Source organism: Apilactobacillus apinorum (assembly GCF_001281175.1).
GTDB classification, from domain to species: Bacteria; Bacillota; Bacilli; order Lactobacillales; family Lactobacillaceae; genus Apilactobacillus; species Apilactobacillus apinorum.
The window spans coordinates 565,121-622,791 of sequence record NZ_KQ440396.1 but is presented as its reverse complement, the minus strand read 5'-3'; the positions used below and the strand labels follow the sequence as shown (position 1 = coordinate 622,791).

Annotated in this window: 56 protein-coding genes (1 of these 56 cut by a window edge); 46 read left to right on the top strand and 10 right to left on the bottom strand. The window is 34.8% G+C overall.

Annotated elements, in window-relative coordinates; translation table 11 throughout:
* Positions 1–10 carry the 5' portion of a hypothetical protein gene (locus RZ74_RS06975; RefSeq protein ID WP_187291405.1) on the bottom strand. 146 nt of this gene lie to the left of the window's left edge, so only the first 10 of its 156 coding nucleotides appear in the window; its start codon is at positions 8–10; the stop codon falls past the left edge of the window.
* 174 nt (positions 11–184) lie between these two features.
* Here RZ74_RS06975 and RZ74_RS05880 point away from each other — a divergent pair, with 174 nt between their 5' ends.
* From RZ74_RS05880 to RZ74_RS05860, 5 genes are all read left to right on the top strand, one after another.
* Positions 185–1,420, top strand: a complete 1,236-nt coding sequence (locus RZ74_RS05880; RefSeq protein ID WP_148562081.1) for an MFS transporter — start codon at positions 185–187, stop codon at positions 1,418–1,420.
* Between the two features lie 40 nt (positions 1,421–1,460).
* Positions 1,461–2,708, top strand: a complete 1,248-nt coding sequence (locus RZ74_RS05875) for an MFS transporter (protein ID WP_053950475.1) — start codon at positions 1,461–1,463, stop codon at positions 2,706–2,708.
* Between the two features lie 751 nt (positions 2,709–3,459).
* Positions 3,460–4,086, top strand: coding sequence for an SDR family oxidoreductase (locus RZ74_RS05870; RefSeq protein ID WP_053950474.1), 627 nt, complete (start codon positions 3,460–3,462; stop codon positions 4,084–4,086).
* Positions 4,087–4,233: 147 nt separating this feature from the next.
* Positions 4,234–5,856 (top strand): ABC-F family ATP-binding cassette domain-containing protein, encoded by a 1,623-nt coding sequence (locus RZ74_RS05865; RefSeq protein WP_053950473.1) that lies wholly within the window; start codon positions 4,234–4,236, stop codon positions 5,854–5,856.
* A gap of 169 nt (positions 5,857–6,025) precedes the next feature.
* Positions 6,026–7,048 (top strand): C39 family peptidase, encoded by a 1,023-nt coding sequence (locus RZ74_RS05860; RefSeq protein ID WP_053950472.1) that lies wholly within the window; start codon positions 6,026–6,028, stop codon positions 7,046–7,048.
* Positions 7,049–7,084: 36 nt separating this feature from the next.
* Here the strand turns inward: RZ74_RS05860 and RZ74_RS05855 are convergent, their stop codons facing one another.
* The 4 genes from RZ74_RS05855 to RZ74_RS05840 form a co-directional block, all read right to left on the bottom strand.
* The gene (locus RZ74_RS05855; protein ID WP_053950471.1) at positions 7,085–8,890 is read right to left on the bottom strand and encodes a M3 family oligoendopeptidase; all 1,806 of its coding nucleotides are present in this window, start codon (positions 8,888–8,890) and stop codon (positions 7,085–7,087) included.
* An 86-nt stretch (positions 8,891–8,976) separates the two neighbouring features.
* Positions 8,977–10,188 carry a DUF2075 domain-containing protein gene (locus tag RZ74_RS05850; protein ID WP_053950470.1) on the bottom strand — a complete coding sequence of 404 codons (1,212 nt, stop codon included), beginning with the start codon at positions 10,186–10,188 and terminating at the stop codon, positions 8,977–8,979.
* 16 nt (positions 10,189–10,204) lie between these two features.
* Positions 10,205–11,005, bottom strand: coding sequence for a methylenetetrahydrofolate reductase (locus tag RZ74_RS05845; RefSeq protein WP_053950469.1), 801 nt, complete (start codon positions 11,003–11,005; stop codon positions 10,205–10,207).
* Positions 11,006–11,100: 95 nt separating this feature from the next.
* Positions 11,101–12,834 (bottom strand): phospho-sugar mutase, encoded by a 1,734-nt coding sequence (locus tag RZ74_RS05840; RefSeq protein ID WP_053950468.1) that lies wholly within the window; start codon positions 12,832–12,834, stop codon positions 11,101–11,103.
* Positions 12,835–13,000: 166 nt separating this feature from the next.
* On the opposite strand from RZ74_RS05840, the gene RZ74_RS05835 reads away from it, so the two are divergent.
* From RZ74_RS05835 to RZ74_RS05715, 25 genes are all read left to right on the top strand, one after another.
* Entirely contained in the window at positions 13,001–13,657 is a 657-nt protein-coding gene (locus RZ74_RS05835; RefSeq protein ID WP_053950467.1) for an NAD(P)H-dependent oxidoreductase, read from the top strand.
* A 263-nt stretch (positions 13,658–13,920) separates the two neighbouring features.
* A complete protein-coding gene (locus tag RZ74_RS05830) occupies positions 13,921–14,892 on the top strand; it encodes a beta-ketoacyl-ACP synthase III (protein WP_053950466.1) in 972 nt (323 codons plus the stop codon).
* A 37-nt stretch (positions 14,893–14,929) separates the two neighbouring features.
* A complete protein-coding gene (locus RZ74_RS05825) occupies positions 14,930–15,172 on the top strand; it encodes an acyl carrier protein (RefSeq protein WP_053950465.1) in 243 nt (80 codons plus the stop codon).
* Positions 15,173–15,206: 34 nt separating this feature from the next.
* Positions 15,207–16,106: an ACP S-malonyltransferase gene (gene fabD / locus RZ74_RS05820; protein ID WP_053950464.1), complete on the top strand. Its 900-nt coding sequence runs from the start codon at positions 15,207–15,209 to the stop codon at positions 16,104–16,106.
* A gap of 2 nt (positions 16,107–16,108) precedes the next feature.
* On the top strand, positions 16,109–16,849 hold the full coding sequence (gene fabG / locus RZ74_RS05815; RefSeq protein WP_053950463.1) for a 3-oxoacyl-ACP reductase FabG: 741 nt from the start codon (positions 16,109–16,111) through the stop codon (positions 16,847–16,849).
* A 46-nt stretch (positions 16,850–16,895) separates the two neighbouring features.
* Positions 16,896–17,333, top strand: a complete 438-nt coding sequence (locus tag RZ74_RS05810) for an acetyl-CoA carboxylase biotin carboxyl carrier protein (protein WP_053950462.1) — start codon at positions 16,896–16,898, stop codon at positions 17,331–17,333.
* Positions 17,334–17,383: 50 nt separating this feature from the next.
* Positions 17,384–17,749 carry a 3-hydroxyacyl-ACP dehydratase FabZ family protein gene (locus tag RZ74_RS05805; protein ID WP_053950676.1) on the top strand — a complete coding sequence of 122 codons (366 nt, stop codon included), beginning with the start codon at positions 17,384–17,386 and terminating at the stop codon, positions 17,747–17,749.
* Positions 17,750–17,769: 20 nt separating this feature from the next.
* Complete coding sequence (locus RZ74_RS05800; protein WP_053950461.1) at positions 17,770–19,143, top strand: acetyl-CoA carboxylase biotin carboxylase subunit; 1,374 nt, start codon at positions 17,770–17,772, stop codon at positions 19,141–19,143.
* Entirely contained in the window at positions 19,133–19,951 is an 819-nt protein-coding gene (locus tag RZ74_RS05795; RefSeq protein ID WP_187291404.1) for an acetyl-CoA carboxylase carboxyltransferase subunit beta, read from the top strand. Before RZ74_RS05800 ends, RZ74_RS05795 begins: the two co-directional genes overlap by 11 nt.
* Positions 19,952–19,960: 9 nt before the next feature.
* Complete coding sequence (gene accA / locus RZ74_RS05790; RefSeq protein WP_053950460.1) at positions 19,961–20,728, top strand: carboxyltransferase subunit alpha; 768 nt, start codon at positions 19,961–19,963, stop codon at positions 20,726–20,728.
* Between the two features lie 40 nt (positions 20,729–20,768).
* Positions 20,769–21,530 carry an enoyl-ACP reductase FabI gene (gene fabI / locus RZ74_RS05785; RefSeq protein WP_053950459.1) on the top strand — a complete coding sequence of 254 codons (762 nt, stop codon included), beginning with the start codon at positions 20,769–20,771 and terminating at the stop codon, positions 21,528–21,530.
* Positions 21,523–22,113 carry a 4'-phosphopantetheinyl transferase family protein gene (locus tag RZ74_RS05780; RefSeq protein ID WP_053950458.1) on the top strand — a complete coding sequence of 197 codons (591 nt, stop codon included), beginning with the start codon at positions 21,523–21,525 and terminating at the stop codon, positions 22,111–22,113. The genes fabI and RZ74_RS05780 overlap by 8 nt, the downstream gene beginning before the upstream one ends.
* A 349-nt stretch (positions 22,114–22,462) precedes the next feature.
* On the top strand, positions 22,463–22,906 hold the full coding sequence (gene fabZ, locus RZ74_RS05775; protein WP_053950457.1) for a 3-hydroxyacyl-ACP dehydratase FabZ: 444 nt from the start codon (positions 22,463–22,465) through the stop codon (positions 22,904–22,906).
* 13 nt (positions 22,907–22,919) lie between these two features.
* Positions 22,920–24,158 carry a beta-ketoacyl-ACP synthase II gene (gene fabF, locus RZ74_RS05770; RefSeq protein ID WP_053950456.1) on the top strand — a complete coding sequence of 413 codons (1,239 nt, stop codon included), beginning with the start codon at positions 22,920–22,922 and terminating at the stop codon, positions 24,156–24,158.
* Positions 24,159–24,292: 134 nt separating this feature from the next.
* Positions 24,293–25,282, top strand: a complete 990-nt coding sequence (galE, locus tag RZ74_RS05765) for a UDP-glucose 4-epimerase GalE (RefSeq protein WP_053950455.1) — start codon at positions 24,293–24,295, stop codon at positions 25,280–25,282.
* Between the two features lie 92 nt (positions 25,283–25,374).
* Positions 25,375–26,283 (top strand): aldo/keto reductase, encoded by a 909-nt coding sequence (locus tag RZ74_RS05760; RefSeq protein ID WP_053950454.1) that lies wholly within the window; start codon positions 25,375–25,377, stop codon positions 26,281–26,283.
* A gap of 96 nt (positions 26,284–26,379) precedes the next feature.
* Positions 26,380–27,279 (top strand): DMT family transporter, encoded by a 900-nt coding sequence (locus RZ74_RS05755; RefSeq protein WP_053950674.1) that lies wholly within the window; start codon positions 26,380–26,382, stop codon positions 27,277–27,279.
* A gap of 99 nt (positions 27,280–27,378) precedes the next feature.
* Positions 27,379–27,990: a TetR/AcrR family transcriptional regulator gene (locus tag RZ74_RS05750; protein WP_053950453.1), complete on the top strand. Its 612-nt coding sequence runs from the start codon at positions 27,379–27,381 to the stop codon at positions 27,988–27,990.
* 12 nt (positions 27,991–28,002) lie between these two features.
* On the top strand, positions 28,003–30,711 hold the full coding sequence (locus tag RZ74_RS05745; protein ID WP_053950452.1) for an MMPL family transporter: 2,709 nt from the start codon (positions 28,003–28,005) through the stop codon (positions 30,709–30,711).
* Between the two features lie 105 nt (positions 30,712–30,816).
* Positions 30,817–31,740, top strand: coding sequence for a YczE/YyaS/YitT family protein (locus tag RZ74_RS05740; protein ID WP_053950451.1), 924 nt, complete (start codon positions 30,817–30,819; stop codon positions 31,738–31,740).
* A 302-nt stretch (positions 31,741–32,042) separates the two neighbouring features.
* The gene (locus tag RZ74_RS05735; RefSeq protein ID WP_053950450.1) at positions 32,043–33,431 is read left to right on the top strand and encodes an amino acid permease; all 1,389 of its coding nucleotides are present in this window, start codon (positions 32,043–32,045) and stop codon (positions 33,429–33,431) included.
* Positions 33,432–33,471: 40 nt separating this feature from the next.
* Entirely contained in the window at positions 33,472–34,410 is a 939-nt protein-coding gene (locus RZ74_RS05730; RefSeq protein ID WP_053950449.1) for a DMT family transporter, read from the top strand.
* Between the two features lie 144 nt (positions 34,411–34,554).
* A complete protein-coding gene (locus RZ74_RS05725) occupies positions 34,555–35,496 on the top strand; it encodes a DMT family transporter (RefSeq protein WP_053950448.1) in 942 nt (313 codons plus the stop codon).
* 92 nt (positions 35,497–35,588) lie between these two features.
* The gene (locus RZ74_RS05720) at positions 35,589–37,313 is read left to right on the top strand and encodes a hypothetical protein (protein ID WP_053950447.1); all 1,725 of its coding nucleotides are present in this window, start codon (positions 35,589–35,591) and stop codon (positions 37,311–37,313) included.
* Between the two features lie 107 nt (positions 37,314–37,420).
* Positions 37,421–39,187 (top strand): ABC transporter ATP-binding protein, encoded by a 1,767-nt coding sequence (locus RZ74_RS05715; protein WP_053950446.1) that lies wholly within the window; start codon positions 37,421–37,423, stop codon positions 39,185–39,187.
* A 19-nt stretch (positions 39,188–39,206) separates the two neighbouring features.
* Here RZ74_RS05715 and RZ74_RS05710 read toward each other — a convergent pair whose 3' ends face one another.
* Positions 39,207–39,899, bottom strand: coding sequence for a DUF6198 family protein (locus RZ74_RS05710; protein ID WP_237756938.1), 693 nt, complete (start codon positions 39,897–39,899; stop codon positions 39,207–39,209).
* An 86-nt stretch (positions 39,900–39,985) separates the two neighbouring features.
* Here RZ74_RS05710 and RZ74_RS05705 point away from each other — a divergent pair, with 86 nt between their 5' ends.
* Positions 39,986–40,297, top strand: a complete 312-nt coding sequence (locus tag RZ74_RS05705; protein ID WP_053950445.1) for a DUF7671 family protein — start codon at positions 39,986–39,988, stop codon at positions 40,295–40,297.
* 90 nt (positions 40,298–40,387) lie between these two features.
* Here the strand turns inward: RZ74_RS05705 and RZ74_RS05700 are convergent, their stop codons facing one another.
* On the bottom strand, positions 40,388–40,621 hold the full coding sequence (locus RZ74_RS05700) for a P8 family protein (RefSeq protein ID WP_237756937.1): 234 nt from the start codon (positions 40,619–40,621) through the stop codon (positions 40,388–40,390).
* A gap of 167 nt (positions 40,622–40,788) precedes the next feature.
* Between RZ74_RS05700 and RZ74_RS05695 the strand changes: the two genes are divergently transcribed.
* Positions 40,789–41,313, top strand: a complete 525-nt coding sequence (locus RZ74_RS05695) for a TetR/AcrR family transcriptional regulator (RefSeq protein ID WP_053950444.1) — start codon at positions 40,789–40,791, stop codon at positions 41,311–41,313.
* A gap of 82 nt (positions 41,314–41,395) precedes the next feature.
* Here the strand turns inward: RZ74_RS05695 and RZ74_RS05690 are convergent, their stop codons facing one another.
* Complete coding sequence (locus RZ74_RS05690) at positions 41,396–41,593, bottom strand: cold-shock protein (protein WP_034530568.1); 198 nt, start codon at positions 41,591–41,593, stop codon at positions 41,396–41,398.
* A 390-nt stretch (positions 41,594–41,983) separates the two neighbouring features.
* Between RZ74_RS05690 and RZ74_RS05685 the strand changes: the two genes are divergently transcribed.
* The 7 genes from RZ74_RS05685 to RZ74_RS05655 all read left to right on the top strand — a co-directional run bounded on the left by RZ74_RS05685 (position 41,984) and on the right by RZ74_RS05655 (position 48,774).
* On the top strand, positions 41,984–43,003 hold the full coding sequence (locus RZ74_RS05685) for an ABC transporter ATP-binding protein (RefSeq protein WP_053950443.1): 1,020 nt from the start codon (positions 41,984–41,986) through the stop codon (positions 43,001–43,003).
* Complete coding sequence (locus RZ74_RS05680) at positions 42,993–43,958, top strand: ATP-binding cassette domain-containing protein (RefSeq protein WP_053950442.1); 966 nt, start codon at positions 42,993–42,995, stop codon at positions 43,956–43,958. The genes RZ74_RS05685 and RZ74_RS05680 overlap by 11 nt, the downstream gene beginning before the upstream one ends.
* Before the next feature lies 1 nt (position 43,959).
* Positions 43,960–44,919 carry an ABC transporter permease gene (locus RZ74_RS05675; RefSeq protein ID WP_053950441.1) on the top strand — a complete coding sequence of 320 codons (960 nt, stop codon included), beginning with the start codon at positions 43,960–43,962 and terminating at the stop codon, positions 44,917–44,919.
* 11 nt (positions 44,920–44,930) lie between these two features.
* On the top strand, positions 44,931–45,854 hold the full coding sequence (locus RZ74_RS05670) for an ABC transporter permease (protein ID WP_053950440.1): 924 nt from the start codon (positions 44,931–44,933) through the stop codon (positions 45,852–45,854).
* Positions 45,855–45,927: 73 nt separating this feature from the next.
* Positions 45,928–47,715, top strand: a complete 1,788-nt coding sequence (locus tag RZ74_RS05665; RefSeq protein WP_053950439.1) for an oligopeptide ABC transporter substrate-binding protein — start codon at positions 45,928–45,930, stop codon at positions 47,713–47,715.
* A gap of 175 nt (positions 47,716–47,890) precedes the next feature.
* Complete coding sequence (locus RZ74_RS05660; protein WP_053950438.1) at positions 47,891–48,595, top strand: NAD(P)H-dependent oxidoreductase; 705 nt, start codon at positions 47,891–47,893, stop codon at positions 48,593–48,595.
* Positions 48,595–48,774: a hypothetical protein gene (locus RZ74_RS05655; RefSeq protein ID WP_053950437.1), complete on the top strand. Its 180-nt coding sequence runs from the start codon at positions 48,595–48,597 to the stop codon at positions 48,772–48,774. Before RZ74_RS05660 ends, RZ74_RS05655 begins: the two co-directional genes overlap by 1 nt.
* A 33-nt stretch (positions 48,775–48,807) precedes the next feature.
* On the opposite strand, the gene thiD is transcribed toward RZ74_RS05655, so the two are convergent.
* On the bottom strand, positions 48,808–49,608 hold the full coding sequence (gene thiD / locus RZ74_RS05650; RefSeq protein WP_053950436.1) for a bifunctional hydroxymethylpyrimidine kinase/phosphomethylpyrimidine kinase: 801 nt from the start codon (positions 49,606–49,608) through the stop codon (positions 48,808–48,810).
* Between the two features lie 167 nt (positions 49,609–49,775).
* Here thiD and RZ74_RS07035 point away from each other — a divergent pair, with 167 nt between their 5' ends.
* The 5 genes from RZ74_RS07035 (at position 49,776) to RZ74_RS05630 (ending at position 54,292) form a co-directional block, all read left to right on the top strand.
* On the top strand, positions 49,776–49,898 hold the full coding sequence (locus RZ74_RS07035; protein ID WP_263505221.1) for a hypothetical protein: 123 nt from the start codon (positions 49,776–49,778) through the stop codon (positions 49,896–49,898).
* 54 nt (positions 49,899–49,952) lie between these two features.
* The gene (locus tag RZ74_RS05645; protein WP_053950435.1) at positions 49,953–50,849 is read left to right on the top strand and encodes a ribonuclease H family protein; all 897 of its coding nucleotides are present in this window, start codon (positions 49,953–49,955) and stop codon (positions 50,847–50,849) included.
* A gap of 49 nt (positions 50,850–50,898) precedes the next feature.
* Positions 50,899–51,450, top strand: coding sequence for a sugar O-acetyltransferase (locus RZ74_RS05640; RefSeq protein WP_053950434.1), 552 nt, complete (start codon positions 50,899–50,901; stop codon positions 51,448–51,450).
* A 222-nt stretch (positions 51,451–51,672) separates the two neighbouring features.
* Positions 51,673–53,262, top strand: coding sequence for a BCCT family transporter (locus RZ74_RS05635; RefSeq protein WP_053950433.1), 1,590 nt, complete (start codon positions 51,673–51,675; stop codon positions 53,260–53,262).
* A 94-nt stretch (positions 53,263–53,356) separates the two neighbouring features.
* The gene (locus tag RZ74_RS05630; protein ID WP_053950432.1) at positions 53,357–54,292 is read left to right on the top strand and encodes a 2-hydroxyacid dehydrogenase; all 936 of its coding nucleotides are present in this window, start codon (positions 53,357–53,359) and stop codon (positions 54,290–54,292) included.
* A gap of 44 nt (positions 54,293–54,336) precedes the next feature.
* On the opposite strand, the gene map is transcribed toward RZ74_RS05630, so the two are convergent.
* Positions 54,337–55,131: a type I methionyl aminopeptidase gene (gene map / locus RZ74_RS05625; RefSeq protein WP_053950431.1), complete on the bottom strand. Its 795-nt coding sequence runs from the start codon at positions 55,129–55,131 to the stop codon at positions 54,337–54,339.
* A gap of 153 nt (positions 55,132–55,284) precedes the next feature.
* Here map and RZ74_RS05620 point away from each other — a divergent pair, with 153 nt between their 5' ends.
* Positions 55,285–56,160 (top strand): alpha/beta hydrolase, encoded by an 876-nt coding sequence (locus RZ74_RS05620; RefSeq protein WP_053950430.1) that lies wholly within the window; start codon positions 55,285–55,287, stop codon positions 56,158–56,160.
* An 80-nt stretch (positions 56,161–56,240) separates the two neighbouring features.
* On the top strand, positions 56,241–57,650 hold the full coding sequence (locus RZ74_RS05615) for an MFS transporter (RefSeq protein WP_053950429.1): 1,410 nt from the start codon (positions 56,241–56,243) through the stop codon (positions 57,648–57,650).
* Positions 57,651–57,671: the final 21 nt, after the last annotated feature.

Below are 57,671 nucleotides of genomic sequence, written 5' to 3'. Positions count from 1 at the left end.
TAAAATGCATAATATCCTCCTTATCAAATAGCTATTAATCAGTTATTTGCATTGTTTTTTTGTTTTTTTTTTGTTTTTTTTTTGTTTTGTTATAATCTCATTATAAACACATTATAATTTAATTATGAACTCATTGTAGTCTCATTTTTATAGATGTCAATATCTAAGTTAGGGGGAGTTGTATATGATCAAAATTTTAAAAAATAAAGCGGTCTTTGGACTGTTAGGAAGCACCTTTTTTCAAGTGCTAGGAATTAGCCTCTTTAATATGATATTGCTTATCCTGGCGAAGTCTAGCAATCAACCATCCTTATGGGTGACGATTGCATCCATCGCGTCAACGATTCCAGGAGTCTTATCTGCGATGTTAGGTAAAATCGCTGGTGATTTAACTAATAAAGCTAAGTGGGTGATTTTATTAACCTTTACTCAATCAGCATTTTTCCTAGTTTTATTCACCGTTTTTCTTTCACACAATCCAAGTGAATTAGGAATTGCGATTGGAATTAATTTAGTATCAGATATTGTCGGGGTAGTGATTGGACTATTAAAATTACCAATCATCCAAAATAAAGTGCCTAAGGAACTAAGGCAACAAACGATTGGCTTTTATGACAGTATTGGTTTGATTATGCAACCTATCGGGCAAGCGATTGGATTATCATACATAGCATCAACCGGTAACTACATACTAGGAAGCTTCATTAATGCCACTACCTTTTTTATTTCAGGATGTATTTTATTCCTATCGAGAAAAAACTTATCTTATGTTGAGCCCAAAAGAGAAGCAAGTGAAAAATCTGGTAAAGGACGTGGCTTTAAGAAAGCTTTCTCTTCACTGGGGAATATTACCGGGTTACCTATCGTTCGAATCTTAGGATCATTGGTCATCTTAAATGCACTGGGTGCAAGTATTGATGGGATTTTAAATCTATACATTTTGGAACATCCACAAGTTAGTCCACTAGGCTTTGGATTGACAATTTTAATTATTAATATCATTTTCGTGGTAGGAAATGTTTTAGGTTCTGTGATTGTCCATGATTTTTTGAAAAATACTAGTATTCAAAAATTATTACTACTAGCAGCATGGCTACTAGGGATTTTCTTTATCATTTTGATGTTTAATTTAAGTGTCTTCGTGATTATGATCGTTTTGTTCAGCATTATGTATGTGCTAGGTAAAATTAATCCAAAACTATCTGCCATGTTAATGGACAACGTTGATTCAGCATCATTAAGTACCATTTTAGGGATTTTAAATAGTAGTTTAACGGTTGCTACACCAATTGGTAGTATCTTTTTAGTTGGTGGATACACCTTAATTGGGAAGACACCAGTTTTAAGCATTAGTTTGTTTATGATTATGGTAGTTATCATTCTATTATCGATCAAAGTGAAACCGAAAGAATTAAGTTAATTCATTGTTTTTATAAAATAAACGAAAGTAGGTTAGAAAATTGATAAAAAAATACTGGCATAGTCAATTTAAATGGTTATTCTTATCTGGTGCATTAGAAAGTATTGGGAGTAGCCTTTTTGGAATCGTACTATTAATGATGATAGCTGAAAACTTTACGGGATCAGAAAGAGGATGGTTAATCACTGCCACTTCTTTCGTAAATATTATTCCTTCTGTATTAAATTTTTTAACTGGATATTACGCAGACAAAACTATCAAAAAAATTAGAATATCAAGAATAATAAGATGTGTACAGATGTTTATATATTTATTAATAGCATTATTTGCCAAAAGTTTATCTATTTATTCTGTGATTTTCATTTTAGTAATAATTTCATTTTCTAAAGTAAGTGGTAGTTATGCTGGAGGATTGCTATACGAAAAAGAAATAGAGGTAGTTGACGATAATGATAGGGAACAAATAATTTCTTGGAGTTCTGGAAGTATTTCTACGTTATCAATGGTATCTCAACTAATTGGTCCTACTATTTTAGTATTAATCAATTACAAATATGAATATTTTGCATTACTTAATGCACTAATTTTTGGTATTAGTGCATTATTATTGGGTAACTTAAGTGAATCTTCTAGACATACTGGTTCAACAAAGAATCCTACTACTGAGGATAATAAATCTAATACTACTTTTTTAGGAGCTTTAAAAACGATTTTTTCCGTTCCATTATTGGGATGTTATATTTCGATTTATGCCTTCGCAGGGATTGTAGGATCTGCATTAGAAAATGTATTCTCCTTATATTTTGCAAATTATCAACAACAACAAATTAGTTCATTTGGTTTTACGATAGCTCTTGTCGGAGTAGTATTTTCAGTTGCAGAGGTTCTGGGAGCTCTTTTCCCACTATCTGTGTTTAAAAAGATTTCTTTTCTAAATTTAGTAGGTTTACAGACCTTTATTTTGTTATTAGGTGTTGTTGTAGCTGAATTATTTTTATCAACATATGCATTTTTAGTTTTACTATTTTTAGCTGGTTTTTTACAAGGAAAGGCTGGTCCAAAACTAAATGCATGGATTATGAATCAAGATATAACAGATAATATTGCACTCTCTTTGGGACTTATCTCAACTACTATGACATTCACACTACCTATAGGCCAACTAATATTCATGAGTATTGCGAATATATGGACAGTTACACTAAGTTTAGAGTTAATGGCAATATACATGCTATTTCTATTGGCATACATTATTTTTATCAATTACAAGATTAAAAAAAGCCATTAATTAAGAGAAAAATTACTAACATTAAAGATAGAAATTATTTTCGTTGGAAATAGTTTTTATCTTTTTTATTTGTTATAAAATTTGATCAGTTATGAATATTCGTTTAAAACAAAAAATGGGAAGAATGTTACCGGTTAAGTACCGGATTAATTCCTCCCATAAAATTGCATGACTATCCATGAACTTTAGTAGTTCAGGTCATCTGCTTTTTTATTTTTATTTACCTCAAAAAACGGTGTCTATTTGACTATGCTTCTTGAGCTTATTTTCCTACGTTAATTGGCATAGCGCGATCCCCTTTCTTGACAATTAGGAAAGATCTTGTTGTTAACCATCAAACAAAAATCTTTCGATAATTGTTTTTTATTCCTAACTTGTCTAAAAAGTGATCTCTTTATAATAATGTGATTGTTTATGGATTATTTACTAATAACCTTAGTTGAATCAGCAATAAAATTCGAGATTACAGAAACATTAGACAATTCATTATTAATCCAAATATAAAATAGTTTCATGCGATAATCTCCTTACTTTTCGAATTTAACGAATAAGATTTGATAGGTCACGTGACAGAATGCTTAATCGTTAATCGTATTATATTCTCTTTTTTAATTATTTCAACCATTTATACTTAAAAACTTATTGTTGTATAATTTTGAATCGAATTTAGTTGACGATTCAAGATACTTTAAAATTAAATCCATTCTTGATAGAATGCTAACAATAAGTAAGCAAAAAGGAGAGCTTTATTATGGCTAAAATTTTAGTAATTGGAGCCCATGGTAATGTGGGAATTCATATCGTAGAAAAACTAGGACAAGATGGCGACCAAGTTCTAGCGGGTGTTCGAAGCGAAAAACAATTTGGTGAATATGTTGAATTTGAAAATGTTCAACCAATTGAATTCGATTTAGACGGTACGATTGAAGATATGGCTAAGCTATACCAAGACAATCAAGTCGAACAAATCATCTTCTCTGCTGGTTCAGGTGGTGCGACTGGAGATGACCAAACAATGATTATCGATTTAGATGGTGCAATTAAATCAATGTTAGCTGCTAAGCAAGCAGGGGTAAAACGTTATCTAATGGTTAGTGCAATGGGTGCAGATGACCGTAGTTTCTGGGCAGATTCAGGATTACACGCATACTACATTGCTAAACATTACGCAGATGTTCATTTGCGTAATAGTGGTCTAGATTACACTATCGTAAGACCTTCTGCTTTAACCTTCGACGACCAAAGTAATCAAGTTCAAGTCGTTGAAAAACGTGAAGCAGGGATGCATATCGCAAGATTAGATGTAGCCCAATTTGTTGTTGATGCAATTCATAATGACCAAACAATTCACCAAATTTTAGAAATCACTGCCAAATAGTTAGTTTGTATAAATTAGCTTGTCTGAACTGATTTCATGTGATATTGTTATTTGAGTTATTAAAAGAATCAATAAAATAATGCAGCTCTTGATTCGATTGAGGACCAAGGGCTGTTTTTAATTAAATTGATTAGATGGAGGTATGAAATGATAACTGTCACTAATATGGGATTACATTTTTCAGGTAAAAAGTTATATGAAGATGTAAACCTTAAATTCACACCAGGTAACTGTTATGGGGTTATCGGGGCCAATGGTGCTGGTAAATCAACTTTTCTAAAAATGCTAGAAGGAAAGATTGAACCCACCACAGGTAGTATCTCAATCGGTAAGAATGAACGAATTTCTAGTTTGAACCAAGATCACTATGGCTTTGAAGAATTTGAAGTTTTAGACACTGTGATTCAAGGACACGAAAAGTTATACAAGATCATGAAAGAAAAGGATGCTTTATACGCTAAAGAAGATTTTTCTGATGAAGATGGAGTAAAAGCTGCTGAATTAGAAGGTGAATTCGCCGAAATGGACGGATGGAACGCCGAAGCAGATGCTTCACAATTACTACAAAACGTAGGAATTGATGAATCATTACACAATGAAAAGATGAGTGAACTAACTGAAGGTCAAAAGGTGAAGGTCTTATTAGCTCAAGCATTATTTGGTAATCCAGATATTCTATTACTTGATGAACCTACCAACGGTTTGGATAACCATACCGTTGAATGGCTACAAGAGTTTTTAGCTGATTACGAAAACATCGCGATTGTAGTTTCTCATGATAGATACTTCTTAAACCAAGTATGTACAATGATGTGTGACGTTGATTTCAAGAAGATTTCACTATACGTGGGTAACTACGACTTTTGGTTGAAATCAAGTCAATTAGCTGCTAAGTTACGTCAAGATGCTAACGCTAAGAAAGAAGATCAAATCAAAGAATTGAAAGAATTTATCGCTCGATTCTCTGCCAACGCTTCTAAGTCAAAACAAGCAACTTCTAGAAAGAAACAATTAGACAAGATTACACTAGATGATATTCAACCATCTTCACGTAAATACCCATTCATTAAGTTTGAAAAAGAACGTGATTTAGGAAACGATTTAGTTTCAGTGAAGAACATTTCTAAGACAATTGATGGTAAGAAGATTTTGGATAACATCACATTTACATTAAGACCAGGTGAAAAGACTGCTATCATTAGTAGAAATGATTTAGCTACTACTACTTTAATGCAAATCTTAGCCGGTAAGATGGCACCTGATGAAGGTGAAGTAGTTTGGGGCCAAACCACTAAAGCTACTTACATGCCAAAGAACATTAACTCTGACTTCGATGACGATTCATTAACTATCATTGATTGGTTAAGACAATACGCATCTAAAGAAGAAAGTGACGATCCATTCTTACGTAGTTTCTTAGGAAGGATGCTATTCTCTGGAGACAATATTCAAAAGCAAATCAAGGTATTGTCAGGGGGCGAAAAGGTTCGTTGTATGTTATCTAAGATGATGCTTCAAAAAGGAAATGTATTGATTTTAGATGACCCAACCAACCATTTGGACATGGAATCAATTACTGCATTAAATGACAGTCTAATTCCGTTTAACGGTTCAATTATCTTCACTTCACATGATAGAGAATTTGTTCAAACTATCGCTGATCACATTATTGAAGTATCTGATAAAGGGATGGTTCAAAGAGCCGATACTCACTATGATGATTTCGTAAATCATCCAGATGTTCAAAAGCAAGTTGAAGAACTTTACTAAAAAGCAAAGACACAGTTTTCATGACTGTGTCTTTTTTTAGTCTCGTGTCAAAAATATTACCAAAATGTTAAGATTTTCTTACAAGAGTGCATAATATTATTATTCGGTTTTTATTTGTATTATATTAGAAACATAAAATATATTAATTTTTATGGATGGAGTGGAATTTATGAAGAAAATATTATCATCATTGGGATTGGTAATGTTTTTGGGGGTTGCTGCACTAACAATTAATGGTAATGCAACTGCTAATGCTGATGAAAACGGTAGTCAACAAACTACTGAAGCTAGTTCAAATAGTTCTAGCCAAACAAGTACAACTACTAGTCAAGAAGGTACTAACACAAATACTAGTACAACTAATGGTTCAAACACCACAGATACTGAAACAGAATTTGTTAATCATGTCGATTTTACAATCAAATCTGCAAAATCTGAAAATGCGCGAATCATTAATACTGACAACGTTAAGGTCTTTGCTGGTCCATACAACCGTGGAACTAAGCTACTAAAGACAGTTAACTTAAATGGTCAACTAGTTCAACTAAACAAGGTAGCAACTTCTGCTGAAAGAACTTACTACCAAGTAATTTACCAAGGTAAGACTTTAGGTTGGATTAACGCCACATACCTAAGTACTACTAACGTATACGAATTACCATTTGTATACACTAGTCAACACTTCCCATTTGATGCACCAAATGGTTGTGAAGCTACAGCCCTAAAGATGGCACTATCAACTAAGAGCGTTGGTTTGAACCACGGTTTAAACTACTTCTTAAAGAGAATGCCTCGTGCTAAATATGACCAAAACAAGGGATTTGTTGGTAACCCATACGCGGTTAACAACACTAACCAAGATTGGACTATTTACCCTAAGGCACTAGCTAAATTCGGTCGTCAATTCAGAAAGAGTGTTTACAACATTACCGGTGCTTCTAAATCAAAGATTATTTACGAAGTCGAACACGGTAACCCAGTTATCGCTGCTACTGGATACAGAATGAGAAAAGCTACTGGTCACACCTTAGTAGTTGTTGGTTACAAACGTGGTTACTTCAAGATGGCAGATCCATCATCATGGGAATCACAAATGAAATCAAACAAGAATAACCCAGTATTTTGGGTTTCAACTAGTCAATTTATGAAGCTATACAACCAAGAAGGTCGTAAGGCAGTTCTAGTTCACTAGGATAAATTAAAAGAGCATCCATTGGATGCTCTTTTTTTATACATATTTTTCTGTTAAACGAATAAATTCATCGACATCTTTTTGGATTAGCTTAACGCCATCTTCCCAGAAGTCTGGTTTAGTTAAATCAACACCTAGATGTTTCATAGCTAATTCTTCAGTAGACATGTTAGCAGTGTCTTGAAGTAATGCGATGTATTGATCTTCAAAGTTATCACTTTCTTGAGCTTTGGCATAGATACCTAAGCTGAATAGGTAACCAAATGTGTATGGGAAGTTGTAGAAAGGTACATCATCAAAGTAGAAATGCATCTTGCTTTCCCAGAAATGAGTAGAGTAAGTTGATAGTGAGTTATCATACGCTTCTTTTTGTGCATCTAACATTAAGTCGTTGATTTCGCTGGCAGTTAGAACACCATCTTTACGTTTTTCGTAGAATTTCTTTTCAAAAATAAAACGAGCATGAATGTTTAAGAACATCGCAACAGGATTATCCATCTTTGCGTTTAATAGGTTAATCTTTTCTTCGTCAGTTTGTGCTTCTTTAACGTTGGCGTCAGAAACGATTAATTCACTGAAAGTGGATGCTGTTTCCGCAACGTTCATCGCATAATCTTGACGGAAGTAAGGTAGTTCGTTCATCACGCTACTGTGGAAAGCATGACCTAATTCGTGCGCAATTGTTGATGCGTCGTTAGGTGAACCAGTGAAAGTTAAGAAAATTCTAGATTCACCAGTTTCTGGAAGGCTTTCCATGTAACCACCTGGTTCTTTACCTGGACGATTTTCAGCTTCAATCCATTGGTTTTCAAATGCACGTTGTGCTAATTGAGCCATCTTAGGTGAGAAACTATTGAATTGTTTAATGATAAATTCAGCGGCTTCATCGTATGTGAATGTTTTGACTTCACCGTCACCGATATTAAGTGGTGCAGCAACGTCTTCCCAGCCAATTTGTTCTTTGCCGATTAATTGAGCTTTACGATTTAAGAAATCGATTAAAACATCTTTATTAGCATCGACCACTTTCCACATTGTATCCAATGTCTTTTGAGACATGCGGTTTAATTCTAGTGGGTATTTCAAGAAATCGTCAGTACCATGGAAACGATAGTCTAATAAACGACTTCCTGAAACATGGTTTAAAGTATCAGCAAATAGGTTTTGTTTGTCGCCCCATGCTTCTTCCCATTTAGGCATTAATTCAGCACGGTATTTAGGATCTGCATTTCCTAGAATTTCGTTATCAGCTTGTCCTGCTGATAGGGTCTTAGGATTGCCTTCGTTATCTTTGAAATCAACTTGGACTGAAGAAACTAATGTGCTGTAATGGTTTGACCATGCACTTAGGCCTTCCAAATTCATTTCAGCGATGATGGCTTCTTCGTTGTCATCTAATAATTCTTGACCAAAATGACGTTGTTCGTTCAAAGAGAAAATGATTTTATGTAGTGAGGGTTCAGTAATTAACTTTTCGAATGCATCGTCAGATAATGATGCTAACTTCTTTTGTAGTAATTGACTAATTTGAGCGGCTTTAACGTCTAATGATTGAATCTTATCAATTAATGGAGTTACTTCTTCGTTATTAACATCTTCTGAATGTTTACCGCTAATGTACATACCAGTTTGAACGATACCAGCTTGAATCTTTTGAATGAAGTCGGTTAGTTCTGTAAAACGAGTAAAGTGTTCGTCGTCATCAGTAAAATGGTAATCGTTAATCGCATCACGGAAAGTGTTGATTGATTCACCAATTACTTGTATCTTTTCAGTTAACGCTTTTCCGTGTAAACCACCTGGGAAAATTGAATCTAAATCCCAATTTAAAGAATATTTCATGAGTGAGCCTCCTAAAAAATATGATTGTGGATAATTATATCAGTTAATTAATAAAAAAGCCGATAAAATTCTCATTTTATCGGTTTTTATAATTGATTATAATCTTTTAAAAGTTTGTCACGTAAGTCTTTGTTGGATATAAAAATATATAATCCTTTCACACCACGTTTTAATAAAACGTTAGCGGAATTTAATACTAGCTCTTGTTTAATTCGATTGAATTCATCGACATCTGTGATATCAGCGCGTTTCTTGAGTGATTCAACGTCAGTAAATTTACCTAAGTTGACTTTAATTTGGTCACCTTCAGCATGGATAATGGGTCCTAGGATAACGCCAACATAGTTTAAATCAAATCCTTGGCAGGTAAACATTGAACCCACTTCGTTAATTGTTTCTGGGATTTCTGCCCATGGAGTTTGCGTATAGTTATATTGATCCCACGGCATTTTGAAATCCGGTTCTAAAACATAATGTTTTCCACCGTCTAACGTAGAAGGGTATCCAGAAGTGGAAACGATTCTAGATAACCCAACCTCATTATTTTTTTCGACAATTAATTTCCGCATTTCTTCTGCATTATCAAAAATTCTAAAGTCGTAATCTTTTTTAGCATCCTTAGGAAGTGGTGTTAACGTTCCATCGGTAAAACGATTAATCCATTGAACCAAACTATCGCTAGCGGCCATTCTGAATTGATGGGTTAAGTGATACTCGTCATTTGTGTATGGATCGATAATATGGTGCAATCTTTCTATATTCCAAAATGATTTAGTGCGAAGTACTTGACGATGGTCAAATACTAAAATCGTGATTTGTGATCTTTTGATGATTTCGCTCAACTGATTATCATAGTAGAAATTATTATAGTGATCACCACGAGATAACAATAAGTGGGCTTCATCGATAATCGTAATATCCACTGGTTCATGCGTCTTATCGTTTTGGTTAATAAATGAAGTAGGACGGTTGAAATTTTTCTTTAAAACATTTTTCTGACTTCCTGCCATCTTTTTGTATACTTTTAAAATTTCAGGATGGTTAACTAGGAAATAGTTATGACTCTTGTAAAGCGGACTTTGTTTATCATGAGCTAATTGTTGAATATCATAAAATAGTTTACTTAAAATCACTGATTTACCAGTTCCAGCATCACCATAAATAGTAAAGACCGCATGCTTATCATCACTGATGTGATTGATTGAGAATTGTTTGATGCGTTCAACCAATTCTGCTTGCTCTGCGGTCAATTGTTTACTGGGAGCTAGTTTGTCATCGGCAGCGTTACTGTTTGCCATTGTCAAAGACTCCTTTTTATTCAAAATTGTGTTTGATTTCTTCGTAAATGCGGTCAGACACTTCCCAATCGTTTTGGGTATACAAATGAATGCCATCGACATGATGTTCGTACAAATCATCAATTTGTTCGACAGCAAATTCAATACCATCATCTAACATGTCTGTTGATTCATCAACAAATTCGGGAACGTCTATTTCATTGTGTAGTAGGTAGTGTTTCTTAAACGGATCCGTAATTGGCATAATCCCAATTCTAATTGGAATATTTATGCTTTTCTTGTGTGCTTCTTTTAAAAAGTCATAGATTTTATGGTTATCAAAGCACATCAAAGAAATGAGACTGTTAACACCGCTATCCACTTTTTTCTTGAGATAAAAAACATCATCTTTTAGTGAATCGGCAAATGAATGAACATCTGGATAACAAGCAGCCACAATGTTAGTGGTATCATTTTTATCCAGTTGATTCACGTATTCAATCAAATCACTAGCATAACTAAAATCATCTTGCACTTCCATATTATGATGAAGATTACCACGAACTAACAATAAATTCTTGATATCTGATTCGCGAAATTCAGTGAAAGCTTTTTTGATTTCTTCTTTTGTGTGCGATAGTCCTGTTAAGTGAAGGATCACGGGGATGTTTAAATCTCGTTGAATGTATTGTGCACATTTGATCATTTCTTCGTATGAGTACCGACTTAAGTTACTGATAGATACGAAGTCTGGTTTCCATTTGTTGATGTAATGTTTCATCTGGATAAGATCGTGTGAATTCGCTTCAATTTCGACTGAAAATGTTTGATCTCTCATAGAAGGGTCCTTTCGAGTCTGGTAAATTTAATACTTTCATTCTAACACGAAAAATAAAAAAGCGTTATTAACGTTTGCTAATAACACTTTCATAATTAAACTAATTGTTCAATTAATGCATCTACGGCATTAATATAGCTTTCAAGCTTGGTGTTTACAGCTTCTTGATTATCATCGACAGTTCCTAGGTAGAACTTGATTTTAGGCTCTGTTCCGGAAGGACGGATAGCAAACCAAGTACCGTCAGCCAACCAATATTTCAAAACGTTAGCTTGAGGTAATTGAATTTTTTCCACGCTACCATCAGCATTAGTTTTAGTAGACTTATCGAAGTCTTCCAATGATTCCACATTTTGACCGTTGAATTCAGTTAATGGATTTGATCTTAATTCGTTCATGATGTTATCCATCTTAGACTTACCTTCAAGACCTTCAAATGATTTTGAAATGGTCTTTTCTTCATGGTATCCATAAAGTTGGTAAATTGATTGAAGACCATCATATAAGGTTTGACCCTTGTGCTTGTAGTATGCTGCTACTTCAGCAAGTAGAACAGTTGATTGGATGGCATCTTTATCACGGACGAAGGGTTTGATTAAGTAACCGAAACTTTCTTCGAAACCAAATAAGAAAGTATTTTCATTAGTTTCTTCAAAATCCTTAATCTTTTCAGCGATGTATTTAAATCCAGTTAAGACGTTTTGCATCTCAACACCATAGTGGTTAGCAATCTTAGTAGCTAATTCCGTTGAAACGATTGATTTAACCACGGCACCGTTTACTGGTAAATCATTAGCGTCTTGTTTAGCAGTTAAGATGTAATCTAATAGGACTGATGCGATTTGGTTACCGGTCATTAATTCATAGCTACCATCTGGTTGACGAACGGCAGCACCCAGTCTATCAGCATCGGGGTCAGTGGCTATTAATACATCAGCTTCTTCTTGATTACCTAATTGAATTGCTAGATTGAATGCTGAAGCGAATTCCGGATTAGGAAAATCAACAGTTGGAAATTCTGGATCAGCGATTGCTTGTTCCTTTACTAATGAATAGTTTTTAAAACCAACATTATCCAAAGCACGACGGCAAATGATTTTTCCAGTTCCGTGAAGAGGGGTGTAGACGAATTTTAGGTCTTTACCAACTTCTTGGATTAATTGGTGGTTAACGTTAACATTTTTTACATTTTCCAAGTATGCAGCGTCAACATCTTCGCCAATAACAGATAGTAGCTTTTGTTTTCTTAATTCTTTGACGTCGGCAACCTCGATTGCGAATACATCTTCGGCTTGGCGAACAAAACTAGTAATCATATCTGAAGCCTTTGGTGGCATTTGACCACCGTCTTCACCGTAAATTTTGTATCCATTATATTGCATTGGATTATGGCTAGCTGTAATCATAACACCCGCAAAAGCATGTAAGTGTCTAATTGCAAATGATAGTTCTGGAGTAGGGCGGATATCATCAAAGACAAATGATTTAATGTTATGTTGTCCTAAAACACGAGCAGCTTCGTAGGCGAATTCTTCTGAATGGTAACGAGAATCAAAACTGATTGCCACACCGCGTTTCTTTTCTTCATCACTTAATGTATCCATGTATGAAGCAAGACCTTCAGTAGCTTGTCTAACGGTGTAGATGTTCATACGGTTAATTCCGGCACCGATTAAACCACGCATACCAGCGGTTCCAAATGACATGTTAGTGCCAAAAGCATCGTTGATTTCGTTTGGATTATTTTTAATGGTATTTAAATCATGTTTTACAGATTCGTTTAAATTGGGTTGGTTAGCCCAAGTTTTGTATAATTCTTGTGCGTTCATATAAAGTCTCCAATAAACTTATTTCATTACATTTTCTAAGTATAGTTAATGCTGTATTGATAGTCAATTTATAATAGAAGAGAGAGCTTAAATAAAGCTTATTAATTGTCATTGCTTTGGAAAATGTGGTAAGTTACTTTTAAATAATAAGTAAGGAGGATTTATTATGGATAAGAATGAAGAAATTATTCAAACTGCGCACCGTCGTTATGCGACTAAGAAGTTTGATGCTAATAAACAAATTAGCGAAAAAGACTGGGACACCATTTTAGAAGTTGGTCGTCTTTCACCAAGTGCTTTCGGATTTTCACCATGGCAATTCTTAGATATTCAAAGTGACGATTTAAAGAAAGAAATTTATGATTACGCATGGGGTGGTCAAAATAGTTTAAATGGTGCTAGTCACTTTATGATTATTTTAGCAAAAAAAGGAATCACTGCGACTCATCCATACATCCAACACATTACTGAAGATGTAGCAGGACATGAATATGCACCTGATTCAGCATTTTCAAAGAAGTTTACTGACTTCCAAGAAAATGATTTTAAATTAACAGATGATCGATCACGTTTTGATTGGGCATGTAAACAAACATACATTGCTTTAGCTAACATGATGACCGCAGCTGCTGAATTAGACATAGATAGTTGTGCAGTTGAAGGTTTCAACCGTGAAAAGATTGAAGCTATCCTTTCTGAAAAAGGGATTTTAGACACTAAGGAATGGGGCGTATCAGTAATGGCTGGTTTCGGCTACCGTGATCAAGACATTACTCCTAAGCGTCGTCAACCAATGGAAGAAGTTTACCGTGTAATTAAATAGTAGAAAGTCCATCCATAAAGGATGGATTTTTATTTCAATAAGGTAGATACGCTCAATAAGCGTTACACAATAAATGAAGAGTAACTTATTAAAATCCACCTAAAAAACATCTTCAAAACGTTGGTATTATCAACTTTTTCGAATTTAGATGCTTTTAATTTGACTGATATCGGTTGAAAAAAAGCCGATTTTAATTAAGAATTAATTAGTGGTATTAACAAGTACTATCAAAAGATAACCCAAATTGGTTTAGAGGAGATATCATGAACAGTTTTTCAATTTTAGCTACTGCTAAAGCCGTTCCTGAAAAGATAGTTACCAATGACGATTTGGCAAAAATCATGGACACTTCTGATGAATGGATCAGTAAGCGTACAGGAATTAAACAACGCCGAATCGCTACAAAGGAAACAAATACTTCTTTAAGCGCTGAGGTTGCTTCTCAATTACTAAAGAACGCTGATGTTGATGCTAACGATATTGATTTCATTATCGTGGCAACAATGTCTGCTGATTATCAAATGCCATCAACTGCAGCCGCAATCCAAGGAATGATTGGAGCTAACAATGCTGTTGCTTTTGATATCAGTGCTGCATGTTCTGGTTTTGTATTTGCTACTCATACTATGAATGCATTATTAAACTTAAAGCCAAATGCTTTAGGAATTATTATTGGTTCTGAAAAAATGAGTAACCTAATTAACTGGGAAGATAGAACGACTGCTGTTTTATTTGGGGATGGAGCCGGTGGAATGCTAGTTTCAAACCAAGGTGATGGTGAAATTCTATCCAGCAACTTAAAGAACTATGGTGATGAAGACAAGGCACTACTTGCAGGTCATTTAACAGGTAGTGGTACATTTGGTAAAAGCGATGACGATACAGATGAATACCTTCATATGAAGGGAAGAGAAGTATTTAACTTCGCAACTAAGAATGTTCCCGCATCAATTCGTGAAGCTGCAAAACAAGCAGGAATCGAGTTAAGTGACATAAATCACTTTGTGTTACATCAAGCGAACGCACGAATTATTAAATCTGTAGCCCGCAAATTAGGCGAAAATGCTGATAAGTTCCCTGTTAACATCAATCTTTATGGAAACACATCTGCAGCAAGCGAACCAATTTTGTTGTCAGAAATGATGGAAAATGGTTTAATAACTAAGGGAGATATTATCGCCCTTTCAGGTTTTGGTGGTGGCCTAACCACTGGAACTATTATTTTAAGGTATTAATTTTTTATATTATTTTATTTATGGAGTGAATTATATTATGGCAGACAAGAACGCAATTTTTGACAAGGTAAAAGAAATCGTTGTAGATCAATCAGACGTTAAGGCTGAAGACATCAAGATGGAAACTAACTTCAAGGACGAACTAGATCTTGACAGTTTAGACTTATTTGAAATCATCGATGCTCTAGAAGACGAATACGACATCGAAATCGATACTGACAACGACATCGCAACTGTACAACAACTAGTTGACTACGTTGCAAACCAAGTTGAAGACTAATATTTAATTAGTTAATAATTAGGAGTGTTTAAGTTTGAATATTTGTTATCTATTTAGTGGCCAAGGTAGTCAATTTAAGGAAATGGGACAGGATTTGTATAAAACAAATGCTGTGTACAAACGTACAATTGACGAGGCCTCAGAAACATTGAATTTAAACTTAGCTGATCCGGAAATTTTTGATAATCCTAATAATACTCAAATTGCTATTTTAACGATGAGTGTAGCTATTCATCGTATTTTAGAAGATAAAATAGCTAAGCCCGTTGCTATGATGGGATTGAGTTTAGGCGAATATAGTGCTTTAGTTGCTGCTAAAGCACTATCTTTTCAATCAGGGCTAAAGCTAGTACACGATCGCTCACATTACATGGATGAAGCAGGTAAGCAAAATCCAGGTTCTATGGCTGCTGTATTGGGTCTTAGCCCTGATTTTGTGAAGAGCGTTTGTGATGAAATTGATGATGTATACCCTGCAAACTACAATAATAAGTCTCAAGTTGTTATTGGTGGTACTAAAGAAGGGGTTGCAAAAGCAATGGAAGTACTTACTGAAAAGGGTGCTAAACGTGTGGTTCCACTACAAGTTGCAGTGGCTTCTCATACTCCATTGATGCAACCAGCATCAGATCAATTAGCTAAACGTCTTGAAAGTGTTGAATTTAGTGAACCAAACGTAGATGTTATCAGTAACACTACTGTAAAACCATTTGCTTTGGATACTGTTAAGGAAACATTAGTTAATCAACTAATCAATCCAACTCACTTTATGCAAGATGTTGCTTCTCTAGAAGACAAAAACATCGACGCCTTTATCGAAATCGGTCCAGGAAATACGCTAAGTAAGCTTGCTAAAAAGACACTAAAAGCTGATACATATAATGTAGAAAGCGTTGAAACTCTAGATGCCTTATTAGATAAGTTAGGAGAATAATAATGGAAAATAACGAAAAACAAGTAATCCTAATCACTGGTGCTACCAAGGGATTAGGTTTAGCTGACGCTGTTCGTCTAGCTAAAGATGAAAACAACATCGTAATTGCCAACTCACACAGACAATTAAGTGACGAAGAACTAAAGGCCTTCGAAGCTAACTTCGATAAAGAAATCGAAGTGCTTGTTGGAGACGTTGCCTCAGAAGAAGATGCTGAAGCAATGATTAACAGCGTTATTGAAAAGCACGGTAAGATTGATGTGCTAGTTAACAATGCTGGTATCACTCAAGATACTCTATTAACTAGAATGAAGGGTGATTCATTCAAGCAAGTTCTAGACACTAACTTATTTGGTGTTTTCAACATGACTAAATTTGCTATGAAGAAAATGCAAAAAGCTCGTAAAGGTTGTATCATCAACCTTTCAAGTATTGCCGGTCTTCACGGTAACCTAGGTCAAGCCAACTACTCATCAACTAAAGCTGGTATTGTTGGTTTAACTAAGACTACAGCCCAAGAAGGTGCTCTACGTGGAATCCGTTGTAATGCGGTTGCTCCAGGTATGATTAAGACTGCCATGACTGCTAAGTTAGGCGACAGCTACATTGCTGATTGGGAAGAAAGAATCCCAGCAAAACGTTTTGGTACTCCAGACGAAGTTGCACAAGTTGTTGAATTCTTAATCAAGAACGAATACATGAATGGACAAGTAATCACCGTTGACGGTGGATTAACTATGTAATCAAAGTTAAGTAAGAACATTCTTAATTAACAGGAGATAATAAATCATGGAACAAAAAGATATTGAAAATTTAATGGACAAGTTTGACAAGTCCAGTATGAAAGAATTTAAAATCACTGCTGATGATGGTACTAACCTATACTTTTCTAAGTTAGAACATCCGGCTGTTGCCGCTGCTCCCGATGCTGCACCAGCTTCAGCAACTCCATCAACTGATGGAACACCAGCTCCAGTTGTAGCTGCAGGTTCAAAGATTAAAGCTCCACTTGTTGGAATTGTTTACTTTGCACCAAGTCCTGAAAAACCAGTCTTCAAAAAAGTTGGAGACCACGTTAAAAAAGGCGATGTAGTTTGTGTAATTGAAGCTATGAAGGTTATCAATGAAGTAAAAAGTCCAGTTTCTGGAACTATTACTAAGAAAGTTGCCGAAAATGGTGACATGGTTGAATACGATCAACCAATTTTTGAAATTGAGGAGGACTAATTTTGGACTATAACGTACAAGATTTCATTCCTCAAAGATTTCCATTCCAAATGCTAGATAAAATTGTTGAAGTTAACCCAGGAGTTGGCGCTAAGGCTGAAAAGCTTTTAACAGTTAATGAATGGTTCTTCTCAAAACAACATCTAGAATTTGGAATGCCAAGACCTATCGCAATGGAAATGCTTGCGCAAACTGGAGTTTGTGCATTGCTTTCAATGCCTGAATACAAAGGTAAAAATGTTTTCTTTGGTGGTATCAAAGAAGCAACATACAAAGACAGCTTTAGACCCGGCGACAAGTTGGAACTAGCTGTTGAAATGACAAAACTAAAGAGAAACATTGGTGAAGGTCATGGAACAGTTACACGTGATGGCGAAGTAATTTGTGAAGGTACTTTAATCTTTGCAATTGAATAAGTTCATAAAGGATGAGTGAAATGTTTAAAAAGGTATTAATTGCCAACCGTGGTGAAATCGCGGTGCAAATCATAAGAGCACTTCATGAGATGGACATTAAAGCTGTTGCCGTTTATTCAACTGCCGACAAGGATAGTATGTTTGTTAAATTAGCTGATGAATCAGTATGTATTGGTGGACCACAACCTAATGAATCATATTTAAACATGGCTGCGGTTATCGATGCTGCAATTTTAACTAACAGTGAAGCTATTCACCCCGGTTACGGATTTTTATCTGAAAATGCTGAATTTGCTGAACTTTGCGAAAAATGTTCAATTAAGTTCATTGGACCAAGTTCAAAAGTAATTGATTTAATGGGAAACAAATCTCATGCTAAAGCTGCAATGAAGAATAGTGGAGTCCCAACTATCCCTGGTTCTGATGGATCCATCGAAAGTTTGGACGAAGCATTAAAGCTAGCTGATGAAATTGGTTATCCTGTCATGCTTAAAGCTGCCGCTGGTGGTGGTGGAAAAGGTATCCGTGAATGTGATGATCCTGAATCATTAAAAGAAATCTTTACTACTACTAAGCGTGAAGCAAGAATTTCATATGATGACGATTCATTATATATGGAAAAAGACTTAAGCGATGCTAAACACATCGAAATGCAAGTGATTGCAGATCAAAAGGGAAATGTTGTGTACTTCCCTGAACGTGATTGTTCACTTCAAAGAGGTCACCAAAAAATTATTGAAGAAACTCCATGTATTGAAGTTTCTCAAGATCAACGTGACTACTTAGGTCAATTAGTAGCTAAGGCTACTAAGGAAATTGGTTATGAAAACACTGGAACTTTCGAGTTCTTATTAGATGAAAAGACTAATAACTTCTACTTCATGGAAATGAACACTAGATTACAAGTTGAACATACAGTTACTGAAGAAGTTGCTGGAGTTCAATTAATCAAAGCACAAATCCAAGTAGCAGCCGGTGAAGAATTACCATTTACTCAAGAAGATGTTCAAGTTAACAGCTATGCGATTGAATGTCGTATCAATGCTGAAGACCCAGCTCATGGCTTCTTGCCAGCACCAGGAAAATTAAAGAATGTTAGTTTTCCATTTGGTACTAAGGGTGTTCGTATTGATTCTGGAGTTGAATCTGGAGACACCATTTCTCCTTTCTACGATTCAATGATTGCTAAAATCATTGTACATATGCCTGATAAACCTCAATCAGTCGTAAAAATGAAACGAGTAATCAATGAATTTAAGGTTGATGGAGTTAAAACTAACCGTCAATTCCTAAACGATTTGTTACAAGACAAACATTTCAATGATTCAGATTTCAATAATCTATACATTGAAAAATCATTCTTGAAAGAGTGGTTGAAAAACGTTGAAGAATAATAAATCAGAAGAAACTAAAGATTTACAAGCACTAATGGACAAGGTTCCAGATCATTTATTTATTAAATGTCCTGTTTGTGAAGAAAACTTTTATAACAAAAAGCTAGGCGCATACAAGTTATGTCCTAACTGTGGATACGGATTTAGATTAGGTGCTAAAGAACGAATCGACATGACTGTTGATGAGTTCACACCAATTAACAGTGAAGTATCTGCTCCTAAACGTTTCTTAGAAGATGAAAAATATGCTGGTAAATTAGCGAAATCAAAAGAACTAACTGACTTAAATGAAAGTGTTCAAACTGGGATTGCTAAAATCGGTGATGTTGAATTCGCACTTGGTGTGATGGATTCTCGTTTCATCATGGGAAGTTTAGGTACCGCAACTGGTGAAAAACTAGCGCTATTATTCGAAGAAGCAACTGAAAAGAATCTTCCAGTTGTTGTCTTTTCTTGTTCTGGTGGTGCCAGAATGCAAGAAGGAATCCACTCATTAATGCAAATGGCCAAAGTATCACAAGCTGTTTCAGACCACGCAGAAAAAGGATTATTATACATTTCAGTATTAACTGATCCTACTACTGGTGGGGTTACAGCAAGTTATGCGATGGAAGGAGATATTAATATCTCTGAACCACATACATTAATTGGTTTTGCTGGTCGTCGAGTAATTGAAAACACCATTCAACAACGTCCACCAAAGGATTTCCAACGTGCAGAAACATTGCTTAAAAATGGTTTCTTAGATGCCATTGTTAAGCGTCAAGATATGAAATCAGTTTTAGCCAGATTATTGGCTTGGAATTAGGGGGATATTATGACTAAAGCATACGATCGTGTTCTTGCGGCTAGAAGTGCTGATAAAATTAGTATCCAAGACCTAGTTGCTGGAATAACTGATGATTTTATCGAATTGCACGGTGACCGTGCTTATAGTGATGATCCAGCAGTTTACGCTGGGATCGGAACTATCGGTGGTCAAGCCGTTACAATTACTAGTATCCAAAAAGGTGATAATACTGACGAAAATATCGAAAGACATTTTGGTTCAGCTGAACCTTCAGGATACAGAAAAGCTTTACGTTTGATGAAACAAGCGGAAAAGTTTAACCGCCCAATTATCAACTTGATTAACACACCAGGTGCTTATCCTGGTATGGATGCTGAATACAAAGGTCAAGGTTACATGATTGCTCAATCAATCTTACAAGGTCTTAAGTTATCAGTTCCATACATCAGTGTTATCGTTGGTGAAGGTGGAAGTGGTGGTGCAATCGCACTTGCTGTTGGTGATACTGTTTGGGCTTTTGAAGATAGTATTTATTCTGTATTATCTCCAGAAGGATATGCCACAATCTTGTGGAAAGACTCAAGTAAGGCAGCACAAGCCGCTGAACAAATGCAACTTACACCTAAGGAATTATTAAACAATGAAATCATTGATAAGATCATTCCTGAAGTAAAAGATGCAAAATCAATGCAAAACTTCAAAGAAGCTTTAATTGAAAAAATTAATGAACTTAAACAATTACCTAAAGAAGAATTATTGGCACAACGTCATGAACGTTACCGTAAATTCAACTAAAGTAATTTAATTGATTTGTATATTTAGGAGGTCAAATCAAATGTCAAACTTATTAGATGGAAAAACAATTGTTGTTATGGGTGTTGCTAACAAACGTAGTATTGCCTGGGGATGTGCTAAGTCACTAATGGATAATGGTGCTAAAGTCATCATTACTTACCAAAACGAAAGACTAAGACGTCAATTAGATAAATTAGTTCCAGAAGGAACTGAAATGATTGAATGTGACGTTGCTGAAGATGCAAACGTTGAAAAGACTTTCCAAGACATTCAAGCTAAATTCGGTAACATCGATGGTGTTATTCATGCTATTGCTTACGCTGACAAAGAAACTCTTGAAGGTGGCGTTATTGATGTTAAGAAAGATGGTTACAACTTAGCTCAAGACGTTTCAGCTTACTCACTAATTTCAGTATCACGTTACGCAAGTCGTGTTATGAACCCACAAGGTAGTATTGCTACTCTAACTTACATGGGTTCAACTCGTGCTATTCCTTCATACAACATGATGGGTGTTGCTAAGGCTGCTCTAGAAGCTAACGTAAGATACCTAGCTTCTGACTTAGGTCCTAAGAAAATCCGTGTTAACGCTATCTCTGCAGGTGCTATCAAGACTCTTGCCGTTACTGGTATTAAGAATCACGGTGACCTACTAAAAGAATCTGAAGCAAGAACTGTGGATGGCGAAGCTGTTGATATTCACCAAGTTGGTGACGTTGCTACATTCTTAATGAGTAACCTATCATCAGGTGTTACTGGTGACTTGATTTACGCTGATAAGGGTGTTCATTTACTTGCCTAATAACACAGAAATTTTTATTGATTCAATCCAAAATCCTAAATATCAAGAAATTTTCAAGAAGGCTGATGTTGATTTTACAAAATACAATAAACGCCAAGCTATCGTGGGAAACTTGATGTTAGCGGATTATATGGGAATTAGCATCGATGAATTATTACATGGCGACCTTTTTAATTATGGTAAGCATGGCAAGCCATCATTAAAGAGTAACCAATTCCAATACAATATTTCCAATTCTTATGATTTAGTTATCTTAGCGGTTTCTGATCAAGAAGTTGGAATTGATATTGAAAAGCTTCGTCCGTTCACATACAAACGTATCACTAGAGCTTTCACTGATAATGAATTAAATTATTTAAGTCAATTATCTCCAGAAGAAGATGGTGATGAAACTTTGAAATTGTGGACAATTAAAGAAGCAGCTTTAAAACTAGTGGGAACTGGTTTATCTGGTAAAGTCAAAAGTGTGGATATTGATGTTGATACTAAAGAATCAGCAACAAGACTAGACCGTAAAATTAAACTAACCGATATTGAGGTAGCAGATGGTTACGTTGGAACTTTAGCTACTTATGATGACTAGTAAATTTAGTAGATGATTTTTCCGGGGTCGATGGGACAATTAGTAGACGAATGAAATCATCGCTTGCTACAAGTTAAAACTAAATGAATATACTTAGTCGCATATGTCACATAAAGCAATAAATTAAAAACGTTGTTATAGCAGCAATTTTCATCTTTTTTAGATGAAAAGAGTGCTTCTACGTTGTAACTTAGTATCGATATTGTTAAACTGAACGATGTTGATTAGGATATCTAGATATGAAAACTAGATGTGCTGATTAATCATAATTTTTAAAACTAAAATTATAAATCAGATTAATAAAAAAGTTTAATTGTTAAATTTTGAATTTAAATAAGGAGTGCTTATCGTGAGTGTTTTAAATACAACCGAAATTATGGATTTAATTCCAAACAGATACCCAATTTTATACATTGATAGAGTTGACGAACTAGTACCAGGCGAAAGAGTCGTAGCTACTAAGAACGTTACTATCAACGAAAACTATTTCCAAGGTCACTTCCCTGGAAACCCAGTTATGCCTGGTGTTTTAATTATTGAAACTATGGCACAAACTGCATCAATCTTAATTCTAAAGAGTGAACAATACAAAGATAAGACTGCTTACTTAGGTGAAATTAAGGGTGCTAAATTTAGAAAGATGGTTAAACCAGGTGACGTTGTAAGATTCGAAGTTACTATGGGTAAACAAAAGAAGAACATGGGACAAGTTGACTGTACTGCTTACGTTGGCGACAAGAAAGCTTGTTCAGCTCAACTAACATTTATCGTTCCAGACGTTAAACGTAAATAAGGAGGATAACTCTATGACAAAGCGTGTAGTTATTACAGGTATTGGTGCCGTTAGTCCATTAGGTAACGACGCAAATACATTTTTAGATAATATCTTTGCTTCAAAGACTGGTATCGGACCAATCACTAAGTTTGATCCAAGTGAAACTGGTGTTTCACTAGCCGGTGAAGTTAAAGACTTTGATCCACTAGAACGTATCGACAAGAAAGTCTCAAAACGTATGGATGACTTTTCACGTTACGCTTTATACTCAGCTTACGAAGCTATGGAACAAGCTGGACTAAAAGAAGGAAACTTCGATCCAGATGAATTAGGTGTAATCTATGGTTCAGGTATTGGTGGTTTAACAACTATCCAAGAACAAGCAATCAAGATGTCAAAGAAGGGTCCAGGTCGTGTATCTCCATTCTTCGTTCCTAACTCAATCATTAACATGGCTGCTGGTAACATTTCAATTAACTTAAATGCTAGAAACACTTCTCAAGCTATCGTTACTGCTTGTTCATCAGGTACTAACGCTATTGGTGATGCATTTGATTACATTCGTTTTGGTAAAGCTAAAATGATGATTACTGGTGGTTCAGAAGCTTCAGTTAACGAACTAGGTATCGCAGGTTTCGCTGCTCTTTCAGCTCTTTCAACTTCAGAAACTGTTGAAGGCGGTTCAATTCCATTCGATAAGGATAGAAATGGATTCGTTATGGGTGAAGGTGCCGGTACTTTAGTTCTTGAAGAACTAGAACACGCCAAAGCACGTGGTGCTAACATCTTAGGTGAAATCGTAGGTTACGGTACTAACTCAGATGCGTACCACTTAACTGCTCCAAGACCTGACGGTTCAGGTGCTGTTGATGCTATGAAGTTAGCTCTTAAAGATGCTAACGTTGACCCTAAGGACGTTGACTACGTTAACGCTCACGGAACAAGTACTCATGCTAACGATTCAGCTGAATCACAAGCAATCAAGAAGGTATTCGCGGATAACGATCACATCAAGGTAAGTAGTACTAAGGGTATGACTGGTCATGCTCTAGGTGCCGCTGGTTCTCTTGAAGCAGTTATCATGGTTGGTGCATTACAACGCCAACAAATGCCTGTTAACTATGGTGTTAAGAACATCGACCCAGAAGTTGAAGTTGAACTAGTTAACGAAGACAACAAGAAGTCACCAGTTAATTACGAAATCTCAAACTCATTTGGTTTCGGTGGTCACAACGCAGTTCTTGTATTCAAGAAATACGAAAACGACTAATTAATATTAAAAAGCTATGGAATTTCCATAGCTTTTTTGTTTACATAAATAAAAATGTCAATTTTGGGTTTTATTGAAACTTTAAGGTAGCTGTTAGATAATATATGTATTAGATATACTAAAGGAGAAATAATATGGCTATTTTAGTACCTGGAGGAGCCGGATACATTGGTTCTCACACAGTTGAAAGATTAATTGAAAAAGGTTTTGAAGTGGTTGTCGTAGATAGTTTAGCTACTGGCCACCGTCACAGTGTTAATACCAAAGCAATATTTTACCAAGGTGATATTCGCGACCGCGAATTTTTAGATAAAGTTTTTAGTAAAGAAAATATTGACGGAGTAATTCATTTTGCTGCGAACTCAATTGTTCCAGAATCAATGGAAAAACCACTTAAATACTTTGATAATAATACTGGTGGAATGATCACTTTACTAGAAGCGATGCATGATCACGATGTTAACAATATTATCTTTTCATCAACTGCAGCTACTTATGGTGAACCAGAAAGTATTCCGGTTAAGGAAACCGATTCACAAGTACCTACTAACCCTTACGGTGAAAGTAAGTTAATGATGGAAAAAATGATGAAATGGGCAGACGTTGCATACGGCATTAAATATACTGCACTACGTTACTTCAACGTCGGTGGTGCAATCATGGATGGTAGCATTGGTGAAGACCATGGCCCAGAAACTCATTTAATCCCAATCATTTTACAAGTTGCTCAAGGAACCCGTGATCAATTACAAATTTTTGGGACTGATTACCCTACTAAAGACGGAACTAATGTCAGAGACTATGTTCATGTAATGGACTTAGCAGACGCTCATATTTTAGCTCTACAACGATTATTAGATGGTGGATACTCAGATGCCTTTAATTTAGGTTCATCCACTGGATTCTCCAACCGTGAAATGCTAGAAACAGCTCGTAAAGTGACGGGAAAAGAAATTCCTGCCGTCGACGCACCTAGAAGAGCAGGAGATCCAAGTACATTGGTTGCAGATTCTACCAAAGCACGTGAAGTTTTAGGATGGCAACCAGAACACGATAATGTGGAAGATATTATTGCTAGTGCATGGAAGTGGACTCAACAGCACCCTCATGGGTTCGAAGATTAAAATCGTATAAGAATCACTTCTATATTCTTGAAAAATAGTTAATTCAGTTTTACCATAGATATGAATTAAAGATATAGGAGGCTGAATTTTCTATGAACAGATTAGAAGGACTGGTTCAAACTACCACTTTAAACAACGGTGTTGAAATGCCTCGTTTAGGTTTAGGTGTTTGGAAAACTAATAACACAAGTGCAAAAGAATCAGTAAAAGAATCTATCATCAAAGGTTACCATTTAATTGATACTGCTAAGCAATATGGTAACGAAGCTGGTGTGGGTGAAGGAATCAAAGAAGGTTTAGCAGCGACAGGTAAAAACCGTAAAGATTTATTTATTACTACTAAAGTTTTCAATGGAGATCAAGGTTATCAAAGTACTTTAGACGCATTAAATGGAACTCTAAAGAGACTTGATTTAACATACATTGACTTGTATCTAATGCATTGGCCAGTTGATGGTAAATATTTAGACACTTGGAAAGCAATGGAAAAGTTATATCACCAAGGTAAAGTAAGAGCAATTGGTGTATCTAACTTTGATAACGACCGTTTACAAGATTTACTTAACCACTGTGAAATTGTTCCAGCGGTTAACCAAATGGAATTTAATCCAATCAACCAAGAAAAAGACATTATGGCTTTTAACAGCCATGCTGGAATTCAATTGGAAGCTTGGTCACCACTCGGTGGTGGGGAAGCACTAAACAATCCAACCATTAAACAAATTGCTGATAAGTACAACAAATCAGTAGCTCAAGTAATTCTTCGTTGGGATTGGCAAAAAGGGGTTGTCACAATTCCTAAGTCATCTCATGAAGAAAGAATCATTCAAAATTCAGATATTTTTGATTTTGAATTATCAGATCAAGACATTCAAGCCATTGATGCACTAGATCAAGCTAAGCGTAGTCTATGGTACCCAGATTTTGAATGGCATACTACTGGTCAAATGACAGATACAGTTGACCAATGGGATGATTCTCCTAAAAATTATAAAGACTAATAAAAAAGGCGTTGTCTAATGACAACGCTTTTTGTTTTGTCCTATAATGGAGATAATAACTATGCGGAATGGAGAATCGATTTGGAAAATAAGCGCATGAGATTACAAGAGAAACTGTTGGGGGCTACTTTAGCAATCACAGGTGCTATTCTATGGGGAATTCAAGGACCAGTATCACAATTTTTATTTCAAGATAATCACTTATCACCAGAATGGTTGATGGGAATTAAGATGGGAATTTCTGGAATCTTAATTCTGTTATTTACCAAGTTTTTCAAAAAAGAACCGGTAATGACATTATGGAAACAACCAAAAAACATCGGTGTATTCATCGCATATGCCATTTTTGGGTTAGCTGCTGTTCAGTACCTATACTTGGTCACAGTTAATTTAAGTAATGCCGGTACAGCAACAGTGCTACAAAGTTTAGGAACTGTATTAATCGTTATTTTTACAGCGATTTTTTATCATCAATTACCTAATAAATATGAAGCAACAGCCGTGTTAGTCGCATTAATTGGAACTTGGCTATTGGTGACTAAGGGACAATTAACTCAATTAGCGATTTCAACACCAGCTTTAACCGCCGGATTATTATTAGCGTTAGCAGGATCTATCCAAACCATGCTACCGGTGAACCTATTAAAGAAATTTAGTTCATTGGTAGTTGTTGGTTGGGCAATGCTAATTGGTGGAATATTATTTACAATCGTTCATCCGTTTTGGGTGGATGTACCTAAAATGACATTAGGAACATTTTTAGGGGTTACTTTTATCGTCTTATTTGGAACGATGATGTCATTTATCTGTTTCATCAATAGTTTGCGCTTTATTTCACCTACGGTAGCAGGGATGTTAGATACGTTTGAACCACTGTCAGCAACGATTGGGGCGATTGTATTTCTAAATACATCCTTTAATGGAGCCGAAGTTATTGGTGGATTATTAGTCTTAAGTACTGTCTTTATCCTCGCTTTAGGCAGTCGAAATGAATAAAATAAAAAAAGATAATGAACAACGTGTTGACTTTTTAATACGTTGTTTTTATAATGGAGTTAATTTCTAAGAGGAAATGATTTTTTGAGGGGGATTATTATGGTTAAACAAGATCGTCGAACAATTCAAACCAAAGCACAAATTACTGATGCTTTGATTCAATTGATTCATGAAAAAGGTTTTAATAATTTGAACGTCACTGATTTAACGCGCGCAGCAGGAATTGGTCGAGGAACTTTTTACATTCATTACTTAGATAAATTCGATTTGTTAAATAAAATTGAAGCGCAACTAATGGATGAAATTCAACAAGTTCTAAATAATGTTATTCCTGAAGAATTGAGTGTTCATTCAAATGCAGATTCTGAAGTTCCTTCTGAATTATTAATTAAAACACTAGATTATTTTTACCAAAATTCTAAGTTACTCTCTGCTTTATTAAGTCCAGATGGAGATCCTTATCTGATTGATAAAATCAAAGAGATGTTTAGAAACCTCATCAAAGAATCATTTCATGCCTCATCTGATGATATTGAGTTTAATCCCAATATACCAAGGGACTATATTATGGAAATTATTTTGGATCGACTAATGAGTATCGTGGTTTACTGGATGAGTAAAGAAGATTTAGAATCACCAGAAGAAATCGCGAAAATTATTAAGCTAACACAACACATTTCACCAAACGAATTAGTTTACATCAAGAAATAGGGGGATATTTTGATGCCAAAATTTATTAAAAAATATACAGGCAGCTTAATTGCATGGCTAGTTGTTGTTATCTTAAGTGTTGTTTTCCTACCAAACATGTCTAATCTGGTAGCACAAAAAGGACAAACTAAGATTCCATCAAATTCACAAAGTCAAATTGCACAAAAAATTCAAGATAACTGGGGTCATGGGATTGGTAATACCACTGACGCAGTCATCGTGTTTAACAATGGTAATCAAAAGATTACAGCTGAACAACAAACTAAAATTAATGATACTATCCAAAAAATTAAGGATAACAAGGATAAATATGGCGTTAAAGGCATTACCGCACCAATGGATAATGACGCCACTAAGAAGCAATTAATTTCAAAAGATAAGACTACTGAACTAGTCCAAGTTCATGTTACTAAGTCTCGTTCAATTCAATCAGTAAACACAGATTTACAAAAAGCAGCTAAGACTACTGGTGTGAAGACATATGTTACTGGTGGTGACATTTTAAATGATGATTTTAGAGTTTCTACAGAAAAGGGAATTCAAAAAACTGAAGTGATTGCAGCGGTATTTATTTTAATCGTATTAATCATTGTCTTTAGATCACCAATCGTTCCACTTGTTTCACTATTAACTGTTGGTGTTTCATTCATCGTTTCACTAAGTATTGTAATGAATCTAGTACAAGCATTCGGTTTCCCACTATCTAACTTTACAAGAGTATTTATGGTCGTGGTATTATTCGGAATTGGAACTGATTACAACATCTTGTTATATAACCAATTCAAAGAAGAACTTAGTCGTGGAAAAGACAAGATTCAAGCTACTATTGATGCTAGAAAAGTGGCAGGAAAGACTATTCTATACTCTGGGACTTCAGTTCTAATTGGTTTTGCAACCTTGGCATTAGCCAAGTTCTCAATTTACCAATCTGCAGTCGGAGTTGCGGTTGGTGTTGCGGTACTATTAGTAGTACTAGTTACTCTAAATCCATTTTTCATGGCTACAATGGGTAAACATATTTTCTGGCCATCCAAAAACTTCGCTGGTGAAGGTGAAAACAAATTCTGGAGTTTCTTATCTAATAAGTCAGGTAAGTTCGCAATCCCAGCAATTGTATTAGTTCTATTGGTAACAGTTCCATTCATGGCTTCATACAAGAATAAGTTGAACTATGATAATGGTGTCGAACTACAAAACAGTGTTCCGGCTAAACAAGGTCTATTAACTGTTCAAAAGCACTTCTCAAAAGGAACAGCAGAACCATCAACTATTTACATTAAGTCTGACCATAAGTTAGATAATGAAAAAGCGTTGAATGAAATCGACCGTTTATCACAACAACTAAGTAAGCAAAAGGGCATTAAGACAGTTGCATCTGTAACTCAACCAAGTGGAATGCCAATTAACCAACTATATGTTAGTGATCAATTATCAACTTTAAATGCGAAGATGAAGACCGCTAACAAAGGACTAAAACAAATTAATAGCGGTGCTAAAGGTTCATCATTTAACACTACACCATTACAAGATATCGCTACTTCAGCTACTAACATTGGTCAATACTTAAGAAACATCCAATCAATTAGTAGTTCAACAAGTAGTTCTAACGGTAAGCAAGTGTTAGAACAATTACAAAAACAAATGGTTGCAGCAAAGCAACCATTGAGCCAAACACAATTACAAATTGTTGGTGCATTGCTACAACAATCATCAGCAAAACAACAAAGTGTTATGACACAATTACAATCACAACTTCAAGCAATTGCTTCTAATACTCAAGGAATTGGTAACAATACCCAAGCTCTAGCAACTCAATTGAAGGAAACTCAAACTAAGCTAAAGAAGGCTAGCGAAGGTTTGGATAAGATTGATAAAGGAATGGGAACTGCTAATGATTACTTAGCTCAATTAACTAATTCTAAGGCAGCAGACCAATTCTATATTCCAGCTAGTGTCTTAAAGAGTAAGACATTCAAACAATCAGTTGCTAACTACTTATCATCTGACAAGAAAGTTGCTAAGATTACTGTTGTCTTAGATAAAGACCCTAACTCAGAAGCAGCTATGAATCAAGTTGATAAGCTACAAACTCAAATTCAAGATAACATTAAAGGAACTACTTTAGATGGTAGTCAAGTCGCTATTGGTGGTCAAACTTCTACTACTTCTGACACTCACCATATTGCTAGTTCCGACTTCTTTAGAACTGCCGTTATCATGGTAGTCGGAATTATGATTGCTTTAATGATTATCACTAGATCAGTATTACAACCATTCTACATTCTAGGAACTCTAATTATTGCTTACGTAACTTCATTAAGTATCACTAAGCTAATTAGTGCAGCATTCTTAGGACAAAAGACACTTACATGGAATACACCATTCTTCACATTTGTGATGTTAATTGCATTAGGTGTTGATTACAGTATTTTCCTAATGATGAAGTATCGTGAATTTGGCAAGGTTGATAGCACACCAGCTAAGCAAATTGAACATGCATCATCTGTAATCGGAACTGTTGTTATTTCAGCAGCCATTATTCTAGGTGGTACTTTTGCAGCATTAATGCCATCAGGAGTGTTAACACTTATTCAAGTTGCTATTGGTGTGATTGTTGGTTTGATTATTCTAGTATTCACTATTCCAATGTTGATATCAGCATTAATCAAATTAACTTATCCTGAACCAAGTACTGACTCAAAACAAGATAAACAAGAATAAAACATGAAAGCTATGGATAAAATTCCATAGTTTTTTTATTTGCTAAAAACGTTGAAAGGTATATAATGTAAGCGTATTCATTTTTTAGATAAGAAGGTTAAAACAATGGAAAATATTTCTTATGACAATTCAAAAAACGTAATCAATAAACCGCTAGATTTTTTCTTACGTGCAGTAATGTCGTTAGTGGGAGTTTCGCTTATCGCATTAGGAGCTGCATTTATGCGCTCTGGAAAAGTGGGGATTGATCCATTTACAGCGATGAACATAGGGATGTCTAATAAATTAGGTATTTCACTAGGATTATTCCAACTATTGGCCAACCTAGTGTTATTCATTATTGTTTTAATTTTTGATCGAAAACAAATTGGAATTGGGACTATTTTCAATATGGTTTTAGTAGGATTCGAAATTGAATATTTCAGTTCGATTTATACAATGTTTTTTCCTAAAGCAATTAGTGTTCCAATGATGATCTTCGATGCTATCGTGGGTATTTTAGTGTTTACACTTGGGACTTCAATTTACATGTCCACAAAGTTAGGGGTGTCTCCATATGATGCAATTGCGCCAATCATTGCAAATAAGACCCACATTAAGTACCAAAAGATTAGAAGTGCACAGGATATTTTATTCATGGTAGCCGCAGTCGTCGTTGCAGGACCATTTGGATTTATGACTATTTTTACAGCTTTCTTTGCGGGTTCATTAATTAGCTTTTGGAACAATACTTTGAGTCGCGAACTAATGCTACACATTGATCATTTCAGTATGAAACCTAGTTTGCAAAATGCAGCGGGTGGATTGTTTGAATTAGGTCGTCGTGGGTACGATATTGTAAGTAGTGCATATCAAGATACTTACATTATGCAAAAACAAATGTCTGGATATACTAACACCGAAATTGAGGAATTAATTAAAAGAACCAACGATAATATTAGAAAAAACGAACAGGTCCAATTAATTCTTAATAAACGTTTAGAGTCGTTAAACGCGGAGTTAAAGCAAAGAGCATTAAGCAATAAATAAAAAAAGCTTGCATTATGTCGATTTATTCGGTAAGATAATTACAAATAAATGAACAGATAAAAAACGGAGGTCTCATCATGGTGACTTGTTATAAATTGACATTACAACAAGATAATAATAATTTCTTCTTTAATTTTGAACTAGCTATTTAGTATAGTATCGAGGAGAAATTATTTCACTATGAAAACTTCGAAGCACTAGAAAAATAGCTGGTAACAGTTATTCTTTCTGGTGCTATCATAAAATCGCACTGGTTAGAACTAGTGCGATTTTTTTATTGCTCATATGATAGGGGGATTTTTATGAATATACTGTCTAAGGTGAATCGTAAGACATCGTTGGCTAAATTCATTGATAGGGACAAGAACCTTGAAAGAACTATCGGAACTAAAGATTTAACTATGATGGGAATTGGAGCTGTTATTGGTGCTGGAATTTTTATTCTTCCTGGTACTGTGGCTGCAACTACCGCTGGTCCTGGAATTATTGTTTCGTTTATCATCGCAACGATTGTATGTTCACTTTGTGCAATGTGTTATGCTGAATTCTCTTCAGCATTGCCAGTTGCCGGAAGTGCATACACATTTGGTAATATCATCTTTGGTGAAATTACAGGATGGATTATCGGATGGGGACTAGTTCTTGAATATATGCTTTCAGTGGCAACTGTTTCGACAGGATGGTCGGCATACTTACAATCGTTCTTAGCAAACTTTGGTATTCATATACCAAAAGCACTTTCTGCTAATTATGATCCAAGTCATGGAACATATGTTAACATCATCGCAATCTTAGTTGTTGTTTTGATTTCTTGGATTTTAACAAGAGGTGTTCAATCATCCGCTAAACTTAATGATATAATGGTACTTGTGAAAATTGCGATTATCATCGTGTTTGTGGTTGCAGGAGCATTCTTCGTTAAACCATCGAACTGGAATCCATTTATGCCTTTTGGTGTAAGTGGAGTGTTCCATGGAGCATCCTTAGTATTCTTTGCATATTTAGGTTTTGATGTTATTGCAGCCTCAGCAGGTGAAGTAAAAAATCCTAAAAGAACAATGCCTATTGGAATAATTGGTAGTTTGGTAGTATGTACAATCTTGTACATCTTAGTATCAGTAGTTCTAACAGGAATTGTTTCCTATAAAGATTTAAATGTTTCAGACCCAGTGACATTTGCACTTCAATTGATTCACTTGGACAAATTAGGAATGTTAATTTCAGTAGGTGCACTGGCCGGAATGTTTACTATGATGGTAAACATGATTTTCAGTAGTTCACGTTTGATTTATTCAATTGGACGTGATGGCTTATTACCAAAAGGTTTAAGCAAAATTGATGATAAACGCAATGTGCCCAAGCACAGCATTATCTTTGTAACAATCGTCATTGCTGCAATGGGTGGATTGTTCTCATTAGATAAGTTAGCTAGTTTAGTTAACATTGGAACGTTGATTGCATTTACCTTTATGTCAATCGGAGTTATTTTCCTTCGTCGTCGTAAAGATATTAAAAACGATGGATTCAAAGTTCCGCTATACCCATTCTTGCCAATCGTTTCAGTGATTGCATGTATCTACTTACTATTGCAATTACCATTAGATACTTGGGTTACTGCGGCCATCTGGTTTGCAATTGGTTTAGCAATTTACTTCGGTTATGGTGTCAAACATAGCCGTTCAAACAAATAATAATAGTCGCGAGGACTATTAAAAATTGGGGAGTTTTATTATGGACAAGAAACACACTACGACGGAAAACGTCATGAAAGGGATCTTTTGGTCCGCGATGGCTTCAACCCTATGGGGGTTCTCAGGAGTTATCATGCAATTCGTTGCTAAGAACGAAGCTGTTCCTACACAATGGTTCATCTCAGTTCGTACTTTATTTGCCGGTATTTTACTTTTAATTATTGGTTCAATTCACGTTGGTAAACATGTTTTTGATGTTTGGAAATCAAAAGAATCAATCATCAGATTATTCATTTATGCAATTTTTGGTTTAGCTGTTAACATGTCGACTTTCTACGTAAGTATTCAACAAGGTAATGCTGCTACTGCAACTATCCTACAATACTTAGCACCAATCTTTATCGTATTATACGGTTTAGTATTCATGAAGAAGAAGCCACTTAAAGCTGATGTTATTTCATTCTTATTAGCATTAGTTGGGGTATTCTTAATTATTACTAACGGTCACATCGGTGAACTATCAGTTCCATTGACTGCTGTTATCTTTGGTTTACTATCAGCTGTATCAGCTGCGGTTTACTACTCAGTTCCAAAGCCATTATCAAAGGAAAACTCACCATTTGTTGTTCTAGGTTGGGGTACTTTGATTGCCGGTGTATGTTTTAACGCATACCACCCATTCTGGACTGACGCTCCTAAGATTACACCAGGTATCGTATTAGGTATTGGTGGAGTTATCTTAGTTGGTACTATCTTCGCATTCTCAGCTGTTCTATACAGTTTGAAGTTTGCTCCATCAGAAGTATCAAGTATTGTTGATGCTGTTGAACCAGTTGTTACTATCATTTTAAGTATGATTGTATTCCACTTGATTCCAACACCAATTGAAGCAATCGGTGCAATTATCATTATTGTATCAATTTACTTCCTACAAAGATCTCACCAAAAGATGGGAAAAAACGATCCAGATATTAGATAATTAAAACTTAAAAAAGCCAATTTACTAGTTAAATTGGCTTTTTTTATTTTAAAAGATGCGTAGTTATGATATCCTTTTAAGATAGGTTTTCAAGTAAGAAAAGTTAACATTTACTTGGATTATAGAGATTTATGGGGTGAAAATATGGAAAACGAAAAGGGCGTTTTAGAAACTAATGTCATGAAAGGTATCTTTTGGGCATTCGTTGCGTCAGCGCTTTGGGGTGTTTCTGGTACAATTTTACAATTCGTATCACAACAAGAACACCTAGAAGCTAACTGGTTTTTATCAACCAGAACAATGATTTCAGGAATTGTGTTATTATTGATTTCAGCAATTGTTTATAAAGGACACATTTTTAATGTCTTCAAATCCTGGAAATCATTCATTTGTATTGTGGCTTACGGTATTTTTGGACTAGGTGCGAACTTATATACTTTCTATATGAGTGTGCAAACGGGAAATGCAAATGCATCAACCATCCTACAATACTTAGCACCACTATTTATTTTATTAGGTTCAATTATTTTTCAACACAGAAAACCATTACCAATTGACGTTATGGTTTTTGTAATCGCACTAGCTGGGGTTGTGTTGTCCCTAACTAAGGGTGATTTTTCACAACTATCAATTAGTACTGGTTCATTGATCTGGGGAATTTTATCTGGGGTAACCGCAGCGTTCTACGTTGTCTTACCAAGACCAATCGTTGGTCAAAGTTCTCCAATGGTTATTCTAGGTTGGGGTACTTTGATTGCTGGAATTGTTTTCAACATCAAACAACCAATCTGGGTTAACATGCCTCACATGACACCAGGAATCGTGTTTGGAGTAGGAGGAATTATTCTTTTCGGAACAATCCTACCATTCATGTTATTACTACACGCATTGAACTTTGCTCCTTCTGAAGTGGTTAGTTTAGTCGATGCGACCCAACCAATCGTGACATTTATTCTAAGTGTCATCTTCTTCTCAATCTCAATTAGCTTTATTGAAATTGTCGGAGCATTACTTGTGATTTTAGCCATCTTTATTTTGCAAAAGTCACATCGTAAATTAACAATCGATAAACATAGCGAAGAATAAAACTACTAAGAAGCACTTTTGATAGAAAAGTGCTTCTTTTTTTGTGGTAAGATATCTAATGGGGAAAAATATTTTTTAAGGAAGAAATCGCAATGCAAAAAGTATCAAAATACTGGCCATATATTACGATTTTTATAACCGCAGTATTAATCTTATTGCCACAAATTGTGACTGGTTCTTATATTTTAGGAGTCGACTCAATTTTTCATATGAATCGTTTTTACGATGCAATGATGCAATTAAAGACAGGTCATTTAAATTACTTTATTTCCATTTATGGATATCAACAATCAGGAAGAATCATTAATGCGTTGTACGGACCTTTAACCGCATACTTCAGTGGTTTTTTACTATTGATCACTGGTAGTTGGGTTAGATTCCAAATTGTAACGTCATTATTAACGTTAACCGTTAGTGGTTTTACTATGTACAATCTTGCAATTAGAACTAGAATCAAGCAAATTTATGCGGTCTTTATTGGGATTGCATATATGTCATCTTATTTAATTATGGGATGGGTTGTCGGCATGCAGTTCACCGGTTGGGGAGCGGCTATACTACCATGGTTGATGGCAGCCGGCTTTGACATGATTGATAATAAAGAAATCAATGTTATCAAGTTAGCGCTACCCATGACGATTATGTTGCAAACTCATTTATTGAGTAGTTTGACTGGAGCATTAGCACTAGTACCAATGTTTATCGCCGGAATGATGCATAATCCTAACCGCAAACAGATGTTAAAGAACGCTGTTTTAGCTGTTTTAATAACACTCGGTTTAACTGCTAACGTATGGTATGGAATGTTCCAAATTTCATTTACGAACCATGCATTAGGAGTGGCGCCACAATTGAATATGTACGAAGACTCAATTGCCTTCTTCGGTAACAACGTCTTTGTATTACCACCAATTTATTCCATCGGGTTTATTATCGTTACCGGTTATTTCATTTATCATTTCAAAAAATTATCGACTGACAGAAGAGTTATTTTTATCACGGGGATGTTATTCCTTTGGATCTCATCAGTATGGTTCCCATGGGGACCACTAGATAAGCAATTCCCAAGTATTTCTTATTTAATTCAAATGCCACGAAGATTCGTTGTCATCGCATTTGTTTTATTATTAATTTGTTTTGGGATTATGATTAATGATAGTTTCAAAAAAGAAATGCTAAATACGATTAAGGTATACTGCCTAATGGTAATTACTTTTATTATGATTTTAAGTGCTGGGATGACTGTCCAAGGTGGGGCAAAGGACTTCTTCTCACCACAAGTTGTTCAAAATACCTATAATCTAAAATATCAAATAAATAATACTAATTTAATCCGAAAGAGCTTAACCATCAATAATCCAGGAGAAGTGCTAAAGATGTTGACTAAAGCTACTCCTGATTACTTACCGGTTCAATATAAGATGACCGCATATAATTACTTTGATTATCATCCATATGGTAATTATGGCGATCAAGTCATTAATTACTCTGGGAATGTTAAAAAGATTGTTAAATCAAATGGTCATTTGGAATTGATTTGGCATAATACTTCTGATGATACTAAAGCAACTCAATTACCGGTTGTTAAGTATAGTGATACTAAATTAATTCTTAATGGAAATCATTTAGGTAAGGTAAAGCAAACACAAATCGGGAGTGTGATTGTGAATGCCAAACCGGGTAAAAATAAATTAGAAATCTACTATCAACCAACCATGATGCTTAGAATCATGCTATGGATAACCATTGTTAGTTGGGTATTATTAATTTTCTATTTTGTATACAAAATAGTAAAAATAAAAAAGAGTAGCAAATAAGCTACTCTTTTTTATTTTGGATTTTAAGTACAGTACTTTCAAACAATAAAAGTTTATAGTATTATTATGATAATTTTATATTACATAACATAAAGGGGGCATTTTATATGCACAAAAAAATCGATGCGTTTAATTCATACATACATCAATTGTTTAAAACATACAAATTATTTTTTTCATCAGCAAAAGTTGTTTCATTGTTATTAATTGTATTATTGCCGATTCAGGCAATTGTTCCATTGATTTCTGTTCAAGTGGGTCAAAATATTATTGATAATATTGTTTCACATAGTGGTGTTTGGATTTTGTTTGTTGTTTGGGTAATTACGACACTTTTGATTCAAATTCTACCAACTATTTCCTTAATGATACAAGGAGTTTTAACTGATAAATTAACAGGGTTTATTAATATTACCCTTATGAATAAATCTAGAGATTTAAAATCGCTAAATATTTTTGATGATCCTAAGTACTTTGATGATTTACAAATGTTAAAATCAGATGCTTCTTGGAGACCAGTTAATTTAATTGTATTTGGATTATCGGTTGTACAACAGGCTATTACATTAATTGCAATGTTTGCAGTCCTTTCTAAGTATAATTTAATATTATCTTTAGCTCTTATATTCGTTATGATTCCACAAAGTATTTCTTACTACCGAATTCAACAGGATTCTTTCGAAACAATGGTAACTAGAAGTAAAAATGCGAGAAAATTAAATTATTACAGTTCAATGTTGCTTGATAGAGAAGATTCTAAAGAAGTTAGATTGTTCAACATGTTCTCTCCGATAATCGGTAAGTATAAAGAGTTATTTAGTTCAACACAAAATGACGTGAATGGAATTAGAAGAAAACAAGCTTTAATTAGTACACTTTATTTATCATTGGTAACTATAGTGATAGGCTACGGATTCTACTGGTTTATTGATTCTGTAATATCTGGTAACAATAAGATAGGTGTACTTTTATTGTATGTTTCAGTTATTTCATATATATCATCTAGTATGGCTAGGATTGTTGAGGATAGTAGTCTATTATATGACTCTTTGCTTTGGGTAGATAAGTTTTATAACTTTATAAACTTCAAAGACAGCATTTATGATGGAAAACAATCATTTCCAAAAGAATTTAAAGCTCTAAATATCAGTAACGTTTCGTTTAAATATCCTTTCTCTGAAAAGTACGCTTTGAATAATATTACTTTTAGTGTGAACCGCGGTGAGAGGATTGCTATTGTTGGTGAAAACGGATCAGGTAAATCCACATTAGTTAAATTACTTATGAGATTTTATGACGTAACAAAAGGGAACATATCAATAGATGGTCTTGATGTTAGTTCAATATCTATCGAAGATTATAGAGATAATATGTCTGCTACCTTTCAAGATTTCTCTAAATTTAAGCTATCTCTTGGTGAAAATGTCTCAGCAGCTAAACCATATTCAAGTGATAAGGTTATGGAATCATTAAATAAAGTAGGATTAAAGGATTTTCTGGTTTCGAAAAACATTAATCTGAAAACTGTTATGAGTAAAGAGTTTGTTGACGGAACCGATGCGTCTGGGGGACAATGGCAAAAGATTGCTTTAGCTAGAGATTTATATAATGATGGAATGATTGAATTTTTAGATGAACCAACCTCCGCTCTGGATCCAAGAAGTGAGTTAGAACTATATGAAACTTTTCTAAATAATAGTAAAGGTAAAACAATTTTCTTTGTTACTCACAGACTATCAGCAGTTCAATATGCCGACAGAGTATTGTTTATGAAAAATGGTTCAATTAGTGGTTTTGATTCTCATGAGAACCTATTACAAGAAAATGAAGAATATGCTGATTTATATAACATTCAAAAAAATTCATACAAATAAAAAAAGAGTAGCAAATAAGCTACTCTTTTTTATTTTGGATTTGATCATTAATATTTGGATTGTGTTTTAAACTTGGAAAGACAAATTTATCAGCGTTTTGAATTAAGATACCATTAAAGATAATGGAAAAGATGGTTCCAATACCGACTGAATAGATTTGGTGTAAGAAGATAGAACAGATTAAGATGATTACAATAGGTGGGGTAAAATCAAGTAATTGAGACTTAACAGCGTTACCTTTTAGGTAATCAAATCTTAAAATGTTGGTGGTATCATCGTTAGGGTGCATAAAGATGTTTGCACGTTGGTACAATGAGATGGCTGTACAGAAGAAGCAAACACCTATTAAAGCCATTGGAATTCTGAAGAATAGTGATAAATTATTCCAACCTAGTGATTCAAAAAAATCGGTAAAAATTTGAATGAATGAACTAAAGAATGAAATGAAGATAATTTCTTCGATGAATCTTAAAACGTCAATGTGTCTAATTAAGATTTGGTTAGTTAGGGCATTGATGATTCCAAAAATAAAAATCATAATTCCGACATCAATTCCAATTAATTGATGAATATTAACGGAAGCAGCAGTCCAGATACCTGAACCGCATCCAGAAACGATTGTAAGGGCGTTTCCTAATGAATTGAGCACTAGTCCAAAAACTAGCGCGATAATTCTAGTTTTCAGTGAATTAGCAGATTTAATAAATAACATCTCCTCGGTTGTTTCTATATCCATCATATCATATAAGTATTTATAAAAATGGAAAATATGATAAAGTAATATAGAAGGAGTCAGATATGAAAGATAAATACGAAGTAACTAGATATATTGGGGTTCCGGTTGATACAGATCAATCAGGAAATTACATAATAAAAAAAGATGAAAATGGTGAATTTAAACTTCACGACTGGCGAACAGGAAAACACACTAAGGGTAAGTTCAAAAAGCTCGGTCAATTGTTTCTAACTGAGAATAACTTGTTAGTAGCTGTGATCAAAACAGAACCAGTCAAATTTAATAATCGTCATCAATATACACCACTACAAAGATTTACTAGTGAGAATTTAAGTGATGAACAAGTATTAGAAGCTAAAAAAAGACTTGATTAAACATCAAGTCTTTTTTTGTGGCGTTGTTATAACTAGTTGAGCTTATATTATAAGTAAGTTGAGCGTGGTTAAGCGTCTAAATATATGGAATTATTTTTTGAGTAATTCTTCTGCATGTTGAGCAACTTCTTCGTTGCTCATATCTAGATAAGGATGCATCTTAGCTTCGGTAGCCATAGTATCCTTTCCATCATGTTCCATATAGTAATTCCATATGGCGTCACGAACGGGGGTTGTATCAGTTGACCAAGTGAATTGCTTGTTCATTGGTGTATCTAATACTCTTTCTCTTTCGTCAACCTTTTGTTCTGCAGTCATTGTCATAATGAATTCCTCCTTATATTTAAAGCTCAACTACATTCTAGTTCTTATCCTTTTATTTGTTAATAGTTATGCTCATCTTTTTTTAAAGACTCATAAAGTTGACTTAACTTGCATTTAAAGCCGATTTCGTATATATTCATAACTATACTGAAGTGAGGCATAAGTTTATGAGAGATAAATTTGCGACAAAAAATAAAATTGTTAATGGAATGTTCGAACTATTAAAAACAACACCATTCGATGAAATTAATGTGAAAGATATCTGTGCTCAAGCTGATGTTTCACGAATGACGTATTATCGAAATTTCCATAATAAGAAAGACATCATTATTTATCGTTTTGATAGTTCTTTCACTACTTTCATACAAAGATTAGCATCAAGTCATTCTCATAATTTAAATGACATTGCGACAATCTTTTTTGAACTAGTGAAAGAAGATCAAGATATGATGGAAATGATCATGAAAAATGACTTATCCATGATTCTATTAGAACGACTAAAATACTACATCTCTGATTTAATTGATGAAAATGTTTTAGAAACTCGTGAAGAGTCTTCTAAAATGCTAGTTTCATTAATTGCAGGGGGACTAACTGAAATTATCATTACTTGGACTGAGGATGGGATGAAAGAACCAATTCAATCGCTAGTAATCTTTGTTTCTAAGTACATGCACTTTAAAATTAATTAATAATATTAAAAAAAGAGCTATCAGATTTAATCTGATAGCTCTTTTTTGATCTCTTAAACTAAAAGTTTACTAGAAGTTATCCTTATGCAGGAGTAACGTTAGCAGCTTGTGGTCCACGGTCGCCGTCTTCAACGTCTAGTGTAACCTTTTCGCCTTCTTCTAGAGTCTTGAAACCTTCTTTGTTGATAGCTGAGAAGTGAACAAATACGTCACCATCTTCAGTAGTGATGAAACCGTATCCTTTATCAGCGTTAAACCATTTAACAGTACCTTGTTTCATAATATGAAACCTCCTTGCACATATCGTGCGTATTAAAATCTAATGTATCATAAAGCCTGAATCAAGGAAGTTATTTCATATGAATATAAAACAAGTGAACCTAAGAATCGAAACTATGTAACACATTGGTAATAATATACCCGATATCCACCCCCATGTCAACTGATGAAAAAATAATAATAAAATTAAAAACCAAAATGATAGAAATCTCATTTTTGGATAAATAGTTCATTCAAAAATGTGAAATATTTTCATCTCACAAAACCTTATGAAATAAGGATTATAGTAAAAAGTAATGAAAATATTAATAAAATTTTAAATATTTTCTTGACTATTATTAGAAAATGATTAGAATTGAAAACAATCAATAAGAAATTGGGGGAAACGAATATGGACGCATTAAGGTCTTCATTGCTAAAAATTGAAAATTTAAATACATATTTCAAAATTGGCGCAAACTTTTATTCAGCGATTCGAAACGTTGACTTAAATGTCAATCGTGATGAAATTCTAGCGGTCGTTGGTGAATCTGGATGTGGTAAATCAACATTAGCCCAAACGGTAATGGGATTGTTAAACCCCAAAGATTCAAAAGTTTCTGGAACTGCTGATTTTGAGGGAACAGATTTAATCAACTTAAAAGAAGCTGAATTAAACAAGTTCCGTGGATTAAAGATTGGAATGATTTTCCAAGATCCTTTATCTGCTTTAGATCCATTAAAGCGTATCGGTGAACAAGTTGCTGAAACGCTTGTATATCATACAAACGACAATGCTGAAACAAGAAAAAAACGAGTTATCTCATTATTAGATCAAGTTGGAATTCATAATCCGGAATTAATTTTCCATGAATTTCCTCATCAATTATCTGGTGGGATGCGACAAAGAGTTGTGATTGCGATGGCAATTGCTTGTGAACCAGACTTAATCATTGCTGATGAACCAACCACTGCTTTGGATGTTACTATTCAAGCCCAAATCTTGGACCTATTAAAGGACATTCAAGTTAGAAATCATTGTGGAATTGTTTTAATTACTCATGATTTAGGGGTTGTTGCTGAAACAGCTGATCGAGTTGCAGTTATGTATGCTGGCCAAATTGTTGAACTAGGAACTGCTAAGCAAGTATTCAATACTCCAAAGCATCCATACACACGTTCATTATTACGTGCGATGCCACAAAAGGGTAGTAACGGTGATGATCTTTATGTTATTCAAGGAAGCGTTCCTTCATTAGTAAAGATGCCAGATCATGGCGATTTATTTGCCCCACGTATTCCATGGGTGAAAGATGAAGAACACGAAGAAAATCCTTCAATGCATGAAGTAGAAGATGGACATTTTGTTCGTTGCACTTGCTACCAAAATTTCCAATTCCCAGATGAAGGAGGACAAACTTATGGCGAATGAGAAACCAGTTATCTTGGAAGTAAAAAATTTAAAGGTTCATTTTCCAATTCGTGGAGGATTTTGGAACCGCGTAGTTGATAATGTAAAAGCTGTTGATGGAGTTTCATTAAAAATTCATCGTGGTGATACATACGGATTAATCGGGGAATCTGGTTCTGGTAAATCTACCACCGGAAAGGTGATTGTTGGTTTACAAGAATCTACTTCAGGTAAGATGTTCTACCAAGGTTTGGATGTCACTGACAAAAAAGCTAGAAAGAAAATCAACTACAACCGTGAAATTCAAATGATTTTCCAAGATCCTGAATTAAGTTTGAATCCTGAAAAGAGAATTTACGATATTATTGCTGAACCACTTAGAAACTTTGAAAAGTTATCTAAAGAAAAAGAAAAGATGCGAGTAATTAACTTATTAGACATCGTTGGATTAGGTCCAGATTCCTTATACAAGTACCCACATCAATTCTCCGGTGGTCAACGTCAAAGAATTGGGGTTGCCAGAGCGGTAGCTACTAATCCTAAATTGATTGTTGCTGATGAACCTGTATCTGCACTTGATTTATCTGTTCAAGCTCAAGTTTTGAATTTTATGAAGAAAATTCAAAAAGAATTTAACATTTCATATTTATTCATCTCTCATGATTTGGGAGTTGTTCAACATATGTGTAATCATATTGCGATCATGAATCGAGGTCGAATCGTTGAAGTGGGGACTAAAGATGATATTTACAATCATCCACTACATATTTATACGAAGAGATTATTAGCTTCAATTCCAGAAGCTGATGTAAATAACAGAGAAGCACACAGACAAAATAGAATCGAAGTTGAAAAATTCTTCGAAGATAACAAGAAAGATTACTATGATGAAAATGGAGCACCGCTTCCTTTGATTCAAGTTTCAGAAACGCACTTAGCAGCTGTTCCTGAAAGTGCAGTAAGGGGGGACGATTAATATGTGGAAAACAATTTTACGAAGAGTCTTAATTATGATTCCAGAATTAATCATCTTAAGTGTTTTGGTTTTCATCCTATCAAAACAATTACCAGGTGATCCATTTACTGGATCAATCAATCCTAAGTCATCACCAGGTCAATTACATCATTTGATGCAAATTAATGGTTTATATGATCCTTGGTACCAACAATATTGGAACTGGGTAATTCATTTATTCCACGGTGATTTAGGTAACAGTTATGAATACCAGGAACCAGTTAGTGCCATCATTGCTTCAAGAGCGATTAACACATTCTGGTTATCACTAGTAACAATGATTATGACATACGTAATTGGTATTCCTTTAGGACTATACGCTGGTCGTCACGAAGGAAAGTTACAAGATACCTTAGTTCGTATTTACTCATACGTAACTATGTCAGTTCCTTTCTTCGTTGTCTTGGTCTTAGGTTGTTGGATTTTTGGATACGACTTAAGTTGGTTCCCAACAACCGGTTCGGTTTCGCCACAAGCGAGCGGATTCTTCGGCGTATTTATTTCTAGAGTTTATCACATGATTTTACCTGCAACTTTAGGAGCGTTATTTGCTACTTCAGGGATCACTCAATACCTACGTTCAGGTGTTATTGATGCCAGAAATTCAAACTACGTTAAGACAGCGCAAGCTAAAGGGGTTTCAATGGATGATATCTATCAACACCATATTTTAAGAAACGCCTTACTACCAATTGCTGCTTTTGCTGGATACTCAATCACAGGGTTATTAGGTGGATCATTGTTCACTGAACAAATCTTCTCATACCCAGGAATGGGATTATTATTCCTAAACGCAGTTAACTTTAGAGATTACACGGTTATGACAGCCTTAGTTTTACTATATGGATTATTAAGTTTATTAGGAACGTTATTATCTGATATTGCACTAAGCGTCATTGATCCAAGAATTAGAGTGGAATAGGAGGGGTAATAATGAACGAAACAGACGCTACTTTAGAAAGATTAGAAAAAGAAGCTAAAGAAAATTCAGCACCATCATCATTACGTTTGATGTTTAATGAATTTAAAGCAGATAAGATGGCGATGATTTCATTAATCGCAATTGTTGCCTTTATCCTATACGTTATTATTGCATCAATGTTTATCAATGTTGGTAAATCAATGGAAACAAATATCATGGGATATTTCGCTAGACCATTAAGTCCAGGATACTTCTTAGGAGGGGATGCTGGAGGTCGATCAATTGCCGATCAAATTATCGTAGGGTCTCGAAACTCTATCTTAATTGCCATTGGCCTAACGATTCTCTCATCTACTTTCGGGGTGTGTTACGGATTATTCTCAGGATATTTTGGTGGAATCGCTGATTTAACGATGCAAAGAGTTTACGATTTCATGATGATTATCCCAGCTTTTATGATCATTATTGAAATTGTTAACATCATTCCATCATACAATGCGATTACATTAACACTTATCCTTTCGCTATTTTATTGGATGGGTACATCACGTTTGATTCGTGCCCAAACACTATCTGAAGTTAATAAGGATTATGTATCAGCTTCAAGAGCTTCTGGTACTGGTACTCTAAAGATTATTTTCAAACAAATTATGCCAAACTTATCATCACTAATCGTAGTTGATACTACCATTTCATTTGCTGAAAATATCGGGGTTGAAACTGGACTATCATACTTAGGTTTTGGTCTTCCAAACGGAACTCCATCACTTGGTACATTGATTGCCAATGCTAATGATGCTGATAACATTACCACCTACTGGTGGACATGGCTTCCTGCAACAATTGAAATTGTTTTATTATGTTTAGCAATTAGTTACATTGGAGCTGCACTAAGACGTGCTACTAATTCAACTCAACGTCGTAGTGAAGACTAATCAAAGTATTCACTTTAAGGAGGTGAGTTTTGATTAAGTATTAAGTTTTATTTATAAAATGGAGGGATCTTATATGAAAATGTATAAAAAATGGGTCGTTGCTGGACTAACAATGTTTTCAGCAGTTGCCCTAGCCGCATGTTCAAATAGTGATAATTCAGACGTTAAATCTGGATTTAAGCCATCTGTAAAAATGGCCGAATACTATGACAATACTAGTTCAACTACATACAACAATGGTACATTAAAAGTAGCTGAATTTAACAGTTCACCATTCGCAGGAATTACTTCACCAACTTTACAAGCAAATGCTGAAGATGGTGACGTTTATGCTCCTGGTTCAGTTGGATTATTCAATACTGATGCTAAGAACCATATTATCGACGGTGGTTTAGCTAACCTTAAATTGGATAAGAAAGCTATGACAGCTACAATTACCATTAATCCTAAGGCTAAATGGTCAAACGGTGCTAAGGTTACTGCAAAAGACGTTGAATACCCATACGAAATCATTGCAGCACCTGATACTACTTCACAACAATACTCAGATGATATGACTGCTATTAAAGGTATGGCTGAATTCCATGCTGGTAAAGCAAAGACTATCTCAGGTATTACTATGCCTAAGGGTGAAAGTGGAAACGAAGTTGTTATCCACTTCAGTCGTTTCGCACCAGCTTTGAAGTTTGGTGGAAACTCAATCATGTGGTCAGGTGTTGAACCATACGAATACTTCAAGGGTGTTCCAATTTCAAAACTTGCTGCATCAAAACAAGTACGTAAAGACCCTATCTTTGCTGGTCCTTACAAACTAGCTAAACAAGTTACTGGTGAATCAACTTCATGGGTTCCTAACAAGTACTACTACGGTAAGAAAGCTAAGATCCAACACATCACTATCCAAGTTGTTAACGAAAACAACTTCATCAGTGCTCTAAAGTCAAAACAATATGACTTTGCTATTAGTGGTGGTATCTCAACTCAATACCCACAATTAAAACAACTTAAAGATTACAAAGAAGTTGGTACTATGGGTACAAGCTTCGGATACCTAGCATTTAACTTAGGTCACTTTGACACTAAGAAACAAGTTAACGTTATGGACAAGAGCTCAAAGATGTACAATATCAACTTGAGAAAAGCTATGCTTTACGCTCTAGATATTGGTGCTTTGAGAAAGAAATTTAACAATGGTTTGGCATGGTACCCTAACTCATTGATTTCTCCATACTACACTGATTACTACAACGCTAAATCTCCTCGTTACACTCTAGACATCAAGAAAGCTGAAAAACTACTTGATGACGCAGGTTACAAGAAGAAGGGTAAGTACAGAGTTCAACCAAACGGCAAACCACTTAAGATTTACTTCGGTGCTATGTCAGGAACTCCTGCTTCAGAAGCTCAAGACAACTACTACGTACAACAATGGCGTAAGATTGGTCTAGATGTTGAATTTGCCGGCGGTCGTCCAATGGAAATGAACAAGTTCTACTCAATTCTAGAACAACCAAAACAAAACCAAATGGATGTCTTTGAAGGTGGCTTCTCAGTTAACTCAGAACCAACTCCAACAGGTATTTTCGGTGAAGGTGCAGCCTTCAACATGGGTCACTTTGTTACTGCTAAGAACACTGAACTTCTAACAAACATGAACAATGCTAAGTCATGGGATGATAAGTACAGACAAAAGCAATTCAAAGAATGGCAAACATACATGCAAGAACAAGCTGCATATGTTCCAACTACAATGTCTCTATCATGGACTCCTGTTAACACTCGTGTTAAAGGTTACGATGCAAGACCAACTGCTACAGAATTCTGGAGCAGCCTACAACTTACTGCTAAGAACCCAGAATAGGATTCTTAGACAAAGTTTTCATGGTTTGACCTTGTAATTTAGGTACCCCCAATACCTGGATTACAAGGAGATTTATCCTCGCAACAAGACACCATTACGAATCATTCGTAATGGTGTCTTTTTTGTGTGAAATCATTTAAAATAATGGTATTAATTATAAAAAGGGGAGCAGATTATGAAAACATTGGTATTAGTTTCACATCCAGAATATGATAATTCGATGACTGAAGCGTTTTTAAAGCAAAGTCAATCTAATATTGATTCAGTGGATTGGGTAGTCTTAGATCAAATTCAAAATCAATTTACGTTTGATAAAGATGCCGAACAAAAGAGATTGAAACAATACGATCGTATTTTATTTCAATTTCCAATGTATTGGTACAGTGCTCCCGCTCTAATGAAAAAGTATCAAGATGATGTTTTTACTAGAAACTTTATCTATGCGGATGAACAAGGCTGGCTAAATGGAAAAGAGTTTGGAATAGTCATGACCTTAGGTGATCCATTAAAGGATTATCAAGTTGGTGGTAGTGAAGGTTTTAGTATTTCTGAATTGTTAAAGCCATACCAAGCAATTGCGAAAAAAGCTCATATGGAGTTCTTAAAGCCATTTGTGATTGAACAATTTGCATATATGACGGATGCGCAAAAAGAAAAATTATTGGTTGATTATTGTAATTATTTAACTAATGATAATTTTGATAGTTTTGCTAGCAAACAAGCATGGTACGTTGAACAATTATCTGCCTTAAAATCAACATTATCAGAGGATAAACAGCTCCAAATGGAAGTGTTAATTGATTATATTCAAGGCAATATTGATCAATTAGATGAATTAAAATGGGAAATAGAATTAATTAAAAAGGAAGACGATGAATAATGAACGAAGATAATTCATGGTTAGACCAACAATTAAATGAATTAAAAAAAGATGAAACCAGTTTTCAATTGATTGCTTTTTTAAATCAAAGCAAGTCAATCGTGGTTGAACAACAAAAAAGACTCCAACAAGCCCAAGATGAATTGGATGGAAGAATGTGGAGTCCTGATAAATGGTAATAAAAAAGACCCGCAATCTGCGAGTCTTTTTTATTACTTAGCCCAATGGTTGATAGGACCAAATTTATGTGCAACTTCAATTTCATTTTTGATTGCTTTATCAACGTAATCATCGGCGATACGAATAGCTTCTTCGATTGATGTACCTTTAGCAATTTCAGCAGTGATGGCTGCTGATAGAGAATCACCAGTACCGTTTTTATGTTCGGTGTGGTAGTATGGTCCTTCAATCCAGAAGTCTTTACCAGATTCTAGAAGAACGTAATCTTTCACAACGTCTGTTTCACCGGCAACGTGTTTACCCTTAATGATGACATTTTTAGCTCCTAAGGCACGAAGACGTTTAGCTGCTTCCATTGTGTCGTCATCACTGTTAATTTCCATGTCGGCTAGTTTTTGCGCTTCATAGAAGTTAGGAGTCAACACAGTCGCTAACGGAATTAATTCTGTTTTTAAAGTGTCATAGGCGGCTTGTTCCAATAACATGTTACCGTGCTTGGTCATGATTACTGGATCTACTACTAATGGACCAAAATCATATTGTTTATAATTTTTGACCACAGTATTGATTAATTCGGCATCAGCTAACATTCCGGTTTTACAAGCAAGGATTTTAAAGTCCTCAGCTAAGTCCTTAAATTCATTATCAATAAATGAAACGGGCATTGAAACACTATCGTGAATACCAAAGGAATTACCTGCGACGCATGCAGTAATTACTGATGCTCCGTATGTATGGTGCATGAAAAATGTATGTAAATCAGCTTGCATTCCAGCACTACCATCACTATCTGAACCTGCAATAGTTAGTACTTGGGGAAAATCATTAGTCATTATGGCCACCTCTTAATATGAAATTGTAAGTAATTTTAACACAAACTTGTCATTTGTAAACAATATAGATATAATAATGAGTGAAGAATTCTAATTTGCGTTAAGTACCATATTTATATTATAATGGTACTAATTAATTTATAGATATAGAGAGGGGTTGTCATCCAATGAGAATTTGTCATCCAAATGGTGTTCAAGGACGTCGTCCAATCAACAACAACAAGCGTAACAAAAAACAAAAAGAAATTGCTGACTTACAAAAATTCCTAAAGTCAAAGCCTGCTAAATAATTCTTTTAGACTCAGTTTACTGGGTCTTTTTTTGTACATAAAGGGGTAATAAATATGGCAAATAAATTTTATGCGGTCAAAAAAGGTAAGAAACCAGGTATTTATACCACATGGTCAGACTGTCAAAAACAAGTTAATGGTTTCTCAGGTGCGCAGTATAAAAGTTTTAAAACTAAAAACGAAGCGCTTGTTTATATGGGCGAAAAAACTGCATCAACAAAAAGAACGTCTGTTTCATCCAACGCAATCCAACTATTTTCTGATGGTGGATCTAGAAATCACGGAAATAAATTAGGCCAACACGTTAAAAAAGATGATAAGGCTGCTTGGGCTTATTTAATTATCAATAAGGGACACAAAGTTTTTGATTCAGATGGGGAACTTGGCGCAACTAACAACAAGATGGAAGTATTAGGATTAGTTAACGGACTTAAAAAGTTAATTCAAAGTGAGTTACAAAACGAAGAAATTGATGCCATTTTAGATTCTAAATATGTTTTAGATGCTGTTACTAAGGGATGGTTAAACTCATGGAAGCGTCGTGGATGGAAGAAAAGCGACGGGACAGTCATTAAGAATTTGGCCGAATTTAAAGAATTAGATCAGTTATTACCCCAATTTAGCAAACTATCTTTTAGTTGGACTAAAGGACATGCAACCAACGAAGGAAATAATTTTGTTGATCAATTATTAAATGAGACTATGGACAAGATGGAAGGCAAAACCCCAATTAGTCCGGTTAAAGAAAGTCCGGTCACGATTACTTATATGGAACCGGATTATCAACCAAAGCCAAAATCCAAGGTGACAAAACCAAAAACTAAAGAAATTCCGAAAGTAAACACTGAGGATAAAGCTGAAAAAGAAACGGTATCCAAGTACATTGATACGGACAAATCTGTTTCTGACATCGAAAAGAGCTTACGTGACTTAGGTTTCTTTGATAAATAAAATCATATGTTACAATAAAATGTGAATAATTAACGAAAGCTGGCAAAGTATGAAAACTGAACGTGAAAAAATGACTGCAGGAGAACCTTATCAACAATATGACGAAGAACTACAACAACGTCGTCGTGAGATAAGAAAAGAACTGAACAGTATTAATTCACTAGATGATAACCAAGAACAAAATCGCCGCTTAGCAAAATTGTTTGGTGATGCGGGCAAAAATTTATGGATTGAAACCGGTGTGCAATTTGACTACGGTTACAATATTCATGTTGGAGACGATTTTTATGCTAATTATCATTTAACCCTATTGGATACTTGCCCAATTACAATTGGTAATCATTGTTACTTTGGCCCAGATGTGGGGCTATATACACCAGTTCATCCAATTGACCCCAAGCAACGATTAGCTGACGTTGAACTAGGTAAACCAATCACTATTGGTGACAATTGTTGGTTTGGTGGCCATGTAACGATTTTGCCAGGAGTTACTTTAGGAAATAACGTAGTTGTTGGTGCTGGATCAGTGGTAACTAAATCATTCGGTGACAATGTTGTTTTAGTTGGAAATCCAGTGAGAGTAATTAAAAATGTTGAATAATTAGTTTGTATGTTCCCGGTAAACCGGCATTTTACATAAATAGTTATTTGTGTATAATATAAATGAAATACAAAATAATTCGAATTGAATTTGTATAACTAAAAAAGAGCTGTGCAGATAGTCATTCGTTATATACGGATCACTTTATGTGCGGCTTTTTGTGTTTAATCTAAGAGGAGGATTATTATTTTTAAAAGTAAAAATATCGACAAGCTCGTCTTTATTCCTACTGTTGTTTTATTCATTTGTGTCTCTGTATTTTTGATAATTGGTGGATCATCACTACAAGGATTTCTCAATCAAATATTGAACTGGGTAACCAGTAATATGGGTTGGGGATATATGTGGATTTATATCATCAATTTTTTGTTTTTTGTATATTTGATGTTATCAAAGTATGGCAATATCCGTCTGGGAGAACCAGATGATAAGCCGGTGTATAAGAACTTTCAATGGGGATCAATGGTCTTTGCGACCGCAATCGATGCCAGCATCTTAATGCTTAGCATGGTTGATCCGTTGATGTATGTTCAACATCCAGAAGGCTCCGTCAAACCATATTCAGAAACTGCGTATAATTTAGCGCATATGTATGGTCAATATGACTGGGGGCCAATGGCTTGGTTGATGTTTGCAGCACCCACGATTGCTATTGGTTATATGATGTATAACAAGAAACGCAAAATTCAGTCACTAAGTGATGCTATAACAATTTTAGATGGTGATCAATTATGGAAAGTGATTGCCAAGAAGATTGTTAATTTACTAGTTGTATTAGGAATTATGGGTGGGGTAGGTGCATCAGTTGGACTAGAAATTCCAATTATTTCTAAAGTTCTAAGCTCACTTACTCATTTACCTGATAATCTCTACATGAAACTAGGATTGTTTTTAGTATTATTTATTATTTTTGCCGTCACTGTCTTTAAAGGATTGAACGGTGGAATTGATAAATTAAGTAATGCTCACATTTGGACTGCGATTATTTTTTTAATCATTGTTTTATTGGTTGGTCCAACTGTTTATATATTAAATTCTGAAACCAATAGTGTTGGTTTATTAATTCAGAAGTTTATTTCAATGAGCATGAATACTGTGCCAAATGGTCGTCCACCGGTTGCCCAACAAGAAACTATTTTTTATTGGGGTTGGTGGTTATCATACATGCCATTTATGGGACTATTCATTGCCAAGATATCTCGTGGTCGTACTATCAAACAAGTGATTATGGGGATGCTCACATATGGAGCGTTGGGATGCATGAGTTTTTATGCCGTCTTTGGCGGATATTCGTTATGGCTTCAAAAGACTGGAGAACTTAATTTAACTCACATCTTAAACACGCAAGGTAATGCAGCCGTTATTTCGGCAGTATTAGCAACCTTACCAATGAAGTATGTGATGTTCGCATTTTATTTCATCTCATGTTTTATCTTTTTAGCGACAACCATTTCATCATCGGCATTTGTTTTAGCCTCATTTACCAGTTTGCCACTAAGACCTGGTAAAGAACCAAGTCGTTTAAACAAAATGACATGGGTAGTGGTATTTATTCTATTCTCATTTAGTTTAGTGGTTGTTGGAGGATTTGAAACTGTTCAAACTTTCTGTACATTAGCAGGATTCCCGTTAATGTTTGTATGTATTTTAATTATCATGTCAGTATTTAAGATGATTAAAAATGATCCAACCATTATTAGAAATCCAAAATGGACTCAAAGGAGATTGAAGAAGAAGCCTACGGTAGAGCGTCGTAGCGCAATTAAAGGTAAATTAATATTATGGCCTAAGACGACAATTAATCGTCATTAAACCCAAAAAGATGATAAATGGATGTAAAAAGTCCGTTTGTCATCTTTTTTTGTGATAATATTTATTATATAAATTATTAGGAGATGAATAGAATATGGCACAAAAAGTAATTATTCCTAAAGAATTTGCTCATTATTTGGCAGAACCTTTGAGAAATTATGGCTATGAAGTAGTAGAAGTTGAAGACCAATATGCTGACACTTTACTACAACACAAAGATGCTGATGGAATGGTATTAAACGCAACTCCATTGGACAACGAAACTATTGATCAAATGACTAATTTAAAGGTCATTGCTCGCTTTGGAGTTGGATACGACAACGTTGACTTACAACACTGTAAGGAACGCGGTATTTACGTAACTAACACTCCTGGTGGTAATGAAGTTGCTGTCGCTGAATGTGCAGTAACAGACATTCTAATTTTATCTAAGAATCTTTACACAGTTTCTAAGAAAATGCATGAAGGTGATGATTCATTTGCATTCCATCACCCATCACATGATATTAAAGGTAAGACCATCGGTATCGTTGGTTACGGAAACATTGGTCAACAAGTTGCTAAGATGCTATCTGGTTTTGGCGTAAAGACATTAATTTGGAACAGAAGTCCTCGTACATCAGAATATGGTGAATTTGTAGAATGGGATGAATTATTCAAACGTTCAGATTTTGTATCTCTACATTTGCCAGCTGTTAAGGGAACTATTGGTTCAGTAAATAAGGAAACATTCAAGATGATGAAGGATTCAGCATTTATCGTAAACTTTGCTCGTGGAGCAGTTATCAACGAAGCTGACTTAATTGAAGCACTTAAGAATGGTGACATTGCCGGTGCAGGTCTAGATGTTTTTGAAAAAGAACCACTTCCAATGGATAGTGAATTAAGATCATTAAAGAACGTCTTTATGACACCACATAACTCTGGATTCTCAGTTGAATCATTTACTAAGATTTCAGACATGTCTAGTAGTGAAGTTAACCTTGTTCTAAAAGGTGAAAAACCAGAACATTGTGTTAACGGTTTATAAAATAAAAAAACATCATGAGATGATTCTCATGATGTTTTTTTATTTTATAGTTTGTATTTTTCGTCGATATCGTCGCCTTGAGAAGTAAGGATTTTAGGACCATCTTTAGTGATAGCAATTGTGTGTTCATATTGAGCAGAATTAGTACCATCTGAAGATACATAGTAAGTCCAATCATCTTTAGCATCATAGCGATCAGAAATTTCCCAAGTTCCCAAATTAACCATTGGTTCGATAGTAATGGTCATTCCTTCTTTTAGACGAAGACCCTTACCAGGTTCACCATATGCAGGAACATTTGGTTGTTCGTGCATTGTAGGTTGAATACCGTGACCGATTAGTTCACGAACATCACCCATGTGGTTTTCGTTTTCAATAAAGTCTTGGCAAGCAAAACCAATATCACCTAAACGGTTACCGACAACGGCTTGGTCAATTCCACGGTATAAAGCTTCTTTACATACGTCCATTAACTTTTGGTTTTCTTCTGAAATATTACCAACAGCATATGTCCAGCATGAATCACTTTCAAATCCGTCTTTATTAACGGTCAAATCAACTTTAACAATGTCGCCATCTTTTAGAATTAGTCCTTTACGAGGAATTCCATGAGCAACTTCATCGTTTACGGAGATACAAGTAGCAAATTTGTAACCTTCAAAACCTTTTTCGGAAGCAGTTGCACCGTGGTCTTGAATGTATTTATCAGCAAATTCTTCGATTTCCCAAGTGTCTAATCCTGGTTTAATCATTTTACGTAATCCTAAATGAACACCGGCTAAAACTTCACCAGATTTAGCCATCATTTCGATTTCGCGTGGTGATTTCAATGTAATCAAAATAAGTTCTCCTTTGTTCAGTCCAAATTTTATTCTATATCTATAATCTACTACAAATTAATGATTTTGGCTAATTAATGACTATAATTATTACTGTATTTTTATCGATTTTCTAGTATCATAGGACATAGAAGAATTGAGAGGAGAATCATCTTGAGTAAAACTGCTAAAACCAATGTGATTTTAATTATCGCAACCGTAATTGTTGCTTTCTTTGCGATCTTTTTCGCGATTCGAAGTGATAACTTACTAATGTCCAAATCAGATAAAAGTGTAGTTAACACACCAACACTTTTTGTTCATGGATTGGGTGGTTCAATTAAATCAACAGATCATCTAGCAACTATCGCTTCTCGTGATGGGGGACAACGTTCTTTAATTATCTATGTTGATAAAAATGGTCAAATTCAACACAAGGGAAAAATCAAATCTAGTGCTAGAAAACCAATCATTCAAGTTATTTTCCAACGTAAATTCACATCAGTGAATAAACAAGTTAGTTGGTTCCATGAGATTTTACAAATTTTAAGATCCCAATATGGATTTACTACCTATAATGTTGTTGGGCATTCTACTGGAGCTGTGACTGCTTTAGATACTGCAGCTAAATATAATAATGATTCAGACATGCCTAAATTACAAAAATTCGTTTCAATTGCTGGACCATATGATGGCATTATGAAATTATCTAATAATGGGGTTGATAATTACGTTAACTCTAAGGGACAACCATCAGTATATTCAGAAGAGAATAAATGGTTCCCATCATATCAAACATTAATTAATGACTGTAAGAACTTCCCTAAGAACGTATCTGTTCTAAATATTTATGGTAATGACAACAGAAAGAATGATTCAGACGGTGTTGTAAGTGTTGCTTCAGCGAAGTCACTTAAGTACCTGGTTGCCAAACGAGTAAAGAATTACGATGAAATTCCAGTGACTGGTACTAATGGTCAACACAGTCGTTTACACCACAATATTTTCGTTGATCATATTATTGCTAGATTCTTATTTGACGAGAATTAATTAAGTCAAAATAGTTTACTTATTTCCGCTAAAAAGATAGAATTTAAAAGTATTAGTTTATAATGATTCTAAATTAGGGGATGACTATTTTGCAAAATGTCGATTTGAATGGCAAACCATATAATCGATTCTTATTCGTCATGGTAATGCTTTTAGGAAGCTTTACGATGTCAATGAGTCAATCATCAATTTCAACTGCTTACCCAACATTAATGAGTTCTTTTGGAATTGACGCATCAACTGTTCAATGGTTAACCACAGGATTTATGCTAATCATGTGTGTCATGATGCCAGTAAGTCCATGGTTATTGAACAACGTTAAATTTAAGCAATTATTCTTAATGATTTTAGCAATTTTTGATATCGGTACAATTATCGTTGTACTAGCACCTAACTTCTCAGTTATGATGCTAGGTCGTGCAATGGAAGCAATCGCTGTCGGGATTTTATTCCCATCATATCAATCAGTGCTTTTATACATTACACCAGAGGAAAAACGTGGTACTACCATGGGATTCGCTGGTTTAATTATGGGTTCAGCATTAGCGTGTGGACCAATTTTGTCAGCAATCGTTTTACATTTCTCAGCATGGCGCGGACTATTTATCGTTTTTGCGGTAATTATTACAATCCTATTTGTGATTTCACTATTTGCTATTAGAAACGTAATGCCTGAAAAGGAAAGTCACTTAGACTTCCCATCAGTAATTTTATCAGTTGGTTTAATCGGAATTTTATATGTTGTTAACATGATTGGTAAGACCAACATTGATATGACCCTAGCAATCATTGTATTGATTGTGAGTGTTCTAATGGTCGCATTGTTTGCAATTCGTCAATTTAAGATGGATCAACCATTATTACAATTAAGAGTATTAAAAGACTTTAACTACGATTTATCAGTTGGATTAACTGGGGCATCATATATCGCTTTAATCGTGGTAACAATTATTTTCCCACTATACTATCAAGATGTATTAGGGGTAAGTAAGACTGTTTCAGGATTGGCATTGGCTCCCGGTGCAATAGTATTAAGTCTATTGAATCCATTAACTGGTAAGTTAGCTGATAAGATTGGTTTTAAATCAACTATGCTAACTGGAATGTTCATGATTTTAGCTGGATGGTTAGTTTTAAGTATCACTGGAGCTACTTTAGGGTTAGTGCCAATGATGATTATTGCAGCTGTTATTGAAGGTGGAAATGCCTTTGTCATGATGCCAGCCGTAACAATGGGTGCTAACTCATTGCCTAAAGATTTAATTTCTGATGGAACTGCTGTTATTTCAACATTTAGACAAATCTTAGGTTCAACCGGTGTATTGGTTGCAACTTTAATCTTATCTAATGTAATGGATAACAACGTTGCAAAAGGGATGAGTCATATGGTTGCCCAAATGGGTGGTTTCCATGTTGTCTTTATCACTTTCTTCATCATCGAATTAGTCGGCTTAGCAATGGCATTAATGCTAAGAAATACTAAAAAATAAGCAAATAAAAAAGACCTGACT

What these genes read in the sequence shown, in the direction of transcription:
- RZ74_RS05880 (WP_148562081.1), top strand. Translation starts at nt 185, where the DNA reads ATGATCAAAATTTTAAAAAATAAAGCGGTCTTTGGACTGTTAGGAAGC.
- RZ74_RS05870 (WP_053950474.1), top strand. Translation starts at nt 3,460, where the DNA reads ATGGCTAAAATTTTAGTAATTGGAGCCCATGGTAATGTGGGAATTCAT.
- RZ74_RS05865 (WP_053950473.1), top strand. Translation starts at nt 4,234, where the DNA reads ATGATAACTGTCACTAATATGGGATTACATTTTTCAGGTAAAAAGTTA.
- RZ74_RS05860 (WP_053950472.1), top strand. Translation starts at nt 6,026, where the DNA reads ATGAAGAAAATATTATCATCATTGGGATTGGTAATGTTTTTGGGGGTT.
- RZ74_RS05855 (WP_053950471.1), bottom strand. Translation starts at nt 8,890, where the DNA reads ATGAAATATTCTTTAAATTGGGATTTAGATTCAATTTTCCCAGGTGGT.
- RZ74_RS05850 (WP_053950470.1), bottom strand. Translation starts at nt 10,188, where the DNA reads ATGGCAAACAGTAACGCTGCCGATGACAAACTAGCTCCCAGTAAACAA.
- RZ74_RS05845 (WP_053950469.1), bottom strand. Translation starts at nt 11,005, where the DNA reads ATGAGAGATCAAACATTTTCAGTCGAAATTGAAGCGAATTCACACGAT.
- RZ74_RS05840 (WP_053950468.1), bottom strand. Translation starts at nt 12,834, where the DNA reads ATGAACGCACAAGAATTATACAAAACTTGGGCTAACCAACCCAATTTA.
- RZ74_RS05835 (WP_053950467.1), top strand. Translation starts at nt 13,001, where the DNA reads ATGGATAAGAATGAAGAAATTATTCAAACTGCGCACCGTCGTTATGCG.
- RZ74_RS05830 (WP_053950466.1), top strand. Translation starts at nt 13,921, where the DNA reads ATGAACAGTTTTTCAATTTTAGCTACTGCTAAAGCCGTTCCTGAAAAG.
- RZ74_RS05825 (WP_053950465.1), top strand. Translation starts at nt 14,930, where the DNA reads ATGGCAGACAAGAACGCAATTTTTGACAAGGTAAAAGAAATCGTTGTA.
- fabG (WP_053950463.1), top strand. Translation starts at nt 16,109, where the DNA reads ATGGAAAATAACGAAAAACAAGTAATCCTAATCACTGGTGCTACCAAG.
- RZ74_RS05810 (WP_053950462.1), top strand. Translation starts at nt 16,896, where the DNA reads ATGGAACAAAAAGATATTGAAAATTTAATGGACAAGTTTGACAAGTCC.
- RZ74_RS05805 (WP_053950676.1), top strand. Translation starts at nt 17,384, where the DNA reads ATGCTAGATAAAATTGTTGAAGTTAACCCAGGAGTTGGCGCTAAGGCT.
- RZ74_RS05800 (WP_053950461.1), top strand. Translation starts at nt 17,770, where the DNA reads ATGTTTAAAAAGGTATTAATTGCCAACCGTGGTGAAATCGCGGTGCAA.
- accA (WP_053950460.1), top strand. Translation starts at nt 19,961, where the DNA reads ATGACTAAAGCATACGATCGTGTTCTTGCGGCTAGAAGTGCTGATAAA.
- fabI (WP_053950459.1), top strand. Translation starts at nt 20,769, where the DNA reads ATGTCAAACTTATTAGATGGAAAAACAATTGTTGTTATGGGTGTTGCT.
- fabF (WP_053950456.1), top strand. Translation starts at nt 22,920, where the DNA reads ATGACAAAGCGTGTAGTTATTACAGGTATTGGTGCCGTTAGTCCATTA.
- galE (WP_053950455.1), top strand. Translation starts at nt 24,293, where the DNA reads ATGGCTATTTTAGTACCTGGAGGAGCCGGATACATTGGTTCTCACACA.
- RZ74_RS05760 (WP_053950454.1), top strand. Translation starts at nt 25,375, where the DNA reads ATGAACAGATTAGAAGGACTGGTTCAAACTACCACTTTAAACAACGGT.
- RZ74_RS05755 (WP_053950674.1), top strand. Translation starts at nt 26,380, where the DNA reads ATGAGATTACAAGAGAAACTGTTGGGGGCTACTTTAGCAATCACAGGT.
- RZ74_RS05750 (WP_053950453.1), top strand. Translation starts at nt 27,379, where the DNA reads ATGGTTAAACAAGATCGTCGAACAATTCAAACCAAAGCACAAATTACT.
- RZ74_RS05745 (WP_053950452.1), top strand. Translation starts at nt 28,003, where the DNA reads ATGCCAAAATTTATTAAAAAATATACAGGCAGCTTAATTGCATGGCTA.
- RZ74_RS05740 (WP_053950451.1), top strand. Translation starts at nt 30,817, where the DNA reads ATGGAAAATATTTCTTATGACAATTCAAAAAACGTAATCAATAAACCG.
- RZ74_RS05735 (WP_053950450.1), top strand. Translation starts at nt 32,043, where the DNA reads ATGAATATACTGTCTAAGGTGAATCGTAAGACATCGTTGGCTAAATTC.
- RZ74_RS05730 (WP_053950449.1), top strand. Translation starts at nt 33,472, where the DNA reads ATGGACAAGAAACACACTACGACGGAAAACGTCATGAAAGGGATCTTT.
- RZ74_RS05725 (WP_053950448.1), top strand. Translation starts at nt 34,555, where the DNA reads ATGGAAAACGAAAAGGGCGTTTTAGAAACTAATGTCATGAAAGGTATC.
- RZ74_RS05720 (WP_053950447.1), top strand. Translation starts at nt 35,589, where the DNA reads ATGCAAAAAGTATCAAAATACTGGCCATATATTACGATTTTTATAACC.
- RZ74_RS05715 (WP_053950446.1), top strand. Translation starts at nt 37,421, where the DNA reads ATGCACAAAAAAATCGATGCGTTTAATTCATACATACATCAATTGTTT.
- RZ74_RS05710 (WP_237756938.1), bottom strand. Translation starts at nt 39,899, where the DNA reads ATGTTATTTATTAAATCTGCTAATTCACTGAAAACTAGAATTATCGCG.
- RZ74_RS05705 (WP_053950445.1), top strand. Translation starts at nt 39,986, where the DNA reads ATGAAAGATAAATACGAAGTAACTAGATATATTGGGGTTCCGGTTGAT.
- RZ74_RS05700 (WP_237756937.1), bottom strand. Translation starts at nt 40,621, where the DNA reads ATGACAATGACTGCAGAACAAAAGGTTGACGAAAGAGAAAGAGTATTA.
- RZ74_RS05695 (WP_053950444.1), top strand. Translation starts at nt 40,789, where the DNA reads ATGAGAGATAAATTTGCGACAAAAAATAAAATTGTTAATGGAATGTTC.
- RZ74_RS05690 (WP_034530568.1), bottom strand. Translation starts at nt 41,593, where the DNA reads ATGAAACAAGGTACTGTTAAATGGTTTAACGCTGATAAAGGATACGGT.
- RZ74_RS05685 (WP_053950443.1), top strand. Translation starts at nt 41,984, where the DNA reads ATGGACGCATTAAGGTCTTCATTGCTAAAAATTGAAAATTTAAATACA.
- RZ74_RS05680 (WP_053950442.1), top strand. Translation starts at nt 42,993, where the DNA reads ATGGCGAATGAGAAACCAGTTATCTTGGAAGTAAAAAATTTAAAGGTT.
- RZ74_RS05675 (WP_053950441.1), top strand. Translation starts at nt 43,960, where the DNA reads ATGTGGAAAACAATTTTACGAAGAGTCTTAATTATGATTCCAGAATTA.
- RZ74_RS05670 (WP_053950440.1), top strand. Translation starts at nt 44,931, where the DNA reads ATGAACGAAACAGACGCTACTTTAGAAAGATTAGAAAAAGAAGCTAAA.
- RZ74_RS05665 (WP_053950439.1), top strand. Translation starts at nt 45,928, where the DNA reads ATGAAAATGTATAAAAAATGGGTCGTTGCTGGACTAACAATGTTTTCA.
- RZ74_RS05660 (WP_053950438.1), top strand. Translation starts at nt 47,891, where the DNA reads ATGAAAACATTGGTATTAGTTTCACATCCAGAATATGATAATTCGATG.
- RZ74_RS05655 (WP_053950437.1), top strand. Translation starts at nt 48,595, where the DNA reads ATGAACGAAGATAATTCATGGTTAGACCAACAATTAAATGAATTAAAA.
- thiD (WP_053950436.1), bottom strand. Translation starts at nt 49,608, where the DNA reads ATGACTAATGATTTTCCCCAAGTACTAACTATTGCAGGTTCAGATAGT.
- RZ74_RS07035 (WP_263505221.1), top strand. Translation starts at nt 49,776, where the DNA reads ATGAGAATTTGTCATCCAAATGGTGTTCAAGGACGTCGTCCAATCAAC.
- RZ74_RS05645 (WP_053950435.1), top strand. Translation starts at nt 49,953, where the DNA reads ATGGCAAATAAATTTTATGCGGTCAAAAAAGGTAAGAAACCAGGTATT.
- RZ74_RS05640 (WP_053950434.1), top strand. Translation starts at nt 50,899, where the DNA reads ATGAAAACTGAACGTGAAAAAATGACTGCAGGAGAACCTTATCAACAA.
- RZ74_RS05630 (WP_053950432.1), top strand. Translation starts at nt 53,357, where the DNA reads ATGGCACAAAAAGTAATTATTCCTAAAGAATTTGCTCATTATTTGGCA.
- RZ74_RS05615 (WP_053950429.1), top strand. Translation starts at nt 56,241, where the DNA reads ATGACTATTTTGCAAAATGTCGATTTGAATGGCAAACCATATAATCGA.